Raw genomic sequence first — 44,789 nt, 5'->3', positions numbered from 1 at the left:
TTGATTATTCTTCTTTCGTCGGCCCACATAATAAAGCGCAGACAGTTTTTCAAGCGCAAATAGACACCCGGATACATGTGTCCGGACTGATGTGTCAGTCTAACCGCCCCTTTCTGTCGATGAGGGTTTCAGTTTATCCTCACCTTATTGCTTTATTCTGCCCTTGACATACAGCCGGTGGGGCTTCGAGGCTGCATTTGACAGTATGCGCACAAGCTTTGTGAAATATCCGGCTGAACGACCCGCAGGATTGAATGTTACTACAATTCGGGCGGTATCGCCAGGCATAACCGGCTCCTTCGGGTGTGCAACAGTGGTGCATCCGCAACTTGAATATACTTTGGTGATAACCAGAGGTGCTGTTCCATCGTTGGTCAGTACAAATGAATGAGACAAAATAGTATCGACAGTGATATCTCCGAAGTCGAAGACATCACTGTCGAATTGAATACCCGGAGCATCCTCCACGCTGTCTGCGTTTTCCGTGGCTGCGAATCTGCCGGCGGCCGACACCTCTGAATGTGATGTCAATGGGGCCATAAATCCGGCAATAGCGCACAATACACCGGCGATATATATTGATTTCATTATAGTATTACTTTACGGCGAGCAACACGACCGTCGCTGTCCTTTGCTATGGCAATATAGAATCCTCCGGCCGACACATGAGCCTCGACAAAGCCCTGACTGCCGTTGACGAATGCGACTCGCTTTCCGGCGACATCATACACCGACATTTCTATCACAGCCTTGTTGTCGGGCGACACTGCGCTGATTGCATTACCCGACGAAATGATGCGTATCGCAGCTGTCCACTCCTCCTGAGGCGCACCTTCGCCGGAGGTCAGGAACAGTCTGCCGGAAACCGAACCGTGCACTTGATATTCCATTCCGTCATACAGACGATGCGACTCGCCTGTAACCTTGTCGTAAATACTATACCCGTCAATAGCGGCTATATTATCGAAGCGCAATATATAGTCATCGTCATCATCGGCCAGAAGACCAATCTCGACACCGTCAGCCAGAGGTGTCGAATTTATGCTGGCTGCCTTATTGTCAGACACTGTATAGACCATAGGAGATTCACTTGTAAAGTCGCCAAGCAGAAGGGCATCCTCGCGGTCGTTATAACCGACACCGCTTTCCGATGACACGAGCAGGACAGCCTTCGACAGCGGTGCATACGTGTTGTTGTCGAGTGCCGATAGTGTTATTGCTCCACCGGCAGCAGCGCGTGACCTCAACAATGCCGGTGCATTACTACTGCCCGAAACGACACTTATCATCTCAGGGCTGAACTTTAGTTCAATCGACTTGGTCTCGTTCAGCGCCTCTACGAAGAAGCCCTGCATAGGAGACACCACAGAGGCATCGTCAATTGTGCCGACGAATCCCTCCGAAGCCTTGTCCATGACCGCACACAGCTGTGAACCGGCTGACATAATCCAATATTTCGGAGCGATGACATTTCTGTTTGTCTCGAGGAATGTCTTCATGTCAAGATGTGCCATGAACGGATTACCTACGAGAAAATAGCGTCCGGCCGAATAATTCGACACCGTGACGACAGCGTCAACAGGATTAAGGCGATATGGATTCTCTCGTGTTATCGCGCCGCCGTTCTCGATTCCATGATCCTGACCGTCCTGTGTCCAATACTCATAAGAGTCGTCGTCCTTTGGAAGACGGAACATAACTTTGTCGGGCTTTGCGCCGGACATATAGCTGATGTCAGTCTTGATCGAGAAACCGTTTCCGGCACGATACTGTTCCTTGACGTCATTGTAGACATCGCTCCAGTCAAGAGCCACGGCCACATTGCGTACCTCGGCAGCTGACTCCGACGGCAGTTCATAGACATTTGCGATACCACGATCCCAGCCGCGCTGATAGACAGCGGGACGGAATCTGTCGTAGTGCTTGCGCGAGAAAGTCATCGGCTTGAACAGCTCTGTGGTCTGGCGCGCGGTGGCTGTAGGCAGATACATATCGCCGGCCACTACTGCCTGCAACGGCGACGAGGCCGTGTACCACCGTCCGGGAGTCATTTCCATATCCACCCAAGCTTTGTCATATACGAGATGCTGCTGATTGGCAATCTCCGACCCTGACTTGAAGTGAACCTGATCGCAGGTATTGGGATACCAGACGCGGCAATAAAGCGAGCCGTCAAATTTTTCGGCGGTGAGATCATACTCAATATCGGAGGTAGCCTTGCCGGCCGAGGAGTTGTCAGACAAGTGGTCTGACAGCACAACGTTGATATATTTTTTGCCATCGTACACAGACACCTCACTTTTCCGGCCGGGAGCAAACATATACGGATATTCCTCTCCGGCGGGGACGATTATCTTGGTGAAGGCAAGCGGCGAATAAGAGAACGCTCTGTCGTTGTCACCATCAGTGACAAGCTTGGAGTCCACGCTGTTTCCCGACAGCTCGTCGTAGGAAACGCGACGCCAGTTGTCGTCATTGTTGAAATTTGACGATTCGTCCACCGCGCCTGTCCACATCTGATACTCGGCAACGACCTTGACGGTGAAAACAGCCTGTCCGTCGCAGGCGGCCAGTGACGTCACGCCGGCGGGGATATCCTCGGCGTAGTTGAAACGTAGTGTATAGTAGTATCCCTCCTTGAAGCGTGTTTCATCAAAGTGAACATATGCGTTACATCTGTCGGGATGGGCTTTATCTGCTGTCACTTTTAGAACCTTACCGACGACGCGCAAGCCGGTTCCGTCCTCAGAAGCACCCGGGTCGTCCTCGAGATTTCTGAACTCGGAATCATTGGTCTTGACGAGATACAGGTTATCATCCTCACCGACCTTAAGGGATGTCACGCCCTGAGTCACGATGTAGAGCGAACGCATCGGCATGTACAGATTGTGCAGATTATAGTCAAGTTGCGACAGACCGGCGCGCAGAGGCACATCTTTCATCCCTTCAGGATAGTCTATATTTTCAAATCCGTTGAGCAACCCGGGTGCTCTACGGGTCACTTTTATACGAAGTTCGGCAGGATCGTTACAGATTGTATAGAGATGACCGTCAATCTCACGGTCTTCCTGACGATTTGCGGGAATTACCACCACATGATAGACCGCCGATGTTTCTCCCTCAGCCAGACGTACAGGCTCGGACAGGAAGGAGTATGACGCAAACTCGAGAAGTCCATTGTCGATGAAATGCTGTATGGTATTTCTGTAGGTCTCGTCGTAGCGGAATCCTTTGTCGGATTTATACTCACAGTCGAGAGTCGTGGCCTCGGGATATATGTGGCGGAAATTGAGGAGAGCCTCGTCGAGTCCGACTCCGTTATACTCCATTTTGCCGAAGGAGTCCATGCTACCCTTGAACCAATCGACAAGAGGAGTGCGCTCTACAATTTTGACATCACCTGTGACGGCTTCGATGCCGTATATATCAACCTGAATGACAGGGAATTGATTTTCACATATTTCAAGGTCGGATGTATTGGCCTTTACAATACCGTCGACCTTTATGACTGTCGAGCTAACGATTTCAAATTCGGACTGCTTAGTACATGGATCGGAAATATCGAAGTCAGTCCACTCGGGAACACCAGAGCCTCCGGGAATGCTAAGAGCGGCAATATAGTGCTTTCCGCCATAGAGGCCCCCGTCCTCGAGGAGTACGTTGAAACTTATACATTCGATATCGTCAACCCTAAGTCTCGAAGCCTGATTTACCTCATTGTCCTTATCCCACGGTATGTTATTATTATAATTGGTGTTGAACGTCATTGCCCCCCAGCGGTCATCGCCGCCGTTGGAAAGATTGGGAAGCACAGAGCCGTTGAATACCTCCTCGGTAAATCCGCCATGCTCTGCGAGCAACTTATCGTAACGGTCTTTGTCAAAGATTGCGTAGTAGACAGTGACATTCTCGCCGGGCGCTTTGTCGGTGGCAATGGTCTTGCCGATTGAGTTGACAAGATTGCGGAAAGGCATATCGATACGCTGCCGCACGGCATCATCGCCTTGACATAAAGGCTCAAGCTGCGAAGCCATTACCTTAGGCTTGGACACATATATACGGATATCGTCGATGGCATAGTCGGCTCCGTTGGAGTTCACCGAGTTGTTAACCAACACTACCTGATAGTGGTCTACATCTCTCACATCAAACCGGCCAAATTCTATAATGGAGAAGTCGGGCGTCACGGAGTAATAGACATGCATCCACTTGCCGCAATGCTCAGGATCATTAGGCACATAGCCGGTAGAGAAGTTGTTGATGTTTACCTCTCGGCCGTCTTTCATTATTGCTATCAGGTCGAAGTTGACATTAGCCGGCTCGTTGTTTTTGTAGTCATCATCCATATACACGCCCATAGAGTTAATCCAAGCCGATACATGGATGGTAGAACCCACACAGACGCTCGGTATATCGACTCTCGCAATCACGCCGGGGTCACCGGCGGCGTTGGCGTAGAAGAAGAAACCCTTTTTCTCTCCATTGGTGTTTTTATAGAGGCGGTCATGACGGTCCCATTTGCTTGTTGCCGCCTGATGGTAAGGCACACAGTCGGCATTGGAAGCTATAGTGTACGTACCGTAGTCCTGAAGATGTTTGTAACCGAATGAATATTCACAGTTGAGCCAAGGCACAGGATACTTAATACGCTCGCCTTCGCCTTCTTTCTCCATGAAATCGGGATTTCCCGAAAGCGCCATGTATTTGTCGAAGTCAACTACACTTTTGTTCTGGAAATTCTCGTCAAGGTATTTCTCAGAGTGCTCGTACTTAATATCATCTTCAAGCTCAAACGAGGCATGGTCTTCGTCAAGGAACGTGATTATGATGTCTCGCAACGACATGCCTTCCTCGTCACCGCCATCGATATAAATACGTTCACCGTCGACTGTTTTGGCTACCAGACGTATGAGATATGTGCCTGGCTTGGCATTGGCTGCTTTACATTTGAGCGCACGATAGAACGTCTCGTCGGGCGAAATCCATGCCTGGGTGGGTTCCTTATTCGGATTAAGTTCGGTCTCAAGGTTAGTGACCAATGTACGGAAGGCTGAAAGCGTGTCGGGTTCAAACATGTTCTCAATCTTCTCTTTACTCCTCTTATGGCCTTCAAATCGATAGGTCTGGATTTCGTATGTGCCAATGCGTTCGTATTTCCCCGTCGTCGCGTTTTTGTAATAACGGTTGGAGTGGACTCCTCCATTCTTCGGCATCGGATTTATAATACGGATTTTAAAATCCTTGTTGGCACGGGCATAGAATTGCTTCAGCTCACGGGCAAGGAACTCCTCATTGGATTTGACGTCTTTTGAGGTTTCGTCGGCGAACTTGCGGCCGTCGACCACATGAAACACATGACGGAAGTTGATAATAGGCTCATGTATCACCTTGTTTTCAACATCGATAAAACGCTTTATATCGCCATCGCGGGAATCATTGTTACTGTTGAAATCACCATTATCATAATAGTACTGTGAATAGTCGGCTGCAATATATTCATCGATATATTCATCGTTGTCGGTAACCTTAGGGCGATAGAACGACGCTGCACCTCCGGGGCCGCGAAGGCCGGGAGGATTATCATTCCAGTCAAAATCTCCGTAGATGCGGTCGTTGAACACCTTGCCGAGCGCACGGCCGCCAAAGATTCCATCCTTGCTGTATGCGCCCATTCTGGGACTTAAAAGGAAGTACACATCAGGATGGGCTTCGTCTGTCTTATAATCATAAAACCTGTAAAAATCCTCGACATAGTTCGAGCGATGCCATATATCGGAATACGGGATAAGGTCTACACGCTCACCGGGTATGACATACACCTCATGAAAGATTGTGGTGGTGGGCTGGTGCGGAACGTCATCACCCACAGGAAGCAATGAGTTGACCGGTGCATCGTAGCTGAAATCGGGCAACTTCACTCCCAACTCGCTTCCGGGAACCGTGACCCCGGGTTTCAGATGTCCGTCCTCATTCCAGATGTCAAGATTTGTGAGCCATCCCCCGCTGGTGTGGAAGTTGTTGTCAAACGTCTTGTCGACAATGCCGTGGGTGTGCTCAAATGTAAAGTCCTTGAGGACCTTGCTATATAATTTATTCCGGAAGAAATCCTGATTTAGCGACACCTTGTTGGGATTGGGATACTGAGTTCCCAAAGCCGGCAGCGGATCCGGAGCCGGTGCGTAGATCTTAATTGGTCCATAAAACTGAAAACGTGACAGAACCGTATTGGGTAAGCCTCCGGCCCAGTCCTCGATTTTAAGTCCTCCGACATTTTCTAGTGTCTCGAACTTTATACGGTAATATTCGGGTCTGATTATAAATGGAATTTCACATATCTCTCCCGGTTTCACCCCCGACAGATCAAGAGTTGCGACTTCTTTCCATTCTCCACCTATTTCACTCTGATAACTCCACTTCATCTTCGTGGGAAACCCAAGATGAAGATTTTCAGGCAGTTTGCTTGCTGCAAGGTCGGACGGAGACGGTCGCCCTATCTTGAGTTTGTATTCGGTCGGTATATCTACTTGCTGAGGAGTGACTATTATACCGGTATATTTTTTGCCCCCCCATACCCAGGCCTTTTCATTTGCATTCCAGCAACTGTGGCCTTTCTCGTCCACAAGCGGCTTATACCAATCATTGCCGGCATCTTTATTTTCGGCGTCATTGATTATATCTCCGTTATTGCGCAAAAGTGCGCCATCGCCCATAGTGTATTCGTCGTACAGGCATATCTGAAACTCGGCCAGGCGAAACGATTCAGCTTCATCCGAAAGGATCTCAGTACAGTCAAACCGCATGTGTGTGCAATCCCACCACTGGTCTTTGAAGCCATCGCGCACATAAAAGGTAGGTGATTCATACTCTACAGATCCGTCGTATGTGATGCGCGCTGTCGTATGCCCGAATTTGGTCTCGCTCTTAAGTGTGCCTTTTTCGTCGTGCATACCATACACGGCAAAACCCGAGGGCACGTCGGTCGCTCCGGCCGGTATTGTGAACCGAATGCGGAACGGCGTATTATTGGTGAGTCCTTCAGGCAACTTTACGGTAAACGAAGCGCCCGGCAAACTGCACACTGTTGACGCATTCCCGTCAATAAGTTTTGCGGCATCAGAGCCGACACCCTGTACAAACTGTGATACATCGGATATCAATGGTGTGACATCAGCTCCATGACTATCCATAGCATTTAATGACAAAGAGGCTGATGTCAGCAATAAGACAGCTGAGGTTAATCTCATAAGTGTCTGAACAAAAAAAAATTTTTTTATTTTCTGATTATATATAGCCTACGGGTCCTGACTGTTTCGTAACCGTCGTACCTGACAGTTACCTTACAGTCAAGAGTCGCCGTGCCGGTGACAGAGGAAAGCTCGCCTATGATTTCGCCGGTAACCGTATTCTTTTCCGGCTGATTTGTGAAGATTTTTTTGTCGCCATTGATTTCAGTTATTTCGAAATCATAGTCGGCAGGGGGCACGATTCGGTTGTTGTCTTTAATCTCCGGTCTGATTCTGAACTTGCCGGATGTTCCGAATGTCATGAAATGAGTGTCGCCTTCAACCTCGGTCATTACGGCTGGATAGCCGCCGATCGGAGGATAGAACAGCACACTCCAATCAATAGTCATATCGGATATCACAATCGGAATATCAATGAAATCGTTGCGCTGTATCCACTGAAGGTCGTCGGTGATGGCGTAGTGTTCATCGGCAGTCGCTCCGTCGGGGCGCGAAACTGTGAAAGTGACAAAGTAGCGTCCGGTGGGGTGAGTCCACTTGGCCGCCGATTCGCGCACATAAAATGTATGGGTCATAGACTTGTTGACACCGAGGCTGACGTTCATGTTGTCGAACGTAAGCTCTTCTTTCCCGTTTTTTGCCGATTCCATAATATCCGGACACGATTCGAGAGCCTTATAGTCGGGAAGCAGCCGCACCGGACCACGGTTGAGAATGCCGAAGGAAAGGCGTTTCACCTCCAGCTTGGCCGACGAAGTGTTTTGCACCGAAATGCGGACTTTGGCAAGCATACGGATAACCTCGACGGTAAAAGATTGTGTATTACGAAAGTCGATTGTCGTGGTTCCGCTCATGGGGATGAGTGCCGTCTTTTCAGGATTGTTTGTCATGTTGTCCCATACGGCAACGGAAGGCTCTTTCACTAATTTTTCGCCGACAACAAACTTCACGCCTGTTCTCTGATAGAGCTGTTCCTTCGAAAGATTGGCAAAAGCATAAAGCGTATATGTGGCAACCGGAAGGTCGACCGTGAATTCATCACGTTCGACCGGAGAGGCCAATTGTGGCGAGTTTTCCACAATTGAACGTACTGTTCCCGAGGCATCGACAAATGCCACCCACCAGTTGTTTATAAGTTCGTTGGGAAGCGTCTCGGGTTGTGTATCGCCTGATGCGCGCGACTGTATGGCACAGCTGGCCGTAACGACTTCAGGCATAATATCGGAATTATCGCCGGTGCAGGCGGTAAACGACAGCATAACTGTCGTGATACAGCATAGCAGATTTTTAAGTTTCATTTTCAACTCGATAATGTTTACAGAGAGTATCGATACTTTATCAAGCGTTTATCACAGGCTGAGGTCTGTAGTTCCAGGGACGCGCAATGATTGAAAGTTGGCCGTGATGGAGCGACACATTGAATCGGTAGATATTGTTGCGTTCAATATTAAACCGCGGAAGTGTCGTATTGGCAGAGGTTTCTCCCGAATATAAAGAGAAATAGATTCTGAACGGCTTTTCGTCCGGGGCCTGCGATGCCAGCTTTATTTCTATATAAGCTTCGTCGGGAGCAGGAGAGCCGTCGGCCTTTAGATTGCGGTATTCAGGAATATAGGCAGTCCAGCGGTAAGAGCCATCGGCACTCATTGCCAACTCGGCGCGGCGGCCAGAGGCCTCCTTATCATTGTTATTGTCGTCTGTGACGAGATGCAGGCGGTGCAGATAGTCTGAGTCCCAGTCATTGCCCTGTCCGTAGTCATTCTGGTCGTAGACGCGGTAGGGCGCACAATACCCTTTGCCATTAAAGTGGCACAAAGTAACTGCCGGTGTCAGCTCTGAGTCTCGGTCGTCAACGTCAAATATTACCTCGACTTTGGCCATTGCGCGCAACAGTGTGATGGGCTCGGGCAATGTCGTGGTCCCGGGCAGAATAGGTATTCCCGAATACGAACGTATGCCGAAGAAAGGCATCAGATGTCCCTTTTCGAGATCAAGCATCAGTCCGGGAAGCATATCAAACACAGAAGCTGCGGCATGACAGATGTCGTCGATTGTCGTAGCTCCGGCAACGGCGTTGTCGATGACCGACATATCGGGCCAATTGGCTGCAATCATTATCTTGAAGTCTGACGGCAGATTAAGCGGCGGGATGCCGCAAACATTATACTGCCGTTTGTCGATTTCGGCCACAACCTGACGGTCGAGCAGTCCGAGGAAGGTGTTGTTTTGCGAGAAAAACAACACCTTGCAGCTATTCTGCACATCTATATAATTTTCTATTACAGAACCGTCCTCATAGCCGTCTCCCGCCTTCGATTTCGCAGATGCCGATGCCGATTCCGGGAGGGTGAAACGTACTACCATATTAGTCTGCTGCCGGTCAGACGAAATATCTTCGTTATAGCCGGTGCTGCAAGCCCCGAGTGTCAATCCGAGGATTAACAGGACACCCCACAGCAAAGTTCCTTTTGTTATTTTCGACTGATTATACATACAATGTTATGCTCAGTTAAGCTCCACATCCTTGTAAACGACGCGCCACGACTCAATTTTAAGAGAGCCGTCGAGCCACTTGTGGTTGGCATCGAGGAAGAATGTCATGTTGTATTCGTCTTTATAATCAAGATACTGCTGTGCAGTAAGTCTGTGCGAGTTCTCATATCCCATGACGAGCAACAGCGCGTCGATAAGCCGGATCGACGCTATGGTCTCTCCGTTGTCGGTGCGGTACACCCTGAGTCGGGCGGAACTGTTCTCCATCAGTCGTGATGTCGTGAGCTCGGCGATTACGCCGGCAAAACGGTTGTTTTCCACCGTCTGATTTCTGCTGTCGGACCCAAGATTGACATCGACGGTTGTTTTATACCATTGGTGATATGTGGTCGTATTTCCCGCCAATGGCTCATTGTCCCAACACAGATGAGTGTTGTCGTCGGTAATCTCAAACTCGACAAGTTCACTGTCGATAGGTTCGCCGGATAGTTGCTGAAGTGTGATTACAAAGTGGTTTGTATCCTTCGTCAATGGAATCATGTACTCAAAATCTCCCTCAATGGCATCGGGGAAAACGGCATCGGGTATGTATCCGTGAAACAGACGGTCCAGTTTCTTACTGATGTGCTGAGAGTTGTCGTCGGCGCTCTCGGTATAGAAGCGGGTATGGAGACCTTCACGCGTGCCGTCAAACCCGGCCTCGAATGTCTCTGGAGAAGCCGAACTGCACCATGCCACCATTGAATATGTTCCGGGGGCCACGTCTACATTCATGGCATATCCGTCGGCTTTGAGAGCCTCGCCCGACTCTGTCTTTCGCCAAACTACGTTCCCGTCGCTGTCAATGAGGTGCAAAGTCACTTCATCGACCTCAGGCCGGAAGGCATCGGCAAACTTCATGTTGTAGTCGTACTTGAAACGTACCAAGTAACGTACACGGCAGTCACCTTCATAATCAAAGAAGCCCGTGCAGGACACCATGAACACGCATGCAACCAACGCTGACAAGGCCTGCATGACGTATTTACCCAATAAACATGATTTCATGACTTTAAACACGCTCTATATTCGGTTTTTATATAATATATCTGGAGCGGAGATATCATCTCCGCAGAGTTTTCAATCAATTGGTGGAAGACCATACGGGAGTGTTATATTCGCGCCGGCCTTCAGGTTTTCAGAGAGATGTTTTGAAATTTCAGGTTCGAAGTAATAAGTGAACGGCGGGAAACCTCCGCGCGGGCTTCAGCTTCCCGCCGTTCATTATCATTCTGTGATCAGTTGAGAATATGAAATCTCCGACTCATCATTTGGGCCATTCAAGTTTTACGTTGTTGTTGACCAGACGCCACGACAGGATATTGATCTTAGCGGCAATATAAGAATCGTTGTCCTTGGGCTTTTCGGGATATATTGTCTCATCAGGGTTGTAGACTGGTGTGCCAAGACCATAAAGTTCGGTGATGGTCGAGTCATAGATATGGTTGCGCACAACACCGTTCTTACCATAGTTCTTGCCGTCAGCGCCCATCTTGCCGAGGTGCTCGATGGGGAAGTAATAGTAAGTCATACCTTCTTTCCAAATATTTACCGCGCCGGTTGTCTCCTGGATGAACTTGATTACATCTGCCTCCTTGAGGAAGTCTTTGGTTACATCCTGATCCTCTCTGTCAGATGCAAACCACTTCTTTCCTGAACCGACCTTCGAGAGTGTCAGGTAAGAATGGTAGCGTCCTTTTGTTGCATTGTCAAGAGTGGCTTTGTTTGCAGCATAGGCTGTTTCGAGTTCGATGTCTTCTTTCGAGATTTCGGTAAACACCTTCTTGCCACCGACCTCTTTATAAGAGTATAACTGCTTACGGCTCTGGATTGATGAGAGCATGGCTGTGATCAAGTTGTCTTCACCAATGTGTGTTTCGCCAAGGAACTTGTAGAATTCAACCGGGTTGCCGTTCTCATAGCAGAGAACTGCGCAGAGAATACCGCACGTGGGATACTGGTCGCCGACACCGTTATCGAAATTGGTGTTGGTGGCTGCGTTCTCGGAGCAGTAAAGCGAAGAAGCCGTTGTTCCGAATTTCTGGCCGGTTTCGCCAATCAGTTGGTTGTATGAGAAATAGTTGCGACCTGCACCGGGGCAGTTCCATGCCCAGTAGCTGCGGAAGAATGTAGGATAGTTCCATGTCCAGTCAAAATCCGTGATTCCATCCCATGCCGGGTTGATGTGCTTGTTAAGCCATGATTTTGAGGTGGTTCCGGTGAGATTCCAGTTGGAGAACTTGGCATATACCGGCTTGTCATCAGCCATGATTGGGTTGTTTTTGTCATCGACAAGAGCGATGGCTGTATTGCCGCCGATGGTCTTGATACGACCTTCGAAAGATGTGGCATCAACCTTAACACGCACCTTGGCTATCACACGTTCGACATACACCACTACCGGCTGGAGCAGAGCGCCCTGAGGCGTATCCTGAATTGAAGACTCGGGGATTTCGGTGCTGGTTACTTCGGTTTTGTTCAAACCGAGATATACCGATGTACTCATTGTGAAGCCATAGTTGGCAATCGAAGTCTTGTAGTCGCTAATTACATTGCGCAGAGATGCGAGGTCGCGGGACTCGTCGCCAAGCTGGGTTGTGGGATTGACAATTGCCGCGATTCTTGTCGGAAGATGGTCGCCTTCTTTGGTGTTGATGACCAGAGTTGCCTTGATGGTTTTTTCGATGTTAGGTGCATTGGCGCCTTCATTCTTATCGATTTCGGGATCTTCTTTGGCACTCCAATCGAAGTAGTTGAGGTAAGAACCATCGCTGCAGCGCTTCACGTTAGCGGCGGCTCCATTATCGTCAAAGAAATAGAAACGCACGCTTTTCACTGTGTTTTCTGCCTCCGAGCCAAACTCATAGTCTGAGTTCTCATCGCCACGGGAATTTGCTTCGGGCAGACCCGAAATTGCTACGGTAATATATCTGGCATTGCCATCCGACATATTACCCGGGTTGATGTCAGGTTCTGTGATGTCATTAGAGCAACCGCTCGCAAGAAGCATCACACCAGCCGACAAAAGAATAAAGTTTTTTTTCATAATAAACTTTAGGTCTTTTAATTTGTTTTATTATTAGGTGAATATGAAATCCTCTTTTCAAGCTCATCGAGAGTTTCGGCCGCTTTTGCAAGCCCTGCTTCCTTTGCCTCGGTAAGATAGCGGCGGGCTGTCTTGAAGTCGCGAGCCCTTATTGCCATTGCGCCTCGCGCATAAATGGCTTCGGGAGAGTTGCCTGCCTTTTCGATATATCTGGCCGCCTTCGCTAAATCATCTTGACGTATGGCCGCGTTAGCAGCATTGAGATTTGCGATAGCATCATCGGGAAACATTCTGACAGCCGTCTCGAATACTTCCGTAAATTCATCGCTTCCGGGTTCCATATCGCCGGCTGCGATGTAGAACTCATTAAGACTCAGATTTTGTGGATGTTCTCTCATCACGGCAAGAATCTCTACAGGGTCGTGATATGTGCGTATGACATACGATACCTTATAATCGGTATGGCGTAACGCAGGATAATATGTGTCGAGCATGAACCGATAGTCCTGAGGATACATACGCTTTATCTGATTCTCTTTCATATCAGGTTCCATGTCCGAGTCGATTAGGTTGAGTATCTCACTGCGGTGGTCAAGATTTGAGCCGTCAACGGCCAATCGTAGTCCGGCCCAGTCTTCCGGCTCAAAGTCGGTTATCATGGTCACATCGTCGAAGCGATACAGCTGCTGTATATAGTGGCGGAGAGCCTCTGTTCGCCCTTTGGCAAGATCTGTATTGTGTGAATAAGGGCTCTCGGGCGATGCGAAACCCTTAAGCCACACGCTGTCTATTTTGGCATCGACATCATTGCGGATTGTGTCAATTGTCGCACGGATTGCCGTCAGCTCAATTGAATTGCGTCGATAATCGGGATATATTATGGTCTGGTCAACCGGAAAGTCGATATATGCCCGGCCCTCGAGAGTGCGTCGTTTCTCTCGCGAAGCCGATGGCCTGATATAAAGCAGATCGGGGAAAAATCGGTCCTGATACATACCGACATCGCCATGCTCGTTGAGAAGAACATGCCCGCAACATCCATTGTCGGTTCGCTGTATTCGGATTGTAGCTCCGTCCATCCAGTCCTGAAAAGGCACGAGCTCATGATATGTAACCCGCCCGGGCGCCTCCTTGGCCTGAAATACCATGCGGTCTTTGCCGGAGACCATCATATTACTGTTATTTCGCAGATTGTAATAATACCGGCGTCGTCCGTGTATGTCAACCGAGGGAAGAGGAATTGAATCACTGCCTTTGTGAAGCCACGGCGACAAACGCACACTCCTGTTTGATTCAACATCAAGTTCGGAAAGTACAAGGTTCATATCAATACAGATATGACCGCCGTCTCTTTCCATTCTCAGATTTTCGACAGACACATTGGTCACGACGTTTTCAGCACCGGCAAACAAAACGAATATTGCCGGCATAGCCAAACTCAACAACCTTTTCACAATTACTTACTGTTTAAAACAAATACACCATATTGACGGCGGCCTTGGTCGGCCCTACATAATTATGCGGCATATTAGAACGCACCTTCTTGCCACATCCTGCACAACGGAACTGGTCGTAGCGCGAATAAGAATACCCGAAGCCAATCTCGGCCTCGATGTTCCAATGGGTTCCCAGCATCCACGCATAGCCGTAGCTGATTCCACCGCCAATGAACCATCCCTGAAAACGACTGTTTGCAAGTTTGGTGAAATCCGTCCCTAACATATTGATCTTGCCGTCAAAGCCTCCCATGTTGAATATACCGCCATGGGTGTGCAAACCGACAAAATGACCGGAAAAACGGTCACAGAACCAATATCTCACACCGGGCTGGATGGATAGATGTTTCCATCGGCGATCATGGCTTAGATTCCAGTCGTTAATGCTTAGGGGAATGTCCACAGTCCATTTAGGAGCCAATCCTATCTCGGTTCCGATATTGATATCAAGTATCAAATCGTCAAGGACATTTGTCTTTACGGCAATATCCTGTCCGTACGCTGCGCTTGTAACAGAGATTGCAAGCATCAATAGTAATTGTTTTATTGATTTCATCAAAATCTGTATTTGTTAATTTCCTTATCACTTTAAAGCAATAGAGAGCATCCGGCAGTCTGTTGCAGCTGTATCTGCACAGTTGGTGATAATGGTTTAATTGCATTTTTCGGGGTGCAAAATTCAACATTTTTTCACAATTATGCAAACAAAAATTACCCCCCCCGTTAAAATTTGTTAATCAAATGAGTTACAACGAGTTACACGCCTTTATACGGGATACACCCACTAATATACATCAATTTTACACATACTACACACGCAATATATAGGCTATTTAAATCATTTACAGCCAATAGCCAGAACGGACGGCTTCCATGAAGACTTTATTTTATAAATCGTAATTTATACGAGGAATTCTTCATCTGTTTTATTCGCTATGATTTATAAAACCGCTATCTTACGAAAGTAACCGATATTTCATAAAAAAGTAGCGCCTTATATGTTTCTTCTATAAGATTATAGAGAATCTTCATCTATCTTGAATATGTAGTTTGATTAATCTCTCTATGAGGAGAGATGAAAAAAAGATAGAACTTTAGTTGTTCTTATTGATTAGGTTGACGATTACTTTGACCATTGTGTCCTTTTCTTCAGTGCGGCTTTCGGCAATCATAAGAGTGAGAGCAACAAGGGTGTTGTCGGCGATACGCTTTGAGCCGTCCTCATTATAAAGGATACCGTTGCCGTTGAGGAACCACAGGAACAGTGTGGCGGCAATTCGTTTGTTGCCGTCACTGAAAGAGTGGTTCTTGGTAACAAGGTACAGAAGCATCGCCGCCTTCTCCTCCACAGATGGGTACAGGTCAACACCGCCGAAAGTCTGGTAAATCTGACCGATTGAGCTTTTGAAGGAGTCATCTTTCTCGTTACCGAACAATGTGCTACCACCGAATTTTTCATGAAGTTCGCGGATGACTTCCATTGCGTTTTCGTATGTGGCATGGAACGCCTCTTTGCCGGTGGTGTCCTCAATCTTCAACTCCTGATAATCATAGCGGTCGAGGGTGTCGAGTGCGTATGTGTAATCGACAACTACATCAAGCAACGAACGGCTGTCCTCCGTCAGCTTCTCCTGATTCTGTATGGTGCGACCCAACACCTTTACCAACTGGCTCAACTCGTCATACTTCTGCGCAGCAACTCGTTCGTTAATGGCGTAGCCTTGCAAGAGGTACTGTTTCAAAACCTGATTTGCCCAGATACGGAATTGAGTACCTCGTTTCGACTTGACGCGATAGCCAACAGATATGATCACATCAAGACTGTAAACCTGCGTTGGCTTGAACTTTGAAAGAGTATTATGCAAAATTTGCATATTACTTTCCTTCTCCAGTTCTCCCTCCTTGAAAACATTGGAGATATGACGGGCGATGACAGACTGGTCCTTGCCGAAAAGTTCTGCCATTTGTCTCTGACTGAGCCATACGGTCTCATTCTGAACTGTAACATCAATCGACATTTTTCCGTCAGGAGCCTTGTAGATTACGAGGTTAGAATTGTTCGTTTCCATATACAAAAGTAATACTTTTTAATTTTCAATCAAATACGATTGGTCAAAAGGAGATATCCGGCAACGAGTCGATGGCTTCGCGTTTGAGAGAATCGACGGCGCGGGTGTATTTCTCGATTTGATAATATCATTCCTTGATTTTGCATCTAATTAGTGAATTGTTCATGGATTTTCATTTTAATGGAGTGCTATGCTATCCTGAATTGCGTTATCATTGCAATGGTCACACTGCAAACCAACAAGCAGTATAACGAGAATCGGAAGATTCCGCTATCACTTGATTGTTCCAATTAGTTCTGTCGTGAAAAATTTGTTGGGACATGTTGGGGAAAGATTTGGGAATGTCGGGAAAGTGCCTGATTTGACGAAAATAATCTGACCGTTGACGATGTCGCAATACCAAACGCAAAACAATCCTATGCGTACTTATTAATATTGACAGTCTCTGAATACAGTTTTGGTGCAGTCAGACGATGTTGGTGTTGCCAAAGTCGCTGCCATCGAAATTCAGAGGTGAAACGATAAGAATCAGACCTACAGACTTGCATAAACCTGATTTTTGGAACCAAGTTGGGTGTTTTCAAAAAATTGTGACTATCTTTGCACATTAAAATACAGACAAAACCATATTTTTTAACATTCTCCCGTAATGGAAAATAATAGTCAAGTCACACCACCACAAGAGTCCAAAGGCCTTAACTTTGTCGAACAGCTTGTCCTCGAGGACCTTCAGGCCGGTAAGAACGGAGGCCGTCTCAACACCCGTTTTCCACCAGAACCTAACGGATATCTACATATAGGCCACGCAAAGGCCATCTGTATGGACTTCGGTATCGCTGAAAAGTTTGGCGGTACATGCAACCTGCGTTTCGACGACACCAACCCTGTCAAGGAGGACGTTGAATACGTGGATTCAATCCGCGAAGACATCCACTGGCTCGGATTTGACTGGGGTGACCGTGAATATTACGCATCTGATTATTTCCCCAAGCTCTATGATCTCGCCATCCGCATGATCAAAGAAGGAAAGGCATATGTCGACGATCAGACTTCCGAGCAGATTGCAGCTCAGAAGGGCACTCCGACACAACCCGGAACTGAAAGCCCCTACCGCAACCGTTCGGTCGAAGAGAATCTTGACCTTTTCCAACGCATGAACGCCGGAGAGTTTGAGGAAGGCGCACGCGTGCTCCGTGCCAAAATCGACATGGCAAGCTCCAACATGCACTTCCGCGACCCAATCATGTATCGAATCATCAAGACTCCCCACCACCGCACAGGCACTACTTGGAAAGTCTACCCGATGTATGACTTCGCACACGGCCAGAGCGACTATTTCGAAGGAGTCACCCACTCGATATGCACACTTGAGTTTGTGCCTCACCGTCCGCTGTATGAATATTTCGTAAAAGAACTCGCCGACGAGAGCTACTGCCCCCGCCAGATTGAGTTCAACCGCCTCAACCTCACATATACAGTCATGTCAAAGCGCAAGCTGCTCCAGCTTGTCAAGGAAGGACTCGTTGCAGGATGGGACGACCCCCGCATGCCGACCATTTCCGGTCTGCGCCGTCGCGGTTTCACTCCGCGCGCCGTCCGCAACTTCATCGACGCCATCGGTTATACGAAATATGAAGCCCTCAACAGCATCTCACTGCTTGAACATGCTGTCCGCGACGACCTCAACAAAGTGGCAACCCGCGGTATGGCTGTCATCAATCCGGTCAAGGTCATCATCACGAACTATCCGGAAGGACAGGTTGAGACCGTCGAGATGGAAAACAATCCCGAAGAAGAAGGCTCAGGCACACACCAGATGCCTTTCAGCCGTGAAATCTATATCGAACGTGACGATTTCATGGAAAATCCGCCCAAGAAATTCTTCCGCCTCGCTCCCAACGGAGAAGTACGCCTGAAAGGTGCATACATCATCAAATGCACCGGCGTAAAGAAAGACTCGGACGGAAACATCGAGGAAATCTACTGCACATACGACCCCGACACCCGCAGCGGACTGCCCGGAAGCTCACGAAAGGTCAAAGGAACACTCCACTGGGTTTCGGCCGAACATGCCATCGATGCCACAGCCCGCATCTACGACCGCCTGTTCAACGTAGAGAATCCTGCTGCCGAAACCGAACGTGACTTCCGCGAAATGCTCAATCCCGACTCATTAAAAATCGTAGAGCACATAAAGGTAGAACCATACCTCGCCGAAATCGCAAAACCGGGACTTCCGTTACAGTTCCAGCGCATCGGTTATTTCACGCTCGATCAGGACTCAAAGCCCGGCGAACTGATTTTCAACCGCACCATCGCCCTTAAAGACAGCTGGAAAGCATAAAGAATCCATCGGATAAAGCATAAGGATTGAAAACCGGCAATAAAGTATCGGACTACAGTCGTTTAGTCCGATACTTTATCCTCTAAAGCCACAAGGAGCATCCGGCCTTGCGACCATCCGCCCGACACTCAATCATTCAAACTTTATACGTTATACTTAATATTTTCTCACCATTACATGGACGAACGCAACGACCGACGCGACTTATACGAAGAATTTGAATCAGAAGTGGTCAAACGAGGCAACACCGAGGCCTTTTTCGACGAAACAGACCTCATTGAAATCTTTGACTACGCATCTGACTATGACAATTATATCGTAAAGATGGAGGTACTGCTCTACGGAGCCGTCCACTATCCGAAGAGCGAAGCCCTGGCCACCCGCCGTGCATGGCTTTACTATTCATTCGGCGATGTCGAAGTGACAACCGAAGTCAACAACCGCGTCAGTCAGGAAGGTATCCTCAACAAACTGCTAAGCCTGCGTGCCCGCAATTCAGACCTCAGCATGACTTCAGAGGAAATGATTGCAGAACTCGAAGCCATACTCGACACCACGACAGATTTTGAAGACGAGGAGATAATACAGTTCACAGACTATGCGATGGAAATGCACCTTGAAGACTGGTTGAAGTCAAACCGCGACCGCATACAGTCCAAGTGCTCCTACCCCCAGACATTCCTCTACGAGTTCGCCGACCGTTCCGAAGAGAACGATGACCTTGAAACCGCAGCACAGCTATTCGAGGAACTCACCATGCTCGAGCCTTTCACCCTCGACTTCTGGCTGCGCCTCGCCACAGTACAGATAAACCGCGAGGACTACGAAGGAGCATTGTCGTCGGCTGAATATGCTCTTGCCATTGACGCAGGTTCAATCATGGCGCTGCGCATCAAAGGCGCAGCCCTCTACCGCCTCGAACGCGGTCCCGAAGTAGTGGCCTCGATCTATGGCAAAGTCATCGCATCGTCCGAAGCCGAAGAGACCGACATCTCGACATATGCCGCAGCACTCATCGAGTGTGACCGTCAGACCGAAGCTGTGGCCATGCTGACATCATATCTCAAAGAGCATCTTCACTCAAGGCTGGCAATCGACGTGCTTCTTGTCCTTGACCGAAAAATTGCCGAACCATATGTGCGCAGCATAATTGCAGCCGGATTCATAACTGAAAAAGACGCTGTCGAATGGGCACGCGGACATGTGGTCCACGGACAGTTTGGCTCTGCAGCCCTTGTCTGTCTGATCTACGACGAAATAAAAGGATTTGAAAACGACATCGCCTTCATGCTCGAAGTTTGCTACTTCGCCCTCAGATTCGAGGATGTTGTCAGACTCTACCATGCGAAATACCGTCTCGGCCAATGGCCGTACCTGCCAGCCATATCGTTCCCGTTCCTGATGAGCCTCGTGCGCCTCGGCCGACGTGAAGAAGCGCTCGAAGAAGCGCAGGAGATACTGAAATCCGTCCGCGCCTACCGACGCAAACACAGCAACACCGAACTAAGCGCCATGTTCCGTCTCACCCCTGCCGCAACAGGCTCTATGGTGATCGGCTATATGGAAAATCTCAAAAACATCATCCACGCCCTAAAATCGGATGACAATATTTCTGCCGACGATTTTGACCCGATGATTATCTGACACGCACCCCACTGACCTCCCGGTCACTCCCCTCCTCTTTTCCTACCTTACTTCTGCTACGCCCCTTTCTCCTCTCTACGGCACACGTTTCCCGACATCATACTTACAAAATATTCTTTTCAACCAACATTTTTCAACAATCTTTCCAGACATGAGATTAAATCTACGCCAGCTTTGGGCGATGTCTGCCATAAGCGCAAGCATCGCCATGTCCGCGCAGAGCATCACGACCTCTCCGGCAATCATCACTGAAGACAGCAAGGACATTGTCATCACATTCCATTCCGACGGAGGAAACAGAGGACTTGTCGGCGCATCGGCTTCTACCGGAATCTATGCCCACACTGGGGTCATCACCAACCTTAGCGACGGACAGTGGAAAAACGCGCCCACATGGGGCACAAACACAGAGAAATATAAACTCACTTACACCGGCCCGTTCACATGGGAAATGCGCATTCCCGACCTGCGCGAATACTACAACATCACAGCTGCCGGTGAAAGCATCGAGAAACTTGCGTTCGTATTCCGCAACTCCGACAGCAGTTCTGAGTGCAAGACCGGATGCGGAGGCGACATTTTCGTGCAGGTATTCCCAAAGGACTTCCCGGCATCGAAAGAAGCTGTCTATCCCGGCGGAACACCGAAGATGGGGACTGAAATCAACGCTGACGGCTCTGTAACATTCTGCATCGCCGCACCCGGCAAAACCAATGTCGTCATGATGGGTTCATGGAACGATTATACCCCTGCTCCGGAATATGTCATGAACTATCAGGACTATAACGGCAACCGATATTTCTGGCTCACACTCGAAAACCTTGAGAAAGGCAAGGACTACATATATTATTATAATGTGGACGGAAGTATCAATGTCGGAGATCCCTACGCACATCTCGTGCTTGACCCCAACAACGACCAATATATCCCCAATACGGTCTTCCCTGAACTGCCGGCCTACCCGTCGAAAAAAATCACCGGTGTTCCTCTGGCCGTGTTCAACAGCGAGCGCGATGTCTATGACTGGAAAGTGACCGATTTCAAGGGTGTCCCGCAAAGCGACCTCATAATCTATGAACTTCTTATCCGTGACTTCACAGGCACTGAAGGCAAAGCCCTCGGCGAAGGCACTGTGAAAGGCGTGATTTCAAAGCTCGACTACCTCAAAGAGCTTGGAGTAAACGCAATCGAGCTGCTGCCGATAATGGAATTCGCAGGCAACAACTCATGGGGCTACAACACGAACTTCTATATGGCCCCCGACAAAGCCTACGGCACACCCGACGACTACCGTGCGCTCATCGACGGTGCTCACGAAAGAGGCATGGCCGTGATTCTCGACATCGTGTTCAATCAGAGCGACGGCGCTCATCCGTGGTATGACATGGTGCGCCGCAACATATCTCCGTTCTACAACGGCTCTGCCCCACACTCCTACAGTGTGCTCAACGACTGGAATCAGGACTGCGAGCTCGTGCAGCAACAGTGGCGCGACGCGCTCGACTACTGGATGACAGCCTACAAGGTTGACGGTTTCCGTTTCGACCTCGTTAAAGGACTCGGCGACAACGATTCATACGGCAACACATTCGACGCAACCACCAACACATGGGGCACGCCGAACGACAACAACACCAACCGCTTCAACGTAACACGCGTGGCCCGCATGAAAGCCCTTCATGAAAGCATGCGGCTCACTAATCCTGACGCATACTTCATCAATGAGAACCTTGCCGGAAGCGAGGAAGAGAACGACATGGCCCGCGACGGCGAAATCAACTGGGCAAATGTCAACTGGAACGCCCGCAACTATGTCATGGGCACAGGCGACACCTCACTCAGCAGATTCTATGCGCCTCAGGACGGCAACCGTATATGGGGCTCGACGGTCAGCTATGCTGAGAGCCATGACGAAGAACGCGTTGCCTATGGAACGACAAGCGGCTCATCTGTCGTCAAAGGCGACTTCACAGCCCTCTGCCAGCGCATCGGCTCTATGGCTGCCCAGATGCTGCTGTCGCCCGGCGCTCACATGATCTGGCAGTTTGAAGAAATCGCCAACAATCAGACAACCAAAAACAGTGCCGGAAACGACACAAGCCCCAAAAAAGTCTCATGGGACATCAGCTCATCGCCTGCACGTCAGGGACTGCTCGCCACATTCAAGGCTCTTTGCGCCATCCGCGCCGACTACCCAGCACTTTTCCGTGAGGACGCAACCTCAAATGTAGAGTTGAGTTCTTCTACCGCACGCTACATTTCACTGACCGACAGAACTTCGGAACTCTACCTCGTGGTCAATCCTGCCTCAGCCAAAATCACGGAAAGCGCGACCATTCCCTTCCCGACCAACCCTGCCACCGGGACAACCGCCTTCCTTTCTGACAGCAAGTACACCATGTTGGCAGCAAGCACAAATGTCACCCCCTCAATGACAGCCAACGGCCTGACCCTTCCTGCCGGAACTTTTGCAGTCTATGTGTCAGGACCGAAGTCAGGAATAGACGACATAATCACCGACAGCGCAGACACATCCCGTCCAGTCGTCGTTAACGATGGAGGCTATATCCGTGTGCTCAGCCCCCACACATCGGTGGCAATCTTTACGCTCGGTGGCATGAGCATCCCGACCGGCTCGCGCCTCTCACCGGGCATATACATTGTCGTTGTCGACTCAAACGCTGTCAAAGTGGCAGTTATGTAAAAAACGTGTGTTTAATGAATTTTCACACCCCTTTTAGCGACCATCTTTGCTTTTCGGGAATTTTTTGTTAATTTTGCACCTTGATTGAACGCCGTCCGCACGGACAGCGCTGAAAAGAGCAAAAATATTAATAAAAAACTGATACATTACCCAAATGAAAATTACCAAGGAAGAGATTTCACCCGTAGACATCCGTCTTACCGTGGCGATTGAAGAAAACGACTATAAGGACGATGTGACCAAAAAGCTCAAAGAGCTCGGCCGCACACACTCCATCCCCGGATTCCGCAAGGGTCATGTGCCCTTCGGCGAACTCAAACGCCGTTTCGGCAAGCAGATGACAAGCGATGTCATCAACGACACTGTCTATCGTGCAGTGGTTGATTTCATCACTGAAAACAATCTTCCCGTTATGGGTCACCCCGTGCCCGTTGAAGTCAAGGAGGCATTCGAAGAAGGCGATCAGGAATTCAAATATGATCTTGCCCTCGTTCCCCAGCTCGACATCAAGCCCTCGAAGGACGACCACTATCCTTTCTATGAAATCGAAGTGACCGACGAGATGATCGACGAGCAGGACAAGAACATGCGCAAGCGCTTCGGCAAGCAGGAACCCGGACAGGAAATGACCGAGGACGGTGTTGTCAAGGGTGCTCTCATGCAGCTCGACGAAAACGGCAACGTAAGCCAGAACGAAGGTGCTATTCAGGTAACCGACGGCATCGTGTTCCCCCTCTACTTCAAGGACAAGGAAGAAACAGCCAAGTTCGCAGGCAAGAAGCCCGGCGACAAAGTCGTGTTCAATCCTTGGAAGGCTGCAGGCGGCGATGCAGGCGAGCTCGCTTCAATGCTCCATGTCGACAAGGATATCGCTGCCGACATCAAGGGTGACTTCGAGATGACAATTTCTGAAATCATCGTCAACGTGCCCGCAGAACTCGGCGAAGAATACTACAAGATGGTATTCGGCGAAGACAAGGTTCACAACGAAGAGGAATATCGTGCTGCCGTTAAGGAAATGATTGCCAACGAGCTTTCACAGAACAGCCACATCCTTTTCCGCAACCAGTTCGACAAGGCCATGATGGAGAAGTATGGTTCGATGACTCTCCCCGCAGAGACCATCAAGAAACTCTTCTTCGCAGAAGCTGAGAATCCCGATGAAGCCTATGCAGCTCAGGAAAACGGCATCAAGCATGAAATCATCGAAACCAACCTTCTCAAGGCTCTTGAAATCAAGGTTGAAGCCGACGAGGTTCTCGAAATGGCCAAGTTCCTTACAGCCCGTCAGTTCGCACAGTACGGCATGGCAGGCATCGACGAAGAAATCATCACCCGCTACGCTAAGGAACAGCTCGAAAAGGCTGAAATCCGCAACCAGCTTACCCAGCAGGTTCTCACTTCCAAGCTCTATGACGCTATCGAAAATGCTGTCAGCCTCGACAAGCAGACTGTCAGCCTCGATGACTTCAAGAAAATCGCACAGGAAGCCTGAGACATCCCATAGGTCATGTGGACTGTCACGACAGTAACCACAGCGACATGAAACCGACATCCCATAGCTTTTGATGTAAAGCTATGGGATGTTTCTGTATGCACCTCACTCATTACAGCCACCTCCATCGTGTTTCTTAAAGACCTGACCGCATCTTAGAGGCTGTTATAAGGCTTTGACCGTTAATTTTTTGTAACTTTGCATCCCAGAATCAAGATTAACCGTCATACTTCATCTATGAATCCATCGACAATAGCACGTAAAGCAGGCTTCTGGAAAGCCTATAAGGTTGAATATAAGAACCTCTGGCGACTTGGTCTCCCGGTTCTTGTGACTCAGGTCGGCATTATCGTAGTCAGTTTCGCAGACACTATGATGGTGGGGGCTTACGGAACAGATGAACTTGCAGCAGCCGCCTTTGTCAACTCTCTGTTTATGATTGTCACAGTCATGCAGCTTGGTTTCGCAGCAGGAATGACACCGATTATCGGAGCGCTATATTCAAAAGGAGAGAATCACACGGTAGGAGTGACTCTGCGGAGCGGACTGCAAATCAATATCCTTGTCTCAGCCGGATTTACAGCCATCATGGGTGGACTATATTTCTTCCTTGACCGTTTCGGACAGCCGGAGGAACTGCTACCGCTAATCCGGCAATATTATCTCATAGTCCTGTCGACACTTCTGCCGATGGCCGTGTTCAACTGCTGCCAGCAGACCGCCAACGGCACGACCGACACAGCCACTCCCATGTGGATGATACTCGGAGCGAATGCAATCAATATCATAGGCAACTATTCTCTCATCTACGGCAATTTCGGATTTCCCGAGCTCGGACTCGTCGGGGCTGGACTAAGCACAATGACAGCGCGCTACATAGCCATGACCGGCATAGTAGTATTCATACTCCTGTCGCGCCGCTACCGCCCATACACAGCCGGACTCCGCGAAGGCTCTGCCGATTCAGGGAACATACGCCGTAAAGTGTGGGCCACCTCCTACCCCGTCATGATTCAGAGCGGAGTCGAATGCTTCCTCTGGAGCTTCGGGGCAATCGTCTCAGGCTGGTTCGGCAAAATACAGCTCGCATCCTATCAGGTGGTCAACACCATCGCACAGCTCGGATTCATGACATATATGAGTTTCGGCGTGGCTACTTCAATCCGTGTGGCCAACTTCACAGGCCTGCGCGACATCGCCGGAATGCGACGCATCACATCGGCCGGACTCCACCTCAACCTTGTGCTTGCAACGATAGCCTCGGCCATATTCCTGATCGGAGGAAGCAATCTGATCTATGCCTTCACACCCGATCCTGAGGTGGTGGCAGTTGCCCTGACACTGATTCCGCCACTTATCCTCTACCAGTATGGCGATGCCATACAGCTTACCTATGCCAACGCACTGCGAGGTACGTCGGAAGTCAAACCTCTGCTTTGGATTTCGATAGTCAGCTATCTGATAGTCGGGATACCGTTGTTGTTGCTATTGGCAAAGTATCTTGACATGCACAATCTGGGAGTGTACTACAGCTTTACAGGTGCTCTGCTTGTCGCATCAATACTGCTGCGCACATCTTTTACAAAAGCTGTCGCCAGAAAAGAGACAGAATTCACCCAAGCGTGACCCTCAATACAGATAGGCCACCAATATTTTTCGTTTTTCGTCCTTACCTCAATACATTTTATCCGAAATTATTTGGCTGACAGCCAAATAATCACTAACTTGCGCCTTATCGCAAGGTGTAGCGCCATGCCATTAGGATTCTGTTAATTTCTTAGTATAATAGCGAATGTAACAAGAAAGTCTACTGTTCGATATGATATGAGAGGGTCTTGGCAATCATCTTGCAACTGAATACTATACACCAAACTCTATGGAAGGAAAATACGCATAGGCCACTTGCTATCCCATCAACCCGATTCATCATACGCTAATTTAATCCTATCATACCTATGAAAAATTTATTATTTATTTTAATTCTTGGTCTATGTTCATGCAATCATATAAAGAATTCAAAAGCGTCAGAGACAACTCAATCTTCAGACAGCATCATAGCATCGACTGATATTTATTACCCAAAATATCAGTCTGGAGCATCACATATTTTCCCGGAAGAAAACACGGATATCACGCTTAAATTTGAGCGTAATACCGACATGGATTTACTCTCTTTATTCCCATTAATGATTCCAAGTCAGACCAAAGGTCGCGATATTCTTGAATATGATCCATACAAGCTAAAAGGTATAGCTAGAAGGTTTGGTATCGAGTTGTTTAAAACAAAAATCACTGATTTTCCATCAGATACAATGTATGTTTTGGAAAGAATAAATCACGATCAAACCTATGACATATATTTCTGGTATGATAAAATAATAATGTCAATAAATGATGATGGATCAATTACGAAATTTGAAAACATTTTAGGAAAAGGCGAATTAGGCTCTATCAAAAAAGGGACTAATGGACTTAACATATTTAGCTATATCTCCGATTGGCGCAAAGAAGAGCTGCAAGAATATGGTTGCTGTGAACAATACGAGGGCCATTATAATTCTAACCCCTACTCTGTATGCGCTACTCGAATCGTACTTACAAATGATTCGGTAATAATTGATATGTTAAAGTTCTATTCTCCACTATGGCCTGAAGATAAAGCTCGATGGGAGGAAAACGACCATTTGTTACTAAAAAAAGATGTGAAGAAGAGGGGCAGTAAAATATTATGAAAATGGTAAAGAACATGATGGCTGCTTCATTCCACGCCCAAAAGTAACTTGTACCAGTAGAATAATAATAAGACCTCGAACAGTCCGAATTGATATGTTCAAATATTACACCCCTATTTTACCAAAATAGGAAATCATAATTTAGACAAGAATGAAAACATATAGACTAATTTTTTCGATAATAGGAATTCTTCTTGTTACCGCACTGCATATTGGTGCGGAGGATAAACAATACCTCTATGAAACGTATAGTCCATATATGAACTCACATATCCATCCGAATGAATGGAGGGATACCACTCTGATTTTAAAACTGTCTAAAGAATTATCATTGCCCTGGATTTTCAAACAGATAACGTCAATACAACATTTAGGACGTGAGAAGGTTGAATATGATTCATATGACGTAAAAGCAGAATCACATTTCTACTCACAGCCGTTTATTTTGAATCATTTAAAATACGCTATTCCCGATACAATCTTTATAAAGGAGACAATAAACAAAGATGGGACTTATTCAATGTCTATCTGGCATACTATGGACAGTATATATTCCCTACCGGATGTCGTGGGCCATATTACATTGTTCACAAAGAATAACTACAAGTACCTCGGAGTAGAGGGTCTGAGGGAATATAATTATATCACATCATGGCGGAAAAAAGAACTTCAGGAATATGGAAAAGATAAGTATCCTAACGGCTTTTACAGATCCAATCCTGCTCCAAGCTGCATCAGCCGAGTAATTATAAAACAAAAGTCTATCCGCATCGACATGTTCAAATACTATGATCTTTTTTGGCCTAATGATATAAAGGAGAAATTATAGAATTTTTCAGAATCTACAGACACAAATAAATATTAGTAGATACGATATTAAATAGTAAACGAACTACTATTAAATTTATGAAATAATGAATATTCTTAGAATTTTTACTGGCTTACTGACCATTATGATTTTATCGCGGAGTCATGCCTGTGAATCATATAGGAATGATAGTATTATAGTAGAATCTGAAGGCGAAGTTATTGACAAATATATAATACAGATTGACAATCAAACTGAGGATAACTGCTATTTTTGGGTCAATCCTACTCCAGTAGGACAGATTGCACCACGACTTTTAGTCAAACGCTATTTCTGGTCGATTCCTAAAGGATATGATTTTTCTTTTGGTCATATTATTATGGAACCTAATATCGAATTTATCAACTATCACATATATCTGGGCTATAATTTCATTAAACTACTATCACCCGGCGAGTCCTTTCAGATTATTATAATGTCTAATAGTAGGGCATGCGAATACTATGAGGAACGTATAGTCATGATTACTGAAAAGGAGTTTCAGAAACATTTTGATAAGATACCCGACTTTTTTTTATATAAAGATAACCATATCGTTATTACAGATACTAAAACAGAGGTCGGATTGTAATGAGGTTATTTTAGCTTTAGGCGATGTCATGATTATGTAAGGCAATGTGGAGAATGCTATTAGAGTTGAACATTTTCTTCCCTATAGAAAAGCTTACGATGATTTCCCAGCTGGGGTATCCATCCACAATAATGGATATTATAATTTATCCCCTTACATGTACTCTAATACTCATAATTATATAAAAAAAATTAATAAAATGAAACTTATCACAACCCTTATAATCTGTGCGGTAGCATCATCGTTTCAAATGATGGAAGATATTTCAACATGGATTCTCAAAACGCCTCGCAGGATATTTTCGGAACTTAAAGATGACCGATGGGCTATCAATGACTCAATCTTATCCATACCAATTACAGAAGAAATCAACATTAACGAGCAGTGCGACACAATATATGTTGCTGATGTCATACATGATAATCGTAACCATAGTATTAACGTGTGGAAAAATAATAGCCACAGAGTGCTTTACTACACAGAATCAACAGTGTCATCGTATGATAAAAAATTAAGTGTGTATTATAATCTTGTCAAATCATGGGAACCGGATTTGATAAGACACATAGGAAATGAAGCCCAACGCTATATTAGTCCCATAACCGACCACTATCTTGCAAGAATTATATTTAATAGGGGAGCAACAAGGATTGATACGGTGTCGTTTTGTAATCTTGGTGAAATCGATAGGTTTACAATCGCTCAACTTGACTCACTACGGAAAGTAGTAATGATGACAAAAAAGATGGATTCTATAAAATCAGATAAAGACAGTGTCCATATATCCATAACCGCAATCGATAATACCGCAAAAAATCTTTCCACCGATCATGATCAAAAGCCTCCTCAATCCATCTGGCAGCGCTTTGTCGACTGGCTGCGGAAGATTTGGGAGGCGATTTTCGGATGATACAATTTTTTTGACGACAACTGTCAGAAGATTACGATTTACTTCAAAAGCACCATTTATAGAACTATATAACGTACTAAATTTATAAAATCATGAAAAAAATAGACTTATTAATGATAATCCTATTTCTGGGAACATCTGCATGGGTGTTACATACCCATAAAGGATATGACGAGGTGAACGATACAGCTCAGTGGCGTCCGCTTAATGACATGGATCGCGAAGGCTGGTTTCTCAGGGTTGGTGATTCAATATACGGTACGACAGTCGAAGACATAAATTGCTGTATAAAATATACTAAACCTTTGAAAAAAATAGATGCGAGGTCTTTTGTCGTCTCAAAGGATTGCGAATATGCCAAGGATAAAAACCATGTATATTACCCTATATCAGCCATTTGCGAAGACTGGTGGGAAGCTGATAGCGAGGGGTGCGCAGATATTGACTATATCAAAATGTATCTGGTGGTAGGTGCGGACCCCAAGACATTCAAATATCTTTATAAGACATACGGAATTGATAAGCATTATATGTATTTCTTGGGGGAAAGGATTCCTTGGGATGATAAAATCATCCTCCGCGCAAAACAAAGAAGTTTATAATTTAAATCAAAATTTAACAGATATAAATTTTGGGCGGTGGCATTGTAGAAAAACGGCTGAAAATTCCTACCTTTGCACTCTCAAAGCGAAAACCTCATGAATATGCAGAGGGGCCAATAAAAAAGATTGTTACAATTCATATAGTCAATATTTTTTTAAACAATGGAATGGTTATTTGACCTTATCGGGCCGGGACATACGGAGCTCGCGAGTACGCTTGTGCTCTACTCCTTTGTCATCGCAGCCGGCATCTTCCTCGGGAAGCTAAAGATAGGAGGCATCTCGCTCGGGGTGACTTTCGTGCTTTTCGTCGGAATCATCATGGGCCACTTCGGCTACATAGTCAACCCCGAAGTACTGAAATTCGTCCGCGAATTCGGTTTGATCCTGTTCATCTTCGCTATTGGTATTCAGGTCGGTCCGGGTTTCTTCTCTTCATTTAAGAAAGGAGGCGTCTTGCTCAACGGACTTGCAGTCCTGATCATCGTGCTCAACGTATCAATCGTGCTTGCAATTTTCTATATCGACGGTAACACCGAGATTTCAGCTCTTGTCGGTGTGATGTCGGGTGCGGTGACCAACACCCCCGGTCTTGCAGCCGCACAGCAGACAGCAGGCACGACAGAAGCCATCAACATTATGGCTATGGGCTATGCAGCCGCCTATCCTCTCGGCGTAATCGGCATCATCCTTTCGATGCTCATTGTCAAGGCTGTATTCAAAATCCGCACTGAAGATGAAATCAAGGCAATCGAGGACGAGATTGAAAGCTCGCAGCAGAAACCGCTGATTGTCTCCTTTGAGGTCACCAACAAACTCATTGACGGCAAAACCCTCTATGACCTTCATCAGATACTCCACTGCGACTTCGTCGTGTCGCGTCTCATGGGAGCTGACGGCAAAGTGATAATCCCCACGTCGAAAACCGAGCTGCATGTCGGCGACAAGATTTTTGTGGTCCTCGGCCCGAATGACGAAATGAAGTTCAAAGGGGTCATCGGCCATGAAATCGAAATGGACTGGGAAGAAGTCCAGAGTCAGGTCTACTCACGCCGCATCGTCGTCACACAAAGCAAATATAACGGCGTGCCCCTCGGCGACCTCCGTCTTCACACAGCTTATTCACTCAACTGCACACGCGTCAACCGTGCCGGAGTCGACCTTCTCGCATCTCCCGGTCTGCGCCTGCAGATGGGCGACCGCCTCGTGGTCGTAGGCGACCTCAACGACATCGAGCGTCTTTCAGTGCGCCTCGGCAACTCGATGAAGCGTCTCAACCAGCCCAACCTCATCACTATCTTTGTCGGAATCCTTTTCGGTATCATAGTCGGCTCGATCAACGTCGGCTTCGGCATGAAGCTCGGACTCGCCGGCGGACCGCTCGTAGTGGCAATCCTTCTGAGCCGTTTCGGCTACAAGTTCAAACTTGTCACCTACACATCGTCGTCGGCATCACTGCTCATGCGCGAGCTTGGCATATGTCTGTTCCTTGCATCCGTCGGCATCTCTTCAGGCCGCGGTTTCGCCGATACGGTCTTCAACACCACAGGTATGTGGTGGGTCATCTGGGGATTCATAATCACTTTCGTACCGCTTCTTATCGTCGGATGTATCGCCCGAGGAGTCTACAAAATCAATTTCCTGACAATCATGGGTCTTGTCTCGGGTGGCTGCACAGATCCCCCAGCCCTTGCCTATGCAAACAACTCGACCGGGTCTGACGCACCTGCCGTGGCCTATTCGACTGTCTATCCTCTCACAATGTTCCTCCGTGTTGTAGCCGCTCAGGCACTCATACTCTGCTTCTTCTAACACTGACATAAAAAATTCCCTCGCTTTTAACATTATAGCCGAGGGAATTTTTGTAATTTTGCACCCAAACTCATCATTATCACAAATAATCATGATTGATTCCCTTCCACCAATCAAAGTTTTCTCCGGGACAAAATCTCACTACATGGCAGAAGAAATCTGCCGCGATTTAGGCTGCGAACTCGGCAAAATGAACATCCAGTACTTTGCCGACGGCGAGTTTGAAGTATCGTTCGAGGAATCCATCCGCGGATGCGAGGTATATCTCGTACAGTCGACATTCCCCAACACCGACAACCTCATGGAGCTTCTTCTGATGATTGATGCGGCAAAGCGTGCGTCGGCAGCGTCCATCATCGCTGTCATGCCCTACTTTGGCTGGGCTCGTCAGGACCGCAAAGACAAGCCCCGTGTATCAATTGCCGCCAAGCTTGTAGCTGACCTCCTGACTACAGCCGGAGTTGACCGCGTAATCACCATGGACCTTCATGCCGACCAGATCCAAGGTTTCTTTGACATCCCCGTCGACCACCTCTATGCGTCGTCGGTATTCATCCCCTACATCCAGTCGCTGAAACTTGAGAACCTTGTCATCGCATCGCCCGACGTCGGAGGAGCAAAACGAGCAAACAGTTATGCAAAATATCTGAATGTTCCCCTCGTGCTCTGCCACAAGCAGCGTGCAAAGGCCAATGTAGTGGCCCAGATGACCGTCATCGGCGACGTCAAGGACAAAGATGTGGTGCTCGTCGACGATATGGTCGACACAGCGGGAACCATCACCAAAGCGGCTGACCTCATGATGTCGTGCGGAGCCCGCTCTGTGCGCGCACTGTGCTCACACGCTATCATGTCAGACCCCGCATCGGAACGCGTCGACAACTGCTCGCTGACTGAAATGATGTTTACCAACTCCATTCCTTTCAACAAGAACTGCAAGAAAGCCACCATCCTTTCTGTCGCACGTCTTTTCGCCGACACCATCCGTCGTGTCCACACCCACGAGTCAATCTCGTCGCAATATCTCATCAAATAAGGAGGTCTCTTTCTCCAATCATCACACATTCACCCCCTAAACAACCGACATGAATCTAAACCACATCATGGCAACAATCCTTACGGCAGGCTCACTTGCAGCCTGCTCGACAGGGGGCGAAAAAGAGGCACAGATCATCGACAAGCCCGATTTCAAATCGACAACCGGGATTTTCGATATCGACGCCCTCGAAGCCCTCGGCCGCGTCTCGGCCGTAAGCGTTTCGCCCGACACCCGCAAGGTGCTTTTCGGCATTTCCTATGAAAGCCTTGAGCAGAACCGTTCAAACAATGACCTCTATGTCATGGATCCTGACGGCTCGAACCTTGAACGCATCACACGGACTCCCAAATCAGAGGGCAATTTCGTGTGGATCAACCAAGGCAAGCAGATTGCTTTCACCTATGCCGATGCCGACGGTAAAAGCCAGCTCTGGGTCATGAACGCCGACGGAAGCGACCGCAAACAGGTAACATCGCTTGAAAAAGGTATTGAAGGCTTCCTCTTTTCACCCGACGAAAAGAAAATCGTCCTGATTTCCACTATCAAGTTCGCACGCGAGGCCAAGGACCTCTACCCCGACCTTCCCGATGCCACCGGCCGTGTCATTGACGACATGATGTATAAGCACTGGGATCAGTGGGTGACCGAAATACCCCATCCTTTCATCTGCGACTTCGACGGCAGCAGTGTCAGCAATGTTGAGGACATCATGTCGGACGAACCCATGTATGAAGCTCCAATGCGTCCGTTCGGAGGCTCGGAGTCATTCGCATGGTCACCCGACAGCAAGTCGCTTATATATGTTTCGCGCAAGAAGACCGGACGCGACTACGCACTTTCGACCAACTCGGATCTCTACCTCTACACCATCGCAGACAAGAGCACCCGCAATCTCACCGAAGGCATGATGGGCTATGACACAGCTCCAGCCTACTCCCCCGACGGCAAGTATGTGGCATGGCTTTCAATGGAACGCGACGGCTACGAGGCTGACAAGAACCGCATCTTCATCCTCGACACCGCCACAGGTGAGAAATCAGACCTCACTACCGACTGGGATTACACTGCTGACGCAATCGCATGGAATCCCAACGGCAAATCGCTCTATTTCCTCGCTGCAAAAGACGGAAATATCCCCGTATTCTCAATCGATATCGCAAGCAAGGAAGTCAAGGTCGTTGCTGACGGCGAATGCGACTACGCAGGTCTCGCACCTCTCGACGCAGAAAGCATCGTGACACTCCGCCACTCGATGCTCGCCCCCAACGAAGTCTGCATCGCCAAGGCAGGTGAAGTAAAACAGATTTCAAACGTCAACACCGAGCTCCTCGCATCAATCAAGATGCCACGCGTCGAGCGCAACATGGTCAAGACCACTGACGGCAAACAGATGCTCGTATGGGGTGTCTATCCTCAGGATTTCGACTCGACCAAGACATATCCGGCCATCCTCTACTGTCAGGGCGGTCCGCAAAGCGCCGTAAGCCAATTCTGGAGCTACCGCTGGAACCTTGCGCTCATGGCCTCAAACGGCTATATCGTCATCGCTCCTAACCGTCGCGGTCTCCCCGGCTTCGGAACTGAATGGAACGCACAGATTTCAGGCGACTATCCCGGCCAGAACATGCGCGACTATCTCGCAGCAGTCGACTTCATGAAAGAACGTCCCTATGTCGACAACTCACGCATCGGATGCACCGGCGCAAGCTATGGCGGTTTCTCGACCTACTGGCTTGCAGGCAACCACGAAAAACGTTTTGCAGCCTTCCTCGCTCATGCCGGAATCTTCAACATTGAAGCCCAGTATCTTGAGACCGAAGAAATGTGGTTTGCAAACTGGGACATGGGCGGTGGAGCCGACAAAGCGCCTGCCGACGTGACCACAGCCCCCGACTACGGAGCTTTCTGGAGAAAAGACAACGCTACGGCTCAGCGTACGTTTGCCATGTCGCCACACAAGTTTGTTGACAAATGGGATACTCCCATCATGATTTCACATGGTGAATTCGACTACCGCATCCTGTCGTCACAAGGAGAAATGGCCTTCAACGCTGCCAAACTCCGTGGCATACCGGCCGAAATGGTAATCTTCCCCGACGAAAACCACTGGATTCTCAAACCGCAGAACGCCGTCATGTGGCAGCGCCTATTCTTCCGCTGGTTTGACAAATGGCTGAAACCGGGCCAGACCAACGCCAACAATGAATAAGACTTCATTTAGGACACATACTAAAATAAGATGAATACAGAAAAATCCCTTGGTTCAGCTTGAGCCAAGGGATTTTTCTGTATTCTATAAATATAGTAATTCTACCTACGCTTGCGCAGCTCATTGACAGAGCGCTCTTTCATCTCAGGAAGATGCCACCCATAGCGCAAAGCTCCCCAGCGTAGGACAAGAATAGTGATGACGCAAAGAACTTCCTGCATCCATACCGGAGAGCCTAATTCGGCAAAAAGCCAATAGACACCGCCACCGGCCAGACATGCAGTGGCGTAGATATCCTTACGGAAAAACAGTGGCTCTTCATTGATGAGCACATCACGCAGAATACCGCCGAATGAGCCTGTTATCATGCCCATAATCACCGCAACCCACATAGGGTAGCCTTCAGCAAGAGTCTTTTCAATACCTGTTATGACAAACAGCGTCAGACCGACGGCATCAAACATAAAAAGCGACTTGGAGTCTGATGTCAGAATTCTCGTGAAGGCAGCCACGATAAGGAATGACACACCGGTTACTGCAAGATAGAGCCATGTCTGCATCCAGAACACAGGAATATCAAGCAGAACATCGCGCAGTGTCCCGCCCCCGATTGCTGTTATAACTCCAATTGTATAAGCACCGAACCAGTCGAAATGCTTCTTGGCGGCAAGACGCACGCCACTGACACCAAAAGCCAGTGTCCCTAAAATTTCAATTATAAAAATAAAAGTCGACTCAACCATTCTTCTGATAGTAACGACACACGGAAGTCAGACCACAGTTAAGGCAATCCGGCCTGCGGGCCTTACAGACATATCGTCCATGAAGTATCAGCCAGTGGTGAGCCTTAGGAATAAGCTCTTCCGGGATATTCTTCATGAGAGCCTTTTCAGTCGCAAGAGGCGTCTTGCTGTTTGTGGTCAGACCGATACGCTCGCTCACGCGAAACACATGCGTATCCACCGCCATAGTGGCCTTGTTATAGACAACCGACATAATCACATTGGCTGTCTTGCGCCCTACCCCCGGCAGGCTCGTCAGCGAATCAAGATCAGAAGGCACTTCCCCTCCGAATTCATCGACGAGTTTCTTGGCCATTCCACTCAATGAACGGCTTTTATTGTTGGGATAGGAACAGCTCTTTATATATTCAAAAATCTCATCAACCGAGGCTTCAGCAAGAGCCTGCGGAGTCGGAAATGCCTCAAAAAGCGGTGGTGTTATGAGATTGACCCTCTTATCAGTGCATTGTGCCGACAAAATCACCGCCACAAGCAACTGATAGGGGTTCTCATAATGCAGTTCGGTCTCAGCGACAGGCATCGCCGCAGAAAACCATTCGATCACACGGGCATAGCGTTCCTTAACGGTCACGGTTATTTCCCTTTCTTAAAGAGTTTAACGGAGAGACGGATTAATGGAGAGAAGGTCCGGCACTTATCAGTGTGCAGCCTCAAACTGACGGAGGAAACGGACATCGTTCTCGGAGAACATACGGAGATCCTTGACCTGATATTTCAGGTTTGTGATACGCTCCACGCCCATTCCGAGAGCAAAACCGGTGTACTCCTTCGAATCTATGCCACAAGCCTCAAGCACGTTGGGATCGACCATTCCGCAACCGAGGATTTCAACCCATCCGGTGTGCTTGCAGAAAGAGCAGCCCTTGCCTCCGCAGAGATTACATGAGATATCCATTTCGGCCGATGGCTCGGTGAAGGGGAAATAGCTCGGACGAAGACGTATCTTTGTCTCAGGGCCAAACATTTCCTGAGCGAAATAGAGAAGCGTCTGACGCAGGTCGGCAAACGAAACGTTCTTGTCGACATAAAGAGCCTCGACCTGATGGAAGAAGCAGTGGGCACGCGCTGAAATAGCCTCATTGCGGTAGACACGTCCCGGGCAGATGATGCGGATCGGTGGCTGAGTTTTTTCCATCACACGGCTCTGCACAGATGAAGTGTGGGTTCGCAGCAACACATCGGGATTACGCTGGATAAAAAAAGTGTCCTGCATGTCACGCGCAGGATGATCCTCGGCAAAATTCAGTGAGGAGAACACGTGCCAGTCATCCTCAATCTCAGGGCCTTCGGCTATTGTGAAACCGAGGCGCGAGAATATTGAGATAATTTCGTTCTTGACAAGTGAAAGCGGATGACGTGTTCCCAACGGCATCGGAGCGGCAGTGCGTGAAAGGTCCAGATCCGACGCTCCGGCATCAACACTCTCAAGCGACTCGCGGAGGGCAGCAAGCTTTTCGGAAGCAAAAGTCTTCAGTTCATTCAGTTTCTGTCCCAGCTCGCGTTTCTGTTCGGGAGCGACCGAACGGAAATCTGTCATGAGTTCTGAAATAGAGCCTTTCTTGCTCAGATACTTGATGCGGAGCGCTTCCACATCCTGAGGAGTCTTTGCTACAAGCCCCTCTATTTCAGCTTTAAGCTGATTTATTTTGTCTATCATTTCTGATTAGTTTTATTCTGTAAATGATTGGTCTGTTATATTCTGCAAAATTAGTGATTTTCATTGAAAACATCTCCCGGCAACCTGTCTAAAAAACATGTTGCCCGGTTCATGACATCACTTTTTGGATGACTGAAGCTCCTCGGCAAAGCGATTGGGGAAGGTCAGATGCTGTCGCGGACGTGACATTGCGTAAATCACGAGTCCGATGCCGAGAAGAATAAACGGCACACTAAGCCACTGCCCCATGTTGAGCGTCATGGTCTGCTCAAATTCAACCTGAGGGTTCTTTATGAACTCTATGAGGAAACGCGGAAGGAATATGCCAATAAAGAACACTCCGAATATCAGACCGGGACGCTCCTCGGCATTTTTCTTCCAATACATCCACATCAGCAAACCGAAAAGTGCAAAATAGCACAGCGCTTCATAAATCTGTGTCGGGTGACAGGCCTGCCCCATGTAGAGATGACGCCACTCGGCTGAGCGGATAAACATAAATCCCCACGGAAGGTCGGTAGCATGACCGAAAATCTCTGAATTCATCAAATTGCCGAGACGTATAAGACCGCCTACAAGCGCGATGGGAATGACAAGCCGGTCAAAAGCCCAAAGCGGACTGCGTTTGGTGGTGAAAATCGAATAGAGTATGATACACAGGACAATTCCTATTGTCCCGCCATGACTGGCGAGTCCACCCTCCCATACATAGAGAATCGTAATCGGATCTTGCTTGTAGAGATCCCACTGATAGAAAAACACATGCCCGAGACGAGCGCCGATGATAGTGCCGGCAATCGTCCACAGCAAGAGCATGCTGAGCCACCGTTCAGGCGCACCTTCGTGCTTATAGATGCGTGATTCTATCTCATAGCCGACAAGAAAACCGACCATGAAGGCAAGACTATACCATCGGAGACCGAAATTGCCGATATGAAAGAGAAACGGGTCTGCGTTCCACGTAATAAAATCTAACATTTTACGTAATTTGCGTTTATAACGTATTTAAAATTCCTGCAAAATTACGCAGATTCACCCTGCAAACCAACCCCACAGTGAGTTTTTACAAAAATTAACGAACTAATTCCGAACCTTTTTATCGCTTTTTTGCATCAGCCGATTCCTTCCTCTGATTTTTCATGACCGAAACAAGACCGTTGTTGCGATCGGCGTGACGCGAAAAGAAGCTGTCGGCGGTAAACAGCCTGACAATTCCGAATGAAATCGAAGCCGTGACAACAAGCGGAAAAAAATAGGAATAGGCAGCCCCCATTTCGCACGTAAGGAATATGGCCATCAACGGCGCACGTATCGCACCGGCCATGACACCGGCCATAGCATAAAACGCAAATTCCCCAACCGGAAGATGCAGCCCGAAAATCTCGTTAAAAAGAGCGGCAAAGAAGAATCCGACGATACAGCCGGCAAACAGTGAGGGAGCAAAATTTCCGCTCACCCCTCCGCCATTGTTTGTTGCAGAGGTGGCCACACACTTCGCCAGCGCCATGCCTCCTGCTACGAATATAAGCAACCACACGCCACCTGAATGGCCAAAGAAAATACTGTCATTGAGAATGGTGGAGAAGTTGCCATTTATGATTTTTCCGACCGTAACGTAACCTTCGCCATAAAGCGCCGGGAAAAGAAAAACAAGCACCGAGATTATAACTCCACCCGACAGATTCTTTATCCACGGATTAGCGACACACCGCAGGAGCTGTGCGACTTTCTTTATCATGTAGCTATAGTAAATCGAATAGCATCCGCAGAATATGCCAAGAAGAATGACATAAGGAAGCATATCTATATCGAATCCGGAATGATGATTGAACGGGATGTCGATTGTGCACCCCGAAAGAAGATATGCGGTCATTGCAGCTGTAATGGATGTCACGAGCAGCACCATGACCGAAAAAGTCGACATCGGCATCCTCAGAACCTCCAGTGTGAACAGCGCGCCTCCGAGCGGCGATTTAAATATACCGGCGATTCCGGCGCCTGCCCCACACCCAAGCATTATCATTACCATCTGCGGACTGAGCCTGAACATGCGTGCGACATTACTCCCGACCGCTGCTCCGGTGTAGGCTATCGGACCTTCCGATCCGGCAGAACCTCCGAAACCGAGAGTGATTGTACTTGCCAGAATCGGCGAGTAGACTATAGCGCTCTTAAGGGCATACATCTTGTTTTTAATATCATGTATAAGCCTGGAAGTGCCGTCCGACAGATCGGTTTTTACAATGTAACGGCAGAAAATCCCTGTCAGAACTATGCCCACAACCGGGATTATCAATAGTCCATAATTGCCCGAGCCTATTCGAAAATGCGCAGTCAGGATATGTGAGACCCATGCAATCATCCGCTTAAGCACAAACGCACCGCACCCCGACAATAGCCCTACTGCCGTTGCAAGGAGAAAAACAAACGTCTTTTCCGACAGATGCTTCTCCCGCCAATTCAATATTTTAATCATCAGACTATGCCCGGTCAACATGACAGACTTACGTTTTGTTATGTATAATATATTTAAACATTATAACACATTTTTCCCATCTTTAGTTTTTAATTGCCTTTTTAACTAAACGATGTTAACCGGACTTTATCCAATACCATATCGCACTATAAAACAACACATTAAGCCAAACACAAGTGCTAAATATCAGCCATGTAGACTATACTGACAGTCAGGCTTATTCATTTTGCAGCGACTTAAAAACGCTTCAACATCTGAAATAAGTCATTTCTTTTTGTAAATTTGCCTCAGAAACCCAACACAACTGACAATTTATGGAAACAGGAACATGGTGGACCGCCCCCACCGAAAGCGAATCAGGCCGACTGATTCTCGTGACAGGACGCAAGGACGTCGAAAAATTCCGTTCGAATCCCCGATTCAATATCCGTGTGGAAGTGACATGGAAATATGAAGGCGATGCAAAAGGAATGCCCGACAAGGAAACATCGACTCTTATGGAGGAAGTGCAGGAAGCATTGATGACTGCATTTCGAAAAGATCCTGTGGCTGTGCTCACCGGCATTTTTACGGGAGACAATCAGCGCGACTGGATTTTCTATACACTCAGCACACATATCTTCGGACGTAAGCTAAACGAGGCTCTCGAATCATTTCCACTCCTGCCAATCACCATCTACACTGAAAATGACCCGGAATGGAGCGAATATGATGAAATGTCGGAAGCTGAAATCAGACTTGACTGAACGACTGATTAAACAAAGCGAGATACAGAAATTCATAAATACAGAAATAACATATTTTCCACGATAATCAAATTGGCATTTAGTCGGCATTGAGCCTTCTAAAACCAATGATTAGATTGAATTGGGAAAATATGTTATTTCTGTATTTATGAATTTCTGTATTCTATGCGTCGCCCGACAGGTATTGTCAGTCCTGATTTCCGATTCGTTTCAGTTCGGAGTCCATTATCCGCCGGAGCGGATTGACAGACGCTCCTACATCTTTGATACCGTCAACCGACTTGCGTATGCGAGGCATGAATTCGTCAAGCAGGCCGTTTTCTGAAATAAAGTCGAGCGTTTCACCGACAAATTTCCGAATCTGCACATAAAGAGTCTCTCTCAACCAGTTTTCTCGGCCGATCGACAGCAGTTCAGTCATTGTATGCAGCATCAGCTCTGCCACAGCCTCGTTTCCCGGCTCGAATGTCTTGAACTTCTTAATCGTAGACCTCAGACGTGCGATGCGCGGATGATAAGCCCTCCGCGTGTAGCGCCGCGCCTCCTTTGACAGCACCGCGCGATACTGCTCCGACTTTTTTTCAATATCAGGCTCGGCGAAGAAGTCGAGCAGTTCCCGGGCTTCCTTGCTTTTGGTATATATATCAATAAGAAGCTCCCGGAGTTCGGGAGCTTCAAATTCTTTTATCACCTTGCGGAGAGTGGTCTTTGACATTCGTGTGAAATTATTTCTTATAACTCTTGATACCCTTTTCGAGGAACGCCGAGAAGCGGGCCACATTCTCATCATATGTGTAAGGGCCTGACAGCAGCTCGCCATTGTCGTTGAGTATCACATAGTAAGGCTGGGCGTTTGCATTAAACTTGTAGCGCTGCAGATAGCTCCAGCGGTCGCCATAAGTGTAGAGCGTCATTTCCTTACCATATTCTTTAACGGTTATAGGCTCAGGAAGGTTCTTTTTCTCATCGACCATAAGCTTGATGACAGTAAAGTTGTCTTCTATCATGGCCTTGACGTTAGGTTCGTCGAGGACAGCGCCTTCCATCTTACGGCAGTTGACACATCCGAATCCGGAGAAGTCAACGAGTACAGGCTTGCCCGACTCACGAGCTACCTTCATACCCTCCTCAAAGTCATCATATTCCTTGAAGCCGTCGCCATAGAGATTGAAATCCTGAGTGAACAGCGGGGGAACAAACGCACTGACTCCCTTGAGAGGCGCACCCCAGAGACCGGGGATAAGATAGATGGTGAATGAGAATGAACAGAGTGCAAGGAAGAAGCGGAAAACGCCGACTGAGCTGTCAGCCTTGCCGTAGTGGGCAAAGTTGAACTGGCCGAGGAGATAGAGGCCGAGAAGAGCGAACATCACAATCCAGAGGGCAAGGAATGCTTCGCGGTCAAGGATATGCCATCCATATGCGAGGTCGGCAACCGAGAGGAACTTGAGTGAGAGAGCGAGTTCGACGAAACCAAGCACCACTTTGAGAGTGTTCATCCAGCCGCCCGAGCTCGGAGCTGCCTGAAGCATGGTCGGGAACATGGCGAAGAGCATGAACGGAAGCGCGAGTGCGGTCGAGAATCCAAGCATACCGATTGCCGGGCCCCAGAGGTCGCCCTGCGAAGCTGCCTCGACGAGAAGCGTACCGATAATCGGGCCTGTGCACGAGAATGATACAAGCGTCAGGGTGAAAGCCATGAAGAAAATCGAGAGCAGACCGGTTGTCTTCTCGGCTGTCGCGTCCATCTTGTTTGACCACGACGATGGAAGTTTGATTTCAAAAGCTCCGAAGAAGCTGATGGCAAACACTACCAACAGGAGGAAGAAGATTATATTGCAGACAGCCGAAGTCGAAAGTGCATTGAGCGAGCTTGCGCCAAAGAGACCTGTGATAAGAAGACCGAGAGCAACATAGATTACAATAATCGACAGGCCGTAGGTGCAGGCATCAATGATGCTCTTGCTGCGGTCCTTACCTTTCTTCAGGAAGAAGCTGACAGTCATTGGAATCATAGGCCATACACACGGAGTGAAGAGCGCTACAAGACCGCCAAGGAAACAGGTGAAAAAGATGTACCACAGCGAAGTTGTTGAAAAATCCTCGGCATTCTCGGCATCCTTAAACGAGACCGGAGCCCAGAGGTCGGCCGCCTTGCTGTCGGCGGCAGCGGTCACGAGCGTATCGGCTACAGCTGCAAGCGAGTCGGAAGCAGCCTCAACAGACTCAGCAACGGCATCGAGCACTGCTGCAACCTCTTCTTTTTCAGCAGGAAGTTCAGCAGCGGCCTTCGGTTCTTCTTTGTTGGCAGACGCTTTTATTTTCGCCTTGCCTGAAAGATTGAAAGTCGAGCGGGAAGGTGGGATACAGTTTTCATCGTTACAAGCCGAGCACACAACCATCACATCAATGTTGAAGTCAGGCTGGGTTGCTTTGAACTTCTGTGTAATTGTCACGCCCTGCGTCCACCATGAAAGTTCAGCCCCGAACATGTCGTCATACTGCTTGTGCGAAGGCTTGTTTGGAGTCGGCTTCCCTTCAAGGGTGACACCGTTTAGTTTTGGGTAGGTAATCTCAAGAATCTGAGGTCCGGCATCCGGATCGCAGTCAAGTGAATACATGTGCCAACCGTTGCTAATAGTAGCCGTAAGCACAACCTGACCTTTATCGTCGCCGGTCATATCTACTTTAGCATCCCATTTGACAGGGGTCATAATCTGTCCAAGCGCCATGTTGCACATAAGCGCCACCAGTAGAGAAAATGTTAAAGCAAGCTTTCTCATGTGATTTGCAAGTTTTTCGAAATGTGTGATTGGTTGATTGGGGTTAACTTTCGAAGCGCAAATTTACGAATATTTTCGTAATTAAATTGGCAATTATTTCCTGAAACGTAAAATGTCACAGTATTGTAAATATTTTCAGGTACTATTTTATCATTTTTTTGCCGATACAATCCATGAGGTTGTCCATGACAATGTTATTTACTACATTTGTCAATATATCAACAACATCTCTATACCCTGACACATTTTTTATCATTCTCCATGAAACATATCAATATCTTCCTTTCGGCTCTTCTCGGCCTGTCAACCCCCGCTATTGTCAAAGCCGAGATTGTCGACATTTCAACTCCAAACACGTCTCTCATACTTGACGCGGAAAAAGGCGGAAGCCTCCGGCTCCTGCACTACGGCAACAAGATGGCAAGCTCCGACATCGCAACGCTGAAAGAGGCCGGAGCTATCGACCGTAACGCCTATCCTGTCTATGGCATACTTCCCCAAGGCGAGGCAGCCATGAGCGTGACCCATGCCGACGGCAACATGACCACCGACGTAGAAGTGACAGGCATAGACACGACTACCGCGCCCGACGGTGCGAAAGTCACCACAATCTCCATGCGCGACAAAGTCTATCCATTTAACCTCAACGTCAACTATCGGACATATCCCGCAGAGGATGTCATCGAGACATGGGTGGATGTCACAAATAATGAAAAAGGGACTGTAAGGCTCAACCGCTTCATGTCGGGCTACCTGCCGGTGCGCTACGGCGATGTATGGCTCTCGCAGCTCTACGGTTCATGGGCAAACGAGGGAAAACTCTCGCAGACTCCACTCAACCACGGTGTGCGCATGATCAAAAACAAGGACGGTGTGCGCAATTCACACACCTCACATGCCGAAATCATGCTGTCGCTCGACGGCAAGCCGCAGGAGAATACCGGCCGCACCATCGGAGCGGCTCTCGAATATTCAGGCAACTATAAGCTCTTCATCGACACTGACGA

The 44,789-nt window shown here is 48.0% G+C and carries 31 protein-coding genes (1 of these 31 cut by a window edge); 15 read left to right on the top strand and 16 right to left on the bottom strand.

From position 1 onward, the window contains the following. Window positions 1–144 precede the first annotated feature (144 nt). The 9 genes from QZ311_RS03230 to QZ311_RS03190 form a co-directional block, all read right to left on the bottom strand. Window positions 145–588 (bottom strand): DUF1573 domain-containing protein, encoded by a 444-nt coding sequence (locus QZ311_RS03230; RefSeq protein ID WP_297063802.1) that lies wholly within the window; start codon window positions 586–588, stop codon window positions 145–147. Beyond that, entirely contained in the window at window positions 588–7,244 is a 6,657-nt protein-coding gene (locus tag QZ311_RS03225) for a hypothetical protein (protein WP_297063800.1), read from the bottom strand. Before QZ311_RS03225 ends, QZ311_RS03230 begins: the two co-directional genes overlap by 1 nt. A 26-nt stretch (window positions 7,245–7,270) precedes the next feature. Further along, window positions 7,271–8,542 (bottom strand): FimB/Mfa2 family fimbrial subunit, encoded by a 1,272-nt coding sequence (locus QZ311_RS03220; RefSeq protein WP_297063798.1) that lies wholly within the window; start codon window positions 8,540–8,542, stop codon window positions 7,271–7,273. 40 nt (window positions 8,543–8,582) lie between these two features. Further along, on the bottom strand, window positions 8,583–9,737 hold the full coding sequence (locus QZ311_RS03215; protein WP_297063796.1) for a hypothetical protein: 1,155 nt from the start codon (window positions 9,735–9,737) through the stop codon (window positions 8,583–8,585). A gap of 12 nt (window positions 9,738–9,749) precedes the next feature. Then, entirely contained in the window at window positions 9,750–10,784 is a 1,035-nt protein-coding gene (locus QZ311_RS03210; RefSeq protein WP_297063794.1) for a FimB/Mfa2 family fimbrial subunit, read from the bottom strand. A 259-nt stretch (window positions 10,785–11,043) separates the two neighbouring features. Next, the gene (locus tag QZ311_RS03205; protein WP_297063792.1) at window positions 11,044–12,822 is read right to left on the bottom strand and encodes an Mfa1 family fimbria major subunit; all 1,779 of its coding nucleotides are present in this window, start codon (window positions 12,820–12,822) and stop codon (window positions 11,044–11,046) included. 17 nt (window positions 12,823–12,839) lie between these two features. Next, on the bottom strand, window positions 12,840–14,252 hold the full coding sequence (locus QZ311_RS03200) for a DUF3868 domain-containing protein (RefSeq protein WP_297063791.1): 1,413 nt from the start codon (window positions 14,250–14,252) through the stop codon (window positions 12,840–12,842). Between the two features lie 37 nt (window positions 14,253–14,289). Beyond that, window positions 14,290–14,874: a DUF3575 domain-containing protein gene (locus tag QZ311_RS03195; RefSeq protein ID WP_297063788.1), complete on the bottom strand. Its 585-nt coding sequence runs from the start codon at window positions 14,872–14,874 to the stop codon at window positions 14,290–14,292. 538 nt (window positions 14,875–15,412) lie between these two features. Then, window positions 15,413–16,387: a virulence protein RhuM/Fic/DOC family protein gene (locus tag QZ311_RS03190; protein WP_297063787.1), complete on the bottom strand. Its 975-nt coding sequence runs from the start codon at window positions 16,385–16,387 to the stop codon at window positions 15,413–15,415. 649 nt (window positions 16,388–17,036) lie between these two features. On the opposite strand from QZ311_RS03190, the gene QZ311_RS03185 reads away from it, so the two are divergent. The 13 genes from QZ311_RS03185 to QZ311_RS03125 all read left to right on the top strand — a co-directional run bounded on the left by QZ311_RS03185 (window position 17,037) and on the right by QZ311_RS03125 (window position 35,317). Beyond that, the gene (locus tag QZ311_RS03185) at window positions 17,037–18,731 is read left to right on the top strand and encodes a glutamine--tRNA ligase/YqeY domain fusion protein (RefSeq protein ID WP_297063785.1); all 1,695 of its coding nucleotides are present in this window, start codon (window positions 17,037–17,039) and stop codon (window positions 18,729–18,731) included. Window positions 18,732–18,908: 177 nt separating this feature from the next. After that, window positions 18,909–20,375, top strand: coding sequence for a hypothetical protein (locus tag QZ311_RS03180; protein ID WP_297063783.1), 1,467 nt, complete (start codon window positions 18,909–18,911; stop codon window positions 20,373–20,375). A gap of 151 nt (window positions 20,376–20,526) precedes the next feature. Then, window positions 20,527–23,079 carry an alpha-amylase family glycosyl hydrolase gene (locus QZ311_RS03175; RefSeq protein ID WP_297063781.1) on the top strand — a complete coding sequence of 851 codons (2,553 nt, stop codon included), beginning with the start codon at window positions 20,527–20,529 and terminating at the stop codon, window positions 23,077–23,079. 154 nt (window positions 23,080–23,233) lie between these two features. Continuing rightward, entirely contained in the window at window positions 23,234–24,574 is a 1,341-nt protein-coding gene (locus QZ311_RS03170) for a trigger factor (protein WP_297063778.1), read from the top strand. Window positions 24,575–24,811: 237 nt separating this feature from the next. After that, window positions 24,812–26,200 carry an MATE family efflux transporter gene (locus QZ311_RS03165; RefSeq protein ID WP_297063776.1) on the top strand — a complete coding sequence of 463 codons (1,389 nt, stop codon included), beginning with the start codon at window positions 24,812–24,814 and terminating at the stop codon, window positions 26,198–26,200. Window positions 26,201–26,529: 329 nt separating this feature from the next. Further along, on the top strand, window positions 26,530–27,306 hold the full coding sequence (locus QZ311_RS03160; protein ID WP_297063774.1) for a hypothetical protein: 777 nt from the start codon (window positions 26,530–26,532) through the stop codon (window positions 27,304–27,306). Between the two features lie 151 nt (window positions 27,307–27,457). Continuing rightward, window positions 27,458–28,135 (top strand): hypothetical protein, encoded by a 678-nt coding sequence (locus QZ311_RS03155; RefSeq protein WP_297063772.1) that lies wholly within the window; start codon window positions 27,458–27,460, stop codon window positions 28,133–28,135. A gap of 85 nt (window positions 28,136–28,220) precedes the next feature. Next, on the top strand, window positions 28,221–28,745 hold the full coding sequence (locus QZ311_RS03150) for a hypothetical protein (RefSeq protein WP_297063771.1): 525 nt from the start codon (window positions 28,221–28,223) through the stop codon (window positions 28,743–28,745). A gap of 199 nt (window positions 28,746–28,944) precedes the next feature. Then, window positions 28,945–29,655 carry a hypothetical protein gene (locus QZ311_RS03145; protein WP_297063768.1) on the top strand — a complete coding sequence of 237 codons (711 nt, stop codon included), beginning with the start codon at window positions 28,945–28,947 and terminating at the stop codon, window positions 29,653–29,655. 92 nt (window positions 29,656–29,747) lie between these two features. Beyond that, the gene (locus tag QZ311_RS03140) at window positions 29,748–30,257 is read left to right on the top strand and encodes a DKNYY domain-containing protein (protein ID WP_297063766.1); all 510 of its coding nucleotides are present in this window, start codon (window positions 29,748–29,750) and stop codon (window positions 30,255–30,257) included. Between the two features lie 162 nt (window positions 30,258–30,419). After that, window positions 30,420–32,069 (top strand): putative transporter, encoded by a 1,650-nt coding sequence (locus tag QZ311_RS03135; RefSeq protein WP_297063763.1) that lies wholly within the window; start codon window positions 30,420–30,422, stop codon window positions 32,067–32,069. A gap of 91 nt (window positions 32,070–32,160) precedes the next feature. After that, on the top strand, window positions 32,161–33,105 hold the full coding sequence (locus QZ311_RS03130; protein WP_297063761.1) for a ribose-phosphate pyrophosphokinase: 945 nt from the start codon (window positions 32,161–32,163) through the stop codon (window positions 33,103–33,105). Window positions 33,106–33,154: 49 nt separating this feature from the next. After that, window positions 33,155–35,317 (top strand): S9 family peptidase, encoded by a 2,163-nt coding sequence (locus QZ311_RS03125; RefSeq protein ID WP_297063759.1) that lies wholly within the window; start codon window positions 33,155–33,157, stop codon window positions 35,315–35,317. A 101-nt stretch (window positions 35,318–35,418) separates the two neighbouring features. Here the strand turns inward: QZ311_RS03125 and QZ311_RS03120 are convergent, their stop codons facing one another. The 5 genes from QZ311_RS03120 to QZ311_RS03100 all read right to left on the bottom strand — a co-directional run bounded on the left by QZ311_RS03120 (window position 35,419) and on the right by QZ311_RS03100 (window position 40,139). Further along, the gene (locus QZ311_RS03120) at window positions 35,419–36,060 is read right to left on the bottom strand and encodes a trimeric intracellular cation channel family protein (protein ID WP_297063757.1); all 642 of its coding nucleotides are present in this window, start codon (window positions 36,058–36,060) and stop codon (window positions 35,419–35,421) included. Then, window positions 36,053–36,691, bottom strand: a complete 639-nt coding sequence (gene nth, locus QZ311_RS03115) for an endonuclease III (protein ID WP_297063756.1) — start codon at window positions 36,689–36,691, stop codon at window positions 36,053–36,055. Before nth ends, QZ311_RS03120 begins: the two co-directional genes overlap by 8 nt. Window positions 36,692–36,757: 66 nt before the next feature. Then, on the bottom strand, window positions 36,758–37,777 hold the full coding sequence (gene pheS / locus QZ311_RS03110; protein WP_297063754.1) for a phenylalanine--tRNA ligase subunit alpha: 1,020 nt from the start codon (window positions 37,775–37,777) through the stop codon (window positions 36,758–36,760). A 117-nt stretch (window positions 37,778–37,894) separates the two neighbouring features. Further along, entirely contained in the window at window positions 37,895–38,755 is an 861-nt protein-coding gene (gene lgt / locus QZ311_RS03105; RefSeq protein WP_297063752.1) for a prolipoprotein diacylglyceryl transferase, read from the bottom strand. A gap of 118 nt (window positions 38,756–38,873) precedes the next feature. Then, entirely contained in the window at window positions 38,874–40,139 is a 1,266-nt protein-coding gene (locus QZ311_RS03100; protein ID WP_297063815.1) for a chloride channel protein, read from the bottom strand. A gap of 428 nt (window positions 40,140–40,567) precedes the next feature. On the opposite strand from QZ311_RS03100, the gene QZ311_RS03095 reads away from it, so the two are divergent. Next, on the top strand, window positions 40,568–40,999 hold the full coding sequence (locus QZ311_RS03095; RefSeq protein ID WP_297063750.1) for a DUF695 domain-containing protein: 432 nt from the start codon (window positions 40,568–40,570) through the stop codon (window positions 40,997–40,999). Window positions 41,000–41,186: 187 nt separating this feature from the next. On the opposite strand, the gene QZ311_RS03090 is transcribed toward QZ311_RS03095, so the two are convergent. Together QZ311_RS03090 and QZ311_RS03085 are read right to left on the bottom strand one after the other, a co-directional pair. Next, window positions 41,187–41,714, bottom strand: coding sequence for a DUF6155 family protein (locus QZ311_RS03090; RefSeq protein WP_297063748.1), 528 nt, complete (start codon window positions 41,712–41,714; stop codon window positions 41,187–41,189). A 10-nt stretch (window positions 41,715–41,724) separates the two neighbouring features. After that, the gene (locus QZ311_RS03085; RefSeq protein WP_297063746.1) at window positions 41,725–43,782 is read right to left on the bottom strand and encodes a cytochrome c biogenesis protein CcdA; all 2,058 of its coding nucleotides are present in this window, start codon (window positions 43,780–43,782) and stop codon (window positions 41,725–41,727) included. A gap of 261 nt (window positions 43,783–44,043) precedes the next feature. Here QZ311_RS03085 and QZ311_RS03080 point away from each other — a divergent pair, with 261 nt between their 5' ends. Then, window positions 44,044–44,789: the 5' end (the start) of an alpha-galactosidase gene (locus QZ311_RS03080; protein ID WP_297063744.1), read on the top strand. The gene runs 1,462 nt beyond the window's last position; only the first 746 of its 2,208 coding nucleotides appear in the window; its start codon is at window positions 44,044–44,046; the stop codon falls past the right edge of the window.

The sequence above is a fragment of the uncultured Duncaniella sp. genome, from assembly GCF_910578445.1.
Taxonomy (GTDB): domain Bacteria; phylum Bacteroidota; class Bacteroidia; order Bacteroidales; family Muribaculaceae; genus Duncaniella.
Note: the sequence above shows the minus strand (reverse complement) of the source record. Positions and strands in the feature narration are given on the sequence as shown.

Bases quoted from the DNA above. Each gene is read 5' to 3' on its own strand.
- QZ311_RS03205 (WP_297063792.1), bottom strand. From the start codon at position 12,822: ATGAAAAAAAACTTTATTCTTTTGTCGGCTGGTGTGATGCTTCTTGCG.
- QZ311_RS03155 (WP_297063772.1), top strand. From the start codon at position 27,458: ATGAAAACATATAGACTAATTTTTTCGATAATAGGAATTCTTCTTGTT.
- QZ311_RS03175 (WP_297063781.1), top strand. From the start codon at position 20,527: ATGAGATTAAATCTACGCCAGCTTTGGGCGATGTCTGCCATAAGCGCA.
- QZ311_RS03120 (WP_297063757.1), bottom strand. From the start codon at position 36,060: ATGGTTGAGTCGACTTTTATTTTTATAATTGAAATTTTAGGGACACTG.
- QZ311_RS03090 (WP_297063748.1), bottom strand. From the start codon at position 41,714: ATGTCAAAGACCACTCTCCGCAAGGTGATAAAAGAATTTGAAGCTCCC.
- QZ311_RS03220 (WP_297063798.1), bottom strand. From the start codon at position 8,542: ATGAAACTTAAAAATCTGCTATGCTGTATCACGACAGTTATGCTGTCG.
- QZ311_RS03180 (WP_297063783.1), top strand. From the start codon at position 18,909: ATGGACGAACGCAACGACCGACGCGACTTATACGAAGAATTTGAATCA.
- pheS (WP_297063754.1), bottom strand. From the start codon at position 37,777: ATGATAGACAAAATAAATCAGCTTAAAGCTGAAATAGAGGGGCTTGTA.
- QZ311_RS03170 (WP_297063778.1), top strand. From the start codon at position 23,234: ATGAAAATTACCAAGGAAGAGATTTCACCCGTAGACATCCGTCTTACC.
- QZ311_RS03125 (WP_297063759.1), top strand. From the start codon at position 33,155: ATGAATCTAAACCACATCATGGCAACAATCCTTACGGCAGGCTCACTT.
- QZ311_RS03165 (WP_297063776.1), top strand. From the start codon at position 24,812: ATGAATCCATCGACAATAGCACGTAAAGCAGGCTTCTGGAAAGCCTAT.
- QZ311_RS03085 (WP_297063746.1), bottom strand. From the start codon at position 43,782: ATGAGAAAGCTTGCTTTAACATTTTCTCTACTGGTGGCGCTTATGTGC.
- QZ311_RS03225 (WP_297063800.1), bottom strand. From the start codon at position 7,244: ATGAGATTAACCTCAGCTGTCTTATTGCTGACATCAGCCTCTTTGTCA.
- QZ311_RS03230 (WP_297063802.1), bottom strand. From the start codon at position 588: ATGAAATCAATATATATCGCCGGTGTATTGTGCGCTATTGCCGGATTT.
- QZ311_RS03190 (WP_297063787.1), bottom strand. From the start codon at position 16,387: ATGGAAACGAACAATTCTAACCTCGTAATCTACAAGGCTCCTGACGGA.
- QZ311_RS03215 (WP_297063796.1), bottom strand. From the start codon at position 9,737: ATGTATAATCAGTCGAAAATAACAAAAGGAACTTTGCTGTGGGGTGTC.
- QZ311_RS03100 (WP_297063815.1), bottom strand. From the start codon at position 40,139: ATGATTGCATGGGTCTCACATATCCTGACTGCGCATTTTCGAATAGGC.
- QZ311_RS03185 (WP_297063785.1), top strand. From the start codon at position 17,037: ATGGAAAATAATAGTCAAGTCACACCACCACAAGAGTCCAAAGGCCTT.
- QZ311_RS03140 (WP_297063766.1), top strand. From the start codon at position 29,748: ATGAAAAAAATAGACTTATTAATGATAATCCTATTTCTGGGAACATCT.
- QZ311_RS03150 (WP_297063771.1), top strand. From the start codon at position 28,221: ATGAATATTCTTAGAATTTTTACTGGCTTACTGACCATTATGATTTTA.
- QZ311_RS03145 (WP_297063768.1), top strand. From the start codon at position 28,945: ATGAAACTTATCACAACCCTTATAATCTGTGCGGTAGCATCATCGTTT.
- QZ311_RS03095 (WP_297063750.1), top strand. From the start codon at position 40,568: ATGGAAACAGGAACATGGTGGACCGCCCCCACCGAAAGCGAATCAGGC.
- QZ311_RS03195 (WP_297063788.1), bottom strand. From the start codon at position 14,874: ATGAAATCAATAAAACAATTACTATTGATGCTTGCAATCTCTGTTACA.
- QZ311_RS03200 (WP_297063791.1), bottom strand. From the start codon at position 14,252: ATGCCGGCAATATTCGTTTTGTTTGCCGGTGCTGAAAACGTCGTGACC.
- QZ311_RS03130 (WP_297063761.1), top strand. From the start codon at position 32,161: ATGATTGATTCCCTTCCACCAATCAAAGTTTTCTCCGGGACAAAATCT.
- QZ311_RS03160 (WP_297063774.1), top strand. From the start codon at position 26,530: ATGAAAAATTTATTATTTATTTTAATTCTTGGTCTATGTTCATGCAAT.
- QZ311_RS03135 (WP_297063763.1), top strand. From the start codon at position 30,420: ATGGAATGGTTATTTGACCTTATCGGGCCGGGACATACGGAGCTCGCG.
- lgt (WP_297063752.1), bottom strand. From the start codon at position 38,755: ATGTTAGATTTTATTACGTGGAACGCAGACCCGTTTCTCTTTCATATC.
- QZ311_RS03210 (WP_297063794.1), bottom strand. From the start codon at position 10,784: ATGAAATCATGTTTATTGGGTAAATACGTCATGCAGGCCTTGTCAGCG.